This window comes from Hahella sp. HN01, assembly GCF_018986435.1.
In the GTDB taxonomy this organism is placed as follows: domain Bacteria; phylum Pseudomonadota; class Gammaproteobacteria; order Pseudomonadales; family Oleiphilaceae; genus Hahella.
The window spans coordinates 1-57,671 of sequence record NZ_JAHMIN010000033.1; the positions used below are offsets into that span (position 1 = coordinate 1).

Here is a 57,671-nt window from a genome sequence, read left to right on the forward strand (position 1 = left end):
GGCGTTGGCGTTGGCGTTGGCGTTGGCGTTGGCGTTGGCGTTGGCGTTGATTCCAGTGAGCTATCCCAGCCCGTTTGTTCTATCAATACTTCCAGTAGATGATCAAAGTCGAAGGGTTTGCCGACATGCTCGTTCATCCCCACGGAGAGGGCCGCCTCACGATCTGAGGACATGGCATTGGCGGTCATGGCGATAATCGGCAACGCATTCATTTTCAGTTTGCCGCGAATCTCACGGGTGGCGGTATAGCCATCCATGCCCGGCATCTGGATATCCATCAGCACCGCATCAAACATCGACTCCGCGCTCTGTATCGCCGCCACCGCTTCCAGACCGTCCCCGGCAATGCTTACATTCGCCCCTTCGCTCTGCAGCAGCTCCATGGCCACTTGCTGATTGGTCGGGTTGTCCTCAACCAGCAAGATGGTCATCCCATGCAGGCGTTTACCCGCGGCTGCACCGTTGACGCGATTGCGGGAGCGATCCAACTTCAGGGTATCCGAGGCGGCGTCAAGAATCATGGAGGCGGTCACGGGTTTGGTGAGATAACCGTCAATCGTGTTCGGCGAAGACAGGCGACGACGCTCCATCTCATCACGGGCCTGAGCGCTCACCATCATGATCAGCGGCGCCTGGCCCGCCGGATATTGCGCCTTGATCAGCTCTGCGGCCCGCCAGCCATCCATGCCGGGCATCATCCAGTCCATCAGCACCAGGTTGTAAGGCGTGGCGAAATCCGCCGCCTCCATTAACTTGTCGACGCCCTCCTCGCCGCTGACTGCGATCTCCACCGTCCAGCCAAACGATTCAATCACGCCTCTGAGCACTTCTCTGGCGCTGGCGTTATCATCCACCACCAACACACGCAGCCGTTTAGGCAGACTGCAGGCTTTTTTCGCCGCATTCCATGGCTGCGCCCGGAGACAAGAGATAGAAAAGCGGAACAGGCTGCCCTCGCCTTCCTTGCTTTCCGCTGTAATTTCCCCCCCCATCAAACGCACCAGACGCCGACAGATAGCCAATCCCAGACCCGCGCCGCCGAAGCGCCGGGCGGTTGACGCCTCCGCCTGCGTGAAGCCTTCGAAGATGCGCTGCAACTGCTCTGGAGAGATGCCGATACCGGTGTCGCGCACAGCGAATGACAAAACCAGATTATCGTCTTGCGCAGACTCCAGTCTGACGGCAATCTCCACTTCGCCCTGCTCCGTGAACTTCACGGCATTGCCCGCCAGGTTAATCAGAATCTGCTGTAAACGCAGGCCATCCAGCTCCAGCCAGTCAGGAATTTTCGGATCAACGTCGAACAGCACCTCCAGCGGTTTATCGCCGATATTGGCAGTGATAATGACCGCCACATCCTGCAGCAGCTTATCCAGACTGCAGGGTTCCAAATCCAGGGTCAGTTTGCCGGCTTCGATTTTAGAGAAGTCCAGAATGTCGTTAAGAATGCCCAGCAAAGCCCGGGCGGAAGACTCCGCCTTCTGCACATAGTCTCGCTGACGCTCTTCCAGATCGGTGCGCTTGAGTAAGTTGACCATCCCCAGAATCGCGTTCATGGGGGTACGGATTTCGTGGCTCATATTGGCCAGAAATTCCGATTTCGCATTGCTGGCTTTATCCGCCATGGCCTTGGCTTCACGCAGACGCTGTTCGTACTCACGCTGTTCCGTGATATCTCGGTTGACGCCAAGCACCAATATCGGTTTACCCAGATCATTGAATTCCACCACCGCGGCGGCCTGCACATAGCGCACTTCTCCACTGGGGCGCACGATACGATAAATGGGGTCATATACACCCTCGCCCGCCAGCGCCGCCTCCAGCTTCGCCACCGTGGTCGCTTCGTCCTCCGGATGCAGCGCATTGCGCCAGTGGCGATGGCTAAGACCGCCTTTATTCAATTCATAGGGAGCTTGGTAGATCTCGAACATCTGCCGGTTCCAGGTGAGTGTGTCGCTCTCCAGGTCCCAGGTCCAGATTCCCAGCTCAGCCACTTCCGCCGCTTTCAGCAGCTGATCGCGCATGGAAGTCAGATTACGTCTGTCCTGCACCTGCCGGGAGATATCCGTGGCGACGCCAAGGTAGCCGCTGGTCCGGTTATTTTCATCGCGCAGCTCGGTCACAGAGAGTTGCACAGGAAAACGGGAACCGTCTTTACGCACATAAGTCCATTCGTGTTCATTGGGCAGGCCGCGCTTGGTCTTGGCGATGAATACCTCAAAGCCCGGCGCCAGTTTCTCATCCAGTTCTTCGGAAAACTCCCGCGCCCGCGCCGCCACTTCCTCCCGCAAATGGAAAACCGCAGGCGTTCTTTTGCCCACCATTTCCTTCGTGCTGTATCCCAGCATGCGCTCCGCAGCGGGATTAAAAAGCGTGATCACGCCCTCCAGGTCCGTGGCGATAATCGCATTGCCGGCATTGTTGAGAATCGCCTGTTGCAGCGCCAGATAGCGCTGTATTTCCGCCGTCCGCGCCTCGACCTGACGTTCCAGAGACGCATTCAATTCGCGAATTTGATTCTCTATGGAGATCTGGCGGCTGATATCGCGAATCGTCTTGGCGGCGCCGACAATCTCTCCATCCGCGTTTCTGATCGGCGATACGGACACCGACACTTCCACCATCCGGCCATTCTTGCATTTACGCTGAGTATTGAAGGGTTTCACAGGTTCACCCTCTCCAATCATGCGCAAGATATTTTCTTCTTCCGCCACTCTCTCCGACGGCACAGTGAGCTTTTGTACGAAACGCCCAATCGCCTCATCGCGACGAAAGCCGAACATCAATTCGGCGCCCCGATTCCAATCCGTAATGACGCCGTCCAGATCCATCCCCAAAACCGCATCCTGGGCGCTCTCCACAATCGCCGCCAATCGCGCCTGCCCGGCGCTGACCAGTTGCCGCTGCCGCATGTTCAGCCAATAGAGGTACAAGAAGCCGCCGACCACCGCCATACCGCCAAGCAAAGCCAGCATGATATTCGAAACGATACGCCCAACTCGTTTCTCAGCCATCTCCTGAGGGTAGGTAATGTAGAGCTTTAGAAAGCGGTCCGGCTGCCCCTCCTGCAAAGGCAGATCCCGACTCGTTACCAGTAATCGGCCCTCCTCTTCTCCTTCAAATAAAGACATGGCGCCGAACAAGTCAGCATCGACCTGCTCCTGTGTAAATTCATCCTCCCAGACATGTCGCCTGCCCAGGTCGAACCCGAACGTTTTGTTATCATCAGGATGAATCAAAAAGTCGCCGGCCTGATTAGTGAGGTAAATGTTATATCCCGGCGGCGTCTGCTCCGTAATGTCGGCAAACATGAACTCCGTGCTCATATTGATCACCAGAACGCCGAACACAGAGCCGGCGGAGTTAATAACCGGAGTCGCCACCCTGATTGTCGGCACATGCGGCCATTGCACCATCCCGTATTCACGATTCAGGTTCAGGTCTGACACATACAAAGAGCCGGGCGGAATCAAAATCGCCTCTTGGAAGTAGCCTTGTTGCGCTTTCGGCTGCAGCTCGTCATCCGAGACAATCTCTGGAAGCTCACCGATGCGGTCGACCCTGACGATCTCCCTGCCGCCGTCCGCAACGCCAATTAAACGCACCTGAGTGACCTCGGGATGAGTCACCACATAGCCGGAGAAAATCGTATTCAAGCGCCGCCGCCACAGCGCCAGGGAACTATCTTCCCTGACATCGTAGCCATCGTTTTCCGAAGCGCGCACGATGCCTTGAATGGGAGGAGTGAAGAGGAGAAAGCGCACATCGTGGGAAAGCCCTTCCAGTCGCTGGGTGAACTTCTCCGAACGGAAAGCAATCTGCGCCTGCATCAGTGAGTCCGTTTCCGCATAAAGCCGGCGACGCTCAACGCCGATACTGATGTAAATTACAAGCAGACAGACGCCGACAACGACTATCAGCGCAGATAGGATTCGCCATTGAGCTGAGGAGGATTTCCCTGACATCCAAGCTCCCGTCGCCTGTTCGGCGGGCCCGAACAAGCGCCGCCGCCAATGGCCAGCCGCCTCCTCGCGCCAGAATGAGAAGCCGCCCCGCCAGGATTTATGACGACGCCGCTTTTTATCTATAAGAGATTAGCTGAAAAATCAGGACTACGCGGGTTCGTGTTTAGTCGCTTTGTTACGGCGTCACGGCTCTCCTGCATTAAAGCCACGAAAAGTGAGCTTTTTAGTACGCTTTTTTTGTTGGGAGTATCGACTTCATGACTATAAGCGCGCCAATATATAAAGCAGTGGCGCTATAGAGCGCAATGGTATAGCCATGCATGAAGCATATTTCTACAGTAAAGTTATTTATCCCCCACTGCGCCCCGAACCATCCAAGCATTACTAACGAAAAGGCAATCGCCAGGATTGTACGTCGCTCCCATAATGACGATATTGAGGCCAAATAGTATTTCTTCCTCCTACTCCAACTGAAAGTCGTAATAGCGTAAAAGAAGTATACGAATATGCTTGCCACCAACGGCGCAGATAATATGTCCAGTATTCCAAACGGGATATTGTACTTAGTCATCCAATACACTAGCGTGATGGAAGCTAAAACCCAAATGACAATTTTTAAAAATGTACGAGGCATTTTTCTCCCTGCATTTATTACTCTAATATAATGACCCTCCACGCCTATAAATAACGGAAATTCTTGGCGCGCACATACACCGAATACAATATCCCGGTCGATTAGCGCAAAGACGATAGATCAAAGGAAAGCTCTATGAAAGTAATATCAAAAGAAAACGCCGAGCATTACATCTGGGGAGAACGCTGCGACGGCTGGCATCTGGTTAAAAGTCCAACCTTAAGCGTCATCCAGGAACGAGTTCCCAGCGGCTGCTCGGAAGTGCGCCACCTGCATCAAAAGTCGGAACAGTTCTTCTTCATCCTGTCCGGCGTTGCGACGCTGGAGGTCAGCGGAGAAACCTATACCCTGCATCCTCACCAGGGCAAGCATGTCCCCGCCGGCGCGCCTCATCAACTAAGGAACGAGTCAACAGAGGACTTAATTTTCACGGTAACCTCAACCCCGCCCAGCCATGGGGATCGGATTGAGCAGAATAAATAGAGGGAACGGTCAGCAAGGCAAGGGATATTTCACCTGCCTCTGTGCGAGCCTTCAACATAATTATAGAGATACTGCGCATCTGTCTCCTCAGATTATCGCAAACGTTCCATAGAAATACGCCACCCCAGTTTTAGCGCATCAAATAGATCAAACTTAGATCGCCGGCATTGAATTAATATTCCAACGGAGAACATGAAATGAGCTGGTATGCAGTCAAGAGCCTTTACCATTTTGGAATCAAGGAGTCAGGCAAAAATATTTACGAAGAACGCATCGTATGTTTTAAAGCGAAGAATTTCGATTCCGCTCACGCAAAAGCCTTAAAGGAAGCTGAGAAATACGCAAAGGACTGCAACTTCGAGTTACACCCGGAGCAAAATGCTTATAAACAAGACGGAAAAAAACTGAGAAACGGGTATGAAATATGGTCTGTATTATATGAGTCAGACCTGGACCTGGAGGCTTTCTATAATGAGCACTATCTCAAGTATGACTACAATCCCGATTCCTAAAGCGCTTCACACAAGAGTTTAAAGGGCCGCATACAAAGTATTGCTCACGCCCCAACCATAAGTGCGCCCCTGTCGTCAGGCTTATTAAGCCCTCCTCACTCCGGCTTCCGATAAGCCATGACCTGACAATATTTCCGATAGGCCAGGTCGCGACACTCTTCCTCTGGGGTCAGCATATCCGGTTGAATGCCGGTGAGTTCCATCAGACGGCGCTCCAGTTCAGATTGCGCCTCAATGTCGCCCTCATGGGAGATATGTCTGACGGTAATGCCTTCACGTTGCAGAGCATAGGCGATCAGCAGGCTACGGTGGCAGCTGGCGGGGTCTTTCTCGGCGCACATCAGGGCGATGCGAAAGCCTTTATCCATTCCGTCTTTCAGTCTTTCCACCCCACTCTGAAACAAATCGGATTGAATCAGGCGGTCAAACTGCACCTGTCGGCTTTCGTCGTAGTGGGCCGGGTCTTTGGAACGCGGTCCCAATTCCTCGCCAAGATAGACGTAACGTAATCCATGCTCCTTGAGGTGCTGGATCAAGGTTTCCCGATGGTAGTCGTGAAAGGCGCGACTATATGGCACAGAACGAACATCAGCGACCACGTCGATACGATGGTTCTGCAACTGGCTGATAAAGACGGCTACCGGTTTGGTGGCGTAACCAATGCTGTAAAGAGAAGGCGTTGAGGCGCTCATTCCGATGTGACTTTCGTCGGCTCCAAAGTCAACCAGCGTTCATCTATCCGAGTGGAGAAGCCCGCTGCGCGCGGATGTCCGCCGCCGCCGAACTTTATCGCCACGTCCGCTACATTGACGCCATCTTCCGTGGATCGTAGCGACCAGCCGCGTTTACCGCCTTTATCACTATACCCTGCCGCGAAGGGATGCCCTTGCGCCAGCACATTGAGCAACTCACTGGTCACCGCTAGTGGACAGTTAACAATAGGCACCGCATAGCCGGCGATTTCCCCCATCACCGCTCGTGCCTTGTAATACTCGATCATCTGTTCACGAAACCGGTTAATGGCGCGTCCCTCGTCCGCCAGACGCGACAAGGCCGCCCCTGACTGCGCCAGCTCATCCCATACCTCAAAGTCCTTGGGATAAGACATCAGCGCCGCATTGACGTCACGGCTGTCAGCGATGCGCCACTGCCAAAGGTCGCGGTCCTGAATCATCGCCAGCAAAGCTGGAGGCGGGTCTTCGTGAAAATACTCCCAGGCGATTACCGCGCCAGAGCGGCTCATATCAAAAGTCAGACTCAAATTCGGGCATTCCTGATCCAACCCGGCGACCTCTTCCGCCGCGCTGATATGGTGATCCAGCACGATAACGGCGTCAGCGCTGGCGCACAGTTGCTTCAACGCCTCTCGCTTGTAACAGAAGTCCAGCAGGTAAACGCGCTTGCCCGCGCAGTCCGGCGGCGGTTCGCCGTGGGTCGCTGCGTAGTAGTCCGCATCCTGTTTATCCAACATTGTCAGACGTCGGTACGCCGCATAAGCCGCGCCGAAGCCATCGAGGCAATTGCCATGATAAATTACGAGAGTCTGAGTCACCGATCACTCACCTTAACAGTCCTTATAACTGCATATATACGATAAGTTCAGAGGACGGCTCAACGCCACTTTCCGGTAAGCCAAAATGAAAAAGCCCGACTCTCCTTCAGGAAAGCCGGGCTTTCGTAGAGCAGAAACAGCCTATGGCAACAGCATGCCGCGGATCATGAAATACAACAGGGCCGCCAGCAACGCTGACACAGGCACTGTAATAACCCAGGCGGCCACAATCTTCTTGATGCTGGCGCGCTTGACCAGTTCTTCACGATACACATGCTTCAAACGCTTGCGCTCTTCTTTGGTGAGAGGCACGTCTTCTTTGTGCTTTTTGGCCTGCTTCAACATCTGCTTCATGTCTTCCACAGACGCTTTTTCGAAGTTGTTCAGGAACTTCTGCAGCTTCTCACGCTCCAGGCCCGCATGTTCATCCAGAATAAGGTGCAGCTGGCTGGCGTAGTTCACTTTCAGGTATTCCCGCAGGAAGCCCACGCCAAAGACCGCGCCGACAGCGATATGAGTGGAGCTGACCGGCAAGCCCAACTGAGAGGCCACAATTACCGTGATCGCCGCGGCCAGCGCGATACAGAAAGCCCGCGTCTTATCCAGCTCGGTGATCTCGTTGCCGACCGTCTTGATCAGCTTTGGTCCGTACAGCAGCAGACCAATGGAGATACCCAACGCGCCGACCATCATTACCCACAACGGAATGGACGCCTTTTGCACGATACCGTGGTTAACGATAGCGTCATTGATCGCCGCCAACGGCCCGATTGCGTTGGCCACGTCATTGGCGCCATGGGCGAAGCTCAGCAACGCCGCTGCGAAAATCAAAGGCACAGTGAACAACTTGTTGACGCTTTCACGGGTGTTTTCCATTTTCCGTGCGGCGCGGCCCACCAACGGCAACAGCGCAAAATACAGCGCGGCGGCGGCGGCCAGCCCCGCCAGCAAGGCAGTCATGAAATCCAGCTTGATGATGTTTTTGGTGCCTTTCAACAGCAGGTAAGTGACGAACGCCCACGCCATGATCGCGATAAGAACAGGAACGTAACGACGGGCTGCGCCCAGTTTGTCTTCTTCATACAACATGGAGCGCTTGATGAAGTACAGGGTTCCCGCCGCGATAACGCCGCCCAATGCCGGCGAAATGACCCAGCTGGCTACGATAGCGCCCATTTGTCCCCAGTTCGCAACGCCAAAGCCGCCGGCTGCAACGCCCGCGCCCAGTACGCCGCCAACAATGGAGTGCGTGGTGGATACCGGCGCGCCCAGGTAGGTCGCCACGTTCAGCCACAGCGCGCCGGCTAACAGCGCAGCCATCATCAGCCAAATAAAGGTGGTTGAATCTTGAATGAACTCCGGGTTGATAATGCCGTTCTTGATGGTGCTGACTACGTTGCCCCCGGCGACCAGCGCGCCCAGCGCTTCAAATATCGCCGCCAGCGCCAGCGCGCCCAGCAGAGTGATCGCTTTCGAGCCCACAGCGGGCCCCATATTATTGGCTACGTCGTTGGCGCCGATATTCAACGCCATATAACCACCGATCATAGCGGCGACTACAAGCAGATATCCTCCCTCAAGATCGCCGATCCGAAGATTGGTGTATATCAGGATGCCCAGAATAAAAAGTAGCGCAATACCAATGCGAGCCAGTTCTTGCTGCCCACTGGAGGCGGCCTCTTCCAACTGACCCAGGTTGCGAAACTCCATCAGATTTTCCCCTCAGTAAATTTGAAGGCGCAACTTTAACAAAACAGTCATCTGATGGACATAGTCCAAAATCGCGGAAATAACGGCTATTAACGGGGAAATTCCTGGAAGATTGATCTGCGTCTCGCCAGGTTATTGATTCAACCGATTATTTTGTATACATTAAGCGAGTTCGTGCATCAAGAGAAGGACTGACGTCCTCACCAACCTGCCGACCTGGGCAAGGTGGTGCCAGAACCGTTACAGGAAACATTTTGTTTAAGTCATTAATGTCGATTACCAAACGAATTACCAAGGGCATGTTACCAACCGGTAAATAAGCCCCGATCGTTTGCGCCTCTTTAGGCAATAGACATTAGAAAAAACTCCCACGTGCGGGAATGACTTAATCAAAAGACTGTTTTCCGGGTTCTGAGATGTGGCCATCCTGGCAACTCACAGGCAAGCCCCACGTCAGTTCTCGCACGTTTTAATCGATAGTATTAACGTGGAGAACCAAGAACATGTCATTAACCGCTTCAATAGCAGATCAAGCTGAGGCGCATGAGCTTCAGGATCAGCCCGAGCTACCGCCGCCCGGTCTCGAACAGCTTCTCACGTCCGGCGCGACGATCAGTCATTACGTTCACCTTTGTCCCCTGTATGTTTGGATGGCGCACGGCTCATACCGGTGCAAAACTCAGGGAAGCCACGCCTGCTATTGGGTCTACGCGGAATACCGCGATCGCCGCGGCGCCAGTCGTTACGCCAGCTTCCGGTTTTCTTCCGCGCAACAGGCGCTGGATTTCGTACGCTTCAGACTGGCCGCTATTTCACTGCCGGGAATCAGCTCCGAACAAACCCATCGCCGCCCGTTAGGTTAATCCGACGGGCGCCGCCTGATTTCCTGAACTTTCGCCGACCGCCGCCATCGCATTCCGAAATAATATTTAACAGTTGTTGCGGGAAATACCTGATAGTGTCGGCAATTTATCGAATATATGTGGACTATAATAGAAACAGTCACTTGCAGAGGCGGCCATAACAATAAGACATGACAGAGCGTAACCGCAAAACCAACTTCCATCTGTTAAGCGCAGTCCTCGACGAAGAAGCCAAAGTCGTTAGCGTCATTAAAGCGCTGGCTTATGCGGCGTCCTTCATGTCCTTCGTTATCGGCGTGAAGTCCTGGCTGTGGTCCCATACTGCGCACGCATCCGCGCTGTTCCTGTTTTGCGCGCTGATGCTGATGAACGTGATTTCCTACAACCGCACTCTCAATCAGCAACTGTTCAAAACCCTGTTCTTGTGGCTGGTGGGTCTTTTATTCCTGTATCTCATCGCCGGCGGCGGCGAGAGCAATACCGGCATTCTGTGGTTTTACGTGTTCCCGCCCTTCGTCTTTTATGTGGCGGGGCTGCGCACCGGCAGCTGGATGTTGATCATCATGGTGGCGCTGATCGCCATTATCTTCCGTTTCCCGGAACTCCCCTGGGTGCGCACCGTCTACAATCTGGATTTCCAACTTCGCTTCGCCGCCACGGTTTCCTTCGTCTCCGTCTTCGCCTTTGTAATGGACCATTCCAGACGCAAGGCGCGCCAGGAGCTGATCAATATGGCGCGCCTTTATGAGAAAGCAGCCCGCACCGACGAGCTGACTCAGTTGCCGAACCGACGCGACATGCAGCAACAGCTTGAGAAAGAGTATTTCCGCTACAAACGTCACGGCAGCCACTTTTCGGTGATCCTGCTGGATATCGATCACTTCAAGATGATCAATGACACATACGGCCACGACGCCGGCGACTTCGTACTGATGAAAATTTCAGAGTTATTGGTCAACGCCTGCCGCAAAATGGACATGGCGGCGCGCTGGGGTGGCGAGGAGTTCCTCATTCAATTGCCGGATACCTCATTGGTGCAGGCCCTGACTTTGGCGGAAAGGCTACGCAAGAGCATCGAGGCCAGTCCGCTGCAGTACAAAAACCAGGATATCAGCTACACCATCAGTTGCGGCGTCTGCTCCATCAGTCAGGCGAAGGATCTGGCCTCTCTATTAAAGCAGGCGGACGTCAATCTGTATCAGGCCAAAATCAAAGGCCGCAACATGGTGATTCCGTTAGTTGTGCAAAAAGCCAGCGAGGATGAGCCCGTCTAAGCCCGTCAAGTCATCGCCATAATCGCGTCCCACTCATGGGATTCTACCGGCATCACGGAAAGCCGGCTGCGTTTGACCAGCGCCATATCCTGAAGCGCCGGATTCAGCTTAATCTCTCCCAGCGGAACGACCTTTTTCAATTTGCGCACGAATTTCACTGAGACGCACCACCAGCGGGGGTTCTCCTCCGTGGACTTGGGGTCGTAATACGGCGACTCCGGATCAAAAGAGGACGGGTCCGGGTAGGCTTCCCGGCAGACTTCCGCGATACCCGCCACGCCCGGTTCGGGGCAACTGCTGTGATAGATGAACACCTGATCTCCCACTTTCATATCGTCGCGCATAAAATTACGCGCCTGATAATTCCGCACGCCATCCCAGCCGGACACGCCTTCCGGCGAGTTCGCCAGATCATCGATGCTAAATGCGTCAGGTTCAGTTTTCATCAGCCAGTACGCCATAGGTTTGTCCTCCTGTTGAGATGCGGGATGGCGGGGTCTAAACAATAAATGCAAAGCCGGGAAAATTCTAATGCGGCGCACTCCGATAACAAATCCTGGCGGAGACGCTTAAAATTCCTGGCGCGGATGCTTACAATACCCGACTGAATTAATCGGACATTGAATCGTCCCAGTAACCGGGAAAGAGTATGAAAAAGATTGTTATCTGCGTCGGCACGGTGTACGGCGCCGCGCTGGAAACCGCCGAAGCGGTGCAAAAGGCGCTGAATGAGGAAGGATATGAAGCCCGGGTGGCGCAAAATCCCACTCTGGAAGACATCACGGAAACAGACTCCGCCGCGCTGATCTGCACCTCCACCACCGGCAGCGGCGACCTGCCCGACAACATCGCGCCTTTATATACGGCGCTGACCACGCAATTCCCCAATATCGTCGGCAAGCCCTTTGGCGTTATTACCCTGGGCGACAGCTCTTATTTCGACAGTTATTGCGGCGCAGGCGAGCTGATGGAGCACGCCATGACCGAGCTGGCGGCGGTGAAAGTGGGAGACGGTCTCAAGATCGACGCGATGGAAACCGCCGATCCCGCCGCAGAAGCCGTCGCCTGGGCGCAAACCTGGGCGCAGCAATTGGCCTAACCGCTCTCGTCGTCACGCCTGTCTACGACTACTTTCAACAGGCCATTGATTCGCAATGGCCTTCCCTTTCTCTCTCCGATGAACGCCCCAGGTTGGCGTGATCGCCCATCCCTACCTAATCTTAAGTTGTATACGCCGCCTTCGCTTCTCCCCATTACCGCCTTGATGGGGCGACGCTAATTGCTGAATTCAAAAGAACAATGCCAAATATCAAAGCGTTCCTGTTCCTATGTCTGCTCGCGCTAAGCGCCCACTGCCTGGGGGAAGCAGCGCCGCGCAACTATGTCAGCGCGGAGGATAAGGCGATACCGGTTGTCGACTACTGGCGGGACGTTACCGGGGAAGAAAGCCTGGAGGAACTGCTCAGCCACGCCGACCACTCTTGGGAGACCATCGCCGCCAACCACGCCAATTTCGGCTATACCAAAGACAGCTTCTGGTTCCGTTTCACCCTGGCCAACGCCACCGATAAGCCGAAACGTCGTCTGCTCGTAGTCCGAGCGCCTCATCTGGATGATGTTGTCTTTGTCGAGCTGATCAATGGCGAGGTCGTCCGGCGCAGCCAGACCGGCGAATACTACCCGTTCAGTCAACGGGAGACCCTGCATCCTCTTTATATCTACCCCGTGGAGCTGGAGCCCGGCGAAGCTCATGAATTTATGTTCCGCATTCAAAGCGAGGGCTCCCTGAGTCTGCCTCTGGAAATATGGAAGGAAGACGCGTTCTACCTGCGCAATGATCGGGAGGCCCTCACTCACGGACTTTATTACGGCTTCCTGCTCTTCGTCGTCACCTTCAACCTGTTTATTTTTCTGGCGCTCAGAGAGCCCATGTATCTGTTCTACGTCATCTTTACCCTGATGATTCTACTGGTGCAGGCGACGTTGCAAGGCCGCACCTTCCAGTTCCTCTGGCCCACCGTACCGCAGCTGCAGAACTTCACTATCCTGGTATCCGTGCCGCTAATCGCGCTGTCGGCGGCGGAGTTTTCCCGGCGTTTCCTGAAACTACCCGTCAAAGCCCCGCGCCTGAATTACCTGTTGATCGGCGTCAGCATCGCCGGAGCGGCTTCAATCGTCGGCGTATTCGCCGCGCCGCCGCACCTGTCAAAAGGCGTGTCCACCGCGTTAGTGCTGGTGACCGACCTGATACTTGTCATTATCGGCCCCTATCTCTGGTGGAAAGGCGTGCGCTCCGCTCGCCTGTTTACCTGCGCCTGGCTGATGCTGGAGTTGGGCGCCAGTTTGACCCTGTTACTGGTTCTGGGGGTCGTTCCCCATAACCTGCTGACCGCCTACGGTTTCGAAATCGGCTCCGCCGCGGAAGCCGTGCTGCTGTCGGTCGCCATTGTAGAGCGCATCTATGTTGAACGGAACGAGCGCCTCAAAGCCCAGGAGCAAATCATCGAAGAGCAGCAGGAACTGCAATTGCTCGAACAACGTCGTTTATATGAGGCTACCCACAGCCATGTCACCGAGCTGCCCAGCCGCGCCTACCTGGAGCGCTTCATCACCGATCGCATCAGCGCCAGGCCCGGCGGTGCCTTTATGGCCTGCCTGATCAGCCTGCAGCGCTACCGTGACATAGACCGCACCCTGGGCAATGAAAACGCGCGCCAGCTGATGTATCAGATCGCTCATCAGCTCAATGAGTTCGTCGAAACGCTGGATGGCGTCATCCCTATTGAGCAGTCCGTACAGGGGCCGCTCTACGTGGCGTCCCTGGACGAAATCACCCTGGCGATGCTGCTGGAGCGGCGTCGCGACAGCGAAGACGACCAGGAAGTGCTGGCTCTGTCGAAGTTTCTGGGGCAACGCATCCAGTTCGGCTACCTTTCTCTCGATCTAGATCCACGCTTTGGCCTGGCGGCCTACCCCCATCACACGGACAGCGCCGAAGGCCTGTTGCGACTGGCGCGCATCGCCTTGGACGCCACCCATCACAGCAAGGGCTGCGCTGCGGTTTACCAGTCCCAGTACAACCCTTACAGCGAGCGGCGCCTCACCCTGCTGGCGGAGTTGGACAAAGCCATCGACGCCAATAAGCTCAGTCTGCATTTCCAACCGCAATTGGACATTGAGGCCGATGTCATTACCGGGTTTGAGGCGTTGATCCGCTGGACTCATGACGACTTCGGCCAGGTGTTCCCGGATGAGTTCATCCCCTTGGCGGAGCAGGCCGGACATATCACCAAACTCACACTCTGGGTGATCAAACAGGCTCTGGGCCATCTACAGGAGTTAAGCGAAGCCGGCTATGAGGACATCGGTATTGCGGTAAATATTTCCATGGTGGATCTGGAGAACAACAGCTTTATCGAGAAGGTGCAACGATTACTGGCTGGCGCCAGCGTTCCCCCGGCGCGACTGACGCTTGAACTCACAGAGACCGCACTCATGCGCGATCCCGAGGGGGCGCTATCGGCGCTGCAGGCCCTCAGAGCGGCAGGCGTATTGATTGCGCTGGACGACTTCGGCGTGGGTTACTCCTCTCTCTCCTATATCAAAAAGCTGCCCCTGCATAAGGTGAAAATTGACCGCTCCCTGGTCAGCGATCTCGCCAGCGCGCCGGACGCCGGCGTCGTGGCGCGCACCGCCATCGATATGTCCCATGGACTGGGCTACGAGGCGATTGCGGAAGGCGTGGAGGATGTCGAATCGCTCAATCTGCTGCGATCCATGGATTGCCGTTACATTCAGGGATACTGGCTGGCCCGGCCGATGCCCTGGGAGTTCGCCATCGAGTGGCTGCGCACTTACGCCGCCCATGCTCAAGAGCGGGCGGCGGAGCGGGATATGCGCGCCAAGTCCGGCTGAGGCGGTTACAGCGCGGATATTGCGCGGGTTTCGCCGATTTTCATAACTCGTCTCTGCGGCCCAGAGCCAGGAGCCATAAAACGGTCTCGCGGCTCCCAGAACGGCTCAGTGGTCAGTCGCACCGTGCCCCAATGCATTCCCACCAGTCGCGCCGCCTTCAGGTCCTTGCCCATTGAAACCGCTTCTTCCGGGCTGGCGTGCACCCCCGCGAAAACTTCCCGCGGCGCATAAGCGCCGATAGGCACTAGGACGATATCATAAGGGCCGGTTAACTCGCCAATGCGCTTAAACTCATCGCCATATCCGGTATCGCCGGCGAAGAAACATTTAACCCCCCCACCTTCTATCGCAAAGCTCGCCCATAATGTCTGGTCCGCATCCCAGAGGGAGCGCCCGGAAAAGTGGTAAGCCGGCAACGCGGTATACAGCACCCCGTGAATACGGCAGCTCTGATACCAGTCCAACTCGACAACCTTGCGGTACCCAAGGCGGATAAAATCCGGGCGCAGCCCCAAGGTTGTCACAACCTGCACATTTTCCTTGTTCTTCACCCGCGCCAGCGTCGGCGCGTCAAAATGGTCATAGTGATTGTGGGACATGACGATGACGTCGACATCCAGATCTTCAATCTGCAGCGGCGACGCCACCAGACGCTTGGGGCCGCTGAACTGCAAAGGCGAAGCCCGCTCTCCCAGGAACGGGTCCGTCAGTATTCTCTGATCCCCCAGACGCAGATAAAAGCAGGACTGCCCCAGCCAAGTCAGACTTTGCTCCGCCTGCGCCGCCGCTAACTCCGCCATCGCCGCATCACGATGCAGACAATGATCGTGAGTGGCGCGCACCGGGTCATTGCCATGACGGAACAGCTCCCACAGGACTTTCGCCATCTCCGAGGAATGCCGGCCATCATGATGCCCTCCTGGCGGAGACCGGAAGCGACCGCCTACATGGTGGGGGCGATTGCGGTATGCGTGGGGAACATCCAGGTCCAGTATTTTGGTCATGCGCCAGTCTCTCGGTGATAATAGAAATCTCCACCTCCGAACTATCCAGAGGCGTTTAATGTTACGAATAAAGCATGCTCTGAGGCTCAATCCGTGCGTCGACGAATCAGCGCCTCCTGGGCAGTGGAGGCCACCAGCCGACCAGAACGGTCATAAATCAGGCCGCGATTAAAACCGCGTCCATGGGAGGCGCTGGGACTGTCCATCGCGTACAGCAACCAGTCATCCACGCGAAAGTCGCGATGAAACCAGACCGCGTGATCCAGACTCGCCACCTGCATGCCGCGTTGGAAAAAAGAGACCCCGTGAGGGTGCAGGCTGGTTCCCAACAGACCGAAATCCGATGCATACGCCAATACGCAGTGATGCCAACGCACGCCCTCAGGCATGTCGCGCACCGCACGAAACCAGTTGTACTTTTTCGGCTCCTGCTTCTCGGGATTCAGAGGATTAACCTGATTCAACGGACGAATCTCAATCGGGCGCTCACGGGTCAGCTGTTCACGACGACTCTCAGGAATCAGATCCTTGAAGCGACGACGCATCTCCAACTCCGATACGATGCCCTCCGGCCCTGTTACGTCAACCATCGGCTCCTGATGCTCAAACCCCTGTTCAGGCGTCTGGAACGAAACCATGAGAGTAAGTATTTCCTTACCATGCTGGCGGGCGGCGACGCGCCTGGCGCTGAACGAGCGGCCGTCACGAATCGGCGTCACCTCATAAATAATGTCATGGTCAGGGTCGCCAGCGCGCAAAAAATAGGCATGCAGGCTATGGGCGACCCGCGTCTCATCCACCGTGCGGTAGGCCGCCATCAACGCCTGACCGACAACCTGACCGCCAAATACGTTTTTAAATCCCAGGTCTTCGCTTGAGCCCTGAAACAGGCAATCATCAAGCGCGTGCAGCTGCAACAAATCCAACAGTTTCTGGACTACATCGTTCATCTTGCTTTCCTGTTTGAGTAGGTCATAAAACTTTAACTGACCGCCGGCCAGCAGTAAATCAACCCGCTTTTCGGGACGGCTTGCGTCGAATTTCAAATGCTCCTAACCTAAAGCAGGTCGCCTTAGCGATAAGCGCCCCGTCCTTTTATTGACTTGGAAGACGTCTAAGTATAAAAAGCAGCCCGCAGCTATCGGGCTGGCTAACGATCAATACTACAGCTTCCGGAGACCGGCAAAATGAAAAACGCCGTCAACATCGCCTTTCCCGACCCCGCTTATTCGCACGCCTGTCCGGGCTGCGGTCGTCCAGCTCAATGCGATCTGGAGAAAGGCAAATCCACATGCTGGTGCTTCTCCCTCCCGCCTTCGGGACTGACCTCCGAGTTATTCACGGAAGGCGCGAAGTGTTACTGCAGAAGCTGTCTGAACGAGCGCCTGAAAGCCAAACAAAGTGAGACGGACGCGGCTGACTGAGCATCATTGAAAAGCGCTAGCGCCGACTTCAACTGCAAGGGGCGAGTCTGTCGCCGCCGTGAACCGTCGATGATTCTGAATATAATGATAATCCAGGTTTGGTAAACTTTGGCCCGGCGTCATTTTGAGCTAGTATGCCAGCCAAATAACGTACAACAGAACGACATAAGAAAAGTTCAACTGGGGAAGACAGATAGACTCTGCATTCGGCTTTGTCGCCGCCTCAAATCAAACACGGACTACCGAATAATGTTTATTTCCAAAAAGCTATATCGTCTATTCACCGCCTCCTCTTTGGCCCTGGCTATCGCAGCCTGCAGCAGCACGCCCGTGCTGAAGCAGGAGCCCGCCGCCGTTTCTCTGGATGAGGCGAAGCAGCTATACGCCCAAATGGAAACCGCGCGCGACAATGGTGTGCATCTGTACGCGCCGGACGCTTATGGAAAAGCCGTGGAAGCCTATAATGAAGCGCTGGACCTTTCCCGCAGCAAACCCACTGTCGCCGCCGCCAAGGCCCAGGCTGGCCTGACCTACGCAGCCCAGGCGGAAAAGCAGGCGGACGCCGCCCGCGGAAAACTGCAGGCCATTGCGAACGCCCGTCAGGCGGCGATAGCCGTGAGTGGAGATGAGCTGCTCGGAGACGAGTTCGCTTCCGCCGACAAGCAACTGCGCGATATCGCCGCGCAACTGGAGAAGCAACCCGGCGCCGACAACAGCAAGGCCCAGACCGCCCTCGCAGGCGTATACCGGGATATCGAACTGCGCTCACTGAAACTGGACGTGACAGGCAAAGCCCGCAAGGCGATCGAACAGGCCCGCAAAGAAGATATCGACGACCGCGCTCCTAAAACCCTGCGGGTAGCGGAAGAGGAAATGTTGCTGGCCCTGTCCACACTGGAAAATGACCGCACGCAACAGGAAAAGGCTCGTCGTCACGCCAACAGCGCCCTGACCCAGGTGCAACACGCCCGCGCCATCGCCGCCCAGGCCGCAGACTTCGACGCCAAAGACGCCAGTCTGGAAGATATTTTACTCTGGCATGAGGCCAGACTGGCCGAGGCCGTGCAGCCTGTCGTTCCCGAGATTCCTTTCGAGAAAGGGCCTGCGCAGGTCAAAGAATCCATCAACGAAGCCCTGAACCGTCTACAGCAAGAAAAGCTGACCCTGCGTCATGCTTTGGCTGAAGCGGAAGTTCGAGAGGTCCAAAGCGCAGCCAGCCTGGAGACAATGAAGCAGGAAATGGATCAGAAGCTGCTGGCGGTCCAGTTGGAGACTGACGCGGCCAAACGCGCCAGCGAGGAAATCCAACGCCGCTTTGAGTTCGTGCAGGAACTGTTTACCCTGACGGAAGCCGATGTTTACCGGCAGAACGCCAATGTGCTGATCCGCGCCCACGGCTTCAAGTTCGCCTCCGGCTCCAGTGAAGTGCAACGTGACAACGTCACCCTGCTGAACAAGATCATCGACGCAATTGAAGCCTTCCCCAATTGCAAAATTCGCATTTCCGGTCATACTGACAACCGCGGCGACCGGGCCCTGAACCAGTCTCTTTCTGAGAAGCGCGCCAGCAACGTCGCCAGTTTCCTCGCCAATGTGGGCAGCATAGATTCCAGCCGGATAGAAGCAGAAGGCTTCGGAGCCTCCCGTCCGGTGGCGAACAACGACACCAAAGAAGGGCGCGCGGCTAATCGCAGAGTTGAAGTGCTGATTATCAACGACGCCAATCTACCTTAGTTCAATATTTCCTTGGTAACTTATGAAAATAGCCATTTTGTCGCGCAATCCTTCTCTTTATTCCACCTCCCGTTTGAAGGAGGCAGGTGAAAAAAGGGGGCATGAGGTGCATGTAATCGACACACTGCGTTGTTACATGAACATGGCGACCCACAAACCCACCATCCATTACCAGGGTCAGGTGCTGGAAGGGTTTGACGCCATCATTCCCCGGATCGGCGCATCCATCACTTTCTACGGCACGGCGGTATTGCGCCAGTTCGAAATGATGGGAGTATTTCCGTTGAATGAGTCCGTGGCCATCTCACGCGCCCGCGACAAATTGCGCTCATTGCAGTTGCTCTCACGCAAAGGCGTGGGCATGCCGGTCACCGGATTCGCCCACTCCCCTGACGACATTCGCGACCTGATATCCATGGTCGGCGGCGCGCCGCTGGTCATCAAGTTACTGGAAGGCACGCAAGGCATTGGCGTGGTGCTGGCGGAAACCCGCAAGGCTGCGGAAAGCGTTATCGAAGCCTTTATGGGCTTGAAAGCCAACATTCTGGTGCAAGAGTTCATCAAGGAAGCTGGCGGCGCCGATATCCGCTGCTTCGTCGTCGGCGATAAAGTAGTCGCCGCCATGAAGAGGCAGGCGCAGCCGGGCGAATTCCGCTCCAATCTGCATCGGGGCGGCCAAGCGTCCGTGATCAAGATTACTCCTGAGGAGCGTTCCACCGCGGTAAGAGCCGCCCGCGTCATGGGCTTAAATGTAGCTGGCGTCGACTTGCTGCGCTCCAACCACGGTCCATTGGTCATGGAGGTCAACTCTTCACCAGGTCTGGAAGGCATTGAGAACGCAACCGGCAAGGATATCGCCGGTTTGATTTACGCCTTTATCGAGAAGAAGATTCAGGAGAATAAATCCAGCACCCGCACCAAAGGTCAGGGCTGAGATAACAAGGGCCCCGTTCAGTCGTTATGAATGGGGTCCAGTTGCTGAGCCAGTTTCTGCTTTTCCATCACATGCGCGCCAGTTAACGCAAACCCTTCCAATGCGCCCTTGGCGTTGACGAACAGGGCTTTGACGTCGCACTCTCCGGACTGCTCCACTTGCCAGTCGCCTTCCGCGCCAACCGGCGGCGGAGCCACCACTACCGGACAAGCCGGCGTTTTCACCACTACCGGCATCACCCCGTAACTGACCTTGGTCGGCTCCCCCGCCAAACTCTTCGCCAGAGCTTTTGCGCATGCCATCAGCGGCAGGACATACAACAGCACATGCCCGTCCACTTCCGCGCAATCGCCCAATGCATAGACATCCGGCGCGCTGGTGCGCATCTCCCGGTCCACGACAATGCCTCGGTTAACCTGAACGCCAGCATGTTTGGCGAGAGACGTACGCGGTCGCAGTCCGACGGCTGACAGCACGATATCCGCCTGCACCTTGACGCCGTTATCCAATGTCAGCGCCACGCCGTCGCCAGTATCCTCCACCGCTGTCGCCACTTGTCCCAAATGGAATACCGCGCCTTGGCCCTGCAAGCCTTTCACTACCGCATCGCCAGCGGCCTTCGGCAGCATGCCCGGTAGCGCCGTATCGGAGGGCGCAATCAGCGCCACCTCGTAACCGCCTTGCAACAGGTCGTTGGCGAACTCACAGCCGATCAAGCCCGCGCCGAGAATCGCCACTCTCTTTTTCTCTTGCAAGGCTTCGCGAATGCGACGGTAATCCATTAAGTCATTCACCGCGAAAACCTTGCCTGCGCCGGAGCCGGGTATATTCAAATGGATCAGATCCGCGCCCCAGGCCAGCACCAGTTTGCTGTACTCCACCGCCTCATCCCCGATGTACAAACGATGGCCTTCCGGGTCCAGCGCCGTTACCGTGGCGAAGGTGCGCACTTCGATATTCAATTGCTCCGCCATCTTGCCGGGGTCCGCCATGGACAGTTGATCCGCGGTTTTGGCTTTAGCGAAGCCAGTGGAGAGCATCGGCTTGGAGTATGAATGGCCGTCGTCCGCCGTCAGCATCAGCACCGGCGCGTCTTTATTGAGTTTGCGGAACTCACGGGCCAGCGTATAGCCAGCGAGACCGGTTCCGATAATGACGATGGGCGCAGTATCCGGCATGACGTATCCTTTTATGTTTCCAGTAGAGAGTGGAGCGGTTTGGAGAGCGAATTAACCGATTTGAATCATTTCAAAGTCTTCTTTGCCGACGCCGCAGTCTGGGCAAATCCAGTCTTCCGGCACATCTTCCCAGCGGGTTCCGGGAGCGATACCGTCTTCGGGCCAGCCTTCCGCCTCATCATAAATGTATCCGCACACCACACATTGCCATTTACGCATCACAGTATCCTATTCAAATTTGTCAAAAAAGCCGCAAAGAGCTTCTTATTTATGGTAAAACGCCTGATTCACAGTGAGTGCATTTATAAGGTTCCGGCCGGCATTGATCAAGTCATTCCGGGGCTAAATCGTTATACTAGGCTTTGTTGAAGCGCCGGCGTCGCCAACAAAGCCGGTAACTTTTATAAATTCTTAGAACATTCATCATCACAACGGTAACTCTCAGGTAATTCCAATGTCCCATAATATGGAAAACATGCAGCAGGTATTTCAGGAAGCAGACTGCCTATTCGACGAAACACAGGTAGACCAGGCTATTGAACGTCTGGCGCAGGAAATCACGGCGCAGCTGAAAGACAGCAACCCTTTGGTGTATTGCGTGATGACCGGCGGCGTCGTGTTCGCAGGCAAGCTGCTTCCCAAGCTGCGCTTTCCGCTAGAAGTCAGTTATATTCACGCCACCCGCTACAACAACCAGACCAGCGGCGGAGGTCTGAAATGGAAAGTGGAGCCGGCCGAAAACCTGGAAGGACGCACGGTCATCATCCTTGACGATATCCTTGATGAAGGCGCTACCCTGCACGCCATCTGCGATTACTGCCAGGACAAGAAGCCGGAAAAAGTCTACACCGCCGTGCTGGTGGACAAACAGCATGAACGCAAGGTCTACCCCGGCCAGAAGTGCGATTTCACTGGCCTGGAAGTCGCCGACCGCTACATATTCGGTTATGGCATGGACTACAAAGGCTACTGGCGCAACGCACCCGGCATCTACGCCGTAAAAGGCCTTTAAGCCAAGCCCGCCCGGGCGCTAAACCAATTCACTAACAGGCGATGTTGGTTCCTTACCTCTTATGCATGAAGCTAATCTGAGTCAGTTTTTGGTGCTGATAACCGCGGCGGTCGTTGTATCGTCGCTGTTCCGGCGCATGAACATTCCCTCTGTCCTGGCTTACCTCGCGGTGGGCCTCGGCGTTGGCCCTACCGCTTTGGGGTGGGTGGATGACGTAGAAACTATCCAGGTGCTGGCGGAGTTCGGCGTGGTGTTTCTGCTGTTCTCCCTGGGACTGGAGTTCTCTCTGGCCAAGATGATTGCTTTACGCAAGGTGGTGTTCAACCTGGGCGGTTGGCAGGTGGCGGTGAGCAGTCTGGTAATCTTCGGTATCGCGCGGCTGTTCAAAGCCAGTACGGAAGAGGCCATTATCATCGCCGGAGCCCTGGCGCTGTCCTCCACCGCGGTGGTCAGTAAAGAACTGGTGCAGCGCAACGAACTGGGCCAGCCGCACGGCGTGATGTCGATGGGGGTGCTGCTGTTTCAGGACCTGGCGGCGGTTATCTTTTTGATTCTGATCCCGTTTCTGGCGGGCGGCTCGGACAGCTCTCTGGCGGCGGCCCTGGCCATCACTCTGGGCAAAGGCGCTCTGCTATTCGCATTGATGCTGGCGATTGGTAAATACCTGCTGCCGTTTATTTTCACGGAAGTCGCCAAGTCTCACTCGGAAGAACTCTTCGTTCTGACCGTGCTGATGGTGTCTCTGCTTGCGGCGGCATTGACCCACAGTTTCGGGCTATCCATGGCGCTGGGCGCGTTTATCGCCGGCATGATGCTGTCGGAGACCCACTATAAACATCAGATTGAGGCGGATATTCGCCCTTTCCGCGACCTTCTGCTGGGCCTGTTTTTTATCAGCGTAGGCATGATCGTGGACTTCCAGGAAGTGCTCGCCAACTGGCCGTGGATTATCCTCATCACTGCAATGCTCCTGCTGGCCAAGGCGACGCTGATTGGCGCCCTCGCCTATCGTCACCAGAAAGACAGAGCCGTGGCGCTGAAGACCGGTCTCTATCTGGCCCAGGGCGGCGAATTTGGTTTCGCGCTCTTCGCATTGGGCGAGAAGTTCCAGCTGATATCCAAACAAGCTGGCGCAGTGGTGATCACCACCGTCATTCTCAGTATCACATTGACGCCCTGGCTGATGAATCTGGCGCGCTATCTCAGCGCCCGCTTCCCTTCCGACAAAGGCCAGAGCGTCGCCCAGACTCGCATGGAAGCCTTAACCGACGCCTGTTCCGAACTGGAAGGCCACGCCATTGTCTGCGGTTTCGGCCGGGTCGGACAGACCGTCGCCCGCTTCATGCGTCGCAGCAGCATGCCCATGACCGCCGTAGACAAGGACCCTGTGCGGGTAAAAGAAGCCGCAGCCGCAGGCGAACCCGTGCACTATGGCGACTCCGAGCGGTTGGATATTCTCAAGGCGCTGGGCCTGGAACGCTCTCGTCTGCTGATCATCACCTACGCAGATGTGGACAAGAGTCTGGCGGTCATACGCAAGGTCCGCTCCACTGGCTCCAATGTGCCTATCCTGGTGCGTACGGCGGATGACTCAAAAATGTCGTTGCTACAGGAAGCGGGAGCGACGGAAATCGTTCCGGAGACGCTGGAGGCCAGCTTGATGTTGGTGACTCAAGTGCTTACTCTTATGGGCGCGCCGGCCAGGAAGATCCATCGTCAAATCGAAGAAGTGCGCCGTAGCCGCTACAAAATGCTGCACGGTTATTACCCGGGCATTAATTCCCAGTTGGTCGGCGCTGACGGCACGCCGCTGGAAAAACTGCATGCGCTGACGCTGCCGGATGGCGCTTACAGCTGTCATCGCTCTCTGGCGCAGATGAAACTGGCCGCCTGTAATGTCGACAGTATTCGACGCGGTGATGAGGAATTCTTCGACCCTGCCGGTGATTTCATTCTGCAGCCTGGCGATACGTTGATCCTGCATGGATCGGCGGACCAGGTTGAACAGGCGGAAAACAAGTTGCTGGGCGGCTAAGCTTGAACGCAGTTGCAAACCACACACTAAATCAGGATTCTGTTTGGCTATGAAATCCCAAGGGCGTCCACTTCCATCCCTGGCGGAACAATTCAAGGCAAAATTGCCGGTATATATCGACCTCACGCGACTGAACCGCCCTATCGGAACCTATCTGTTGCTCTGGCCGACACTGTGGGCGCTATGGCTGGCCTCGGAGGGCGCTCCCTCCATCAAAAACCTGTTCATCTTCGTCTTCGGCGTACTGTTGATGCGCTCGGCAGGCTGCGTCATCAACGACTACGCCGACCGCCGCATAGATATGCACGTGGAGCGCACCAAAGGTCGTCCATTTGCGCAGAATCGAGTGACGGAAAAAGAGGCGCTCACCCTGTTCGGCGTTCTGGTTGGGGTTTCTTTCATACTGGTGTTGTTCACCAACGCGCTGACAATTTATCTCTCCGCTGGAGCGCTGGCGCTGGCTTCGACCTACCCCTTCATGAAGCGCCATACTTACCTGCCCCAAGTCGTACTGGGCGCGGCCTTCGCCTGGGGCATCCCCATGGCTTTCGCTGCAGAATTGGACACCGTTCCCCAGCAGGCATGGCTGCTGTATACCGCAACGGTGGTATGGACCGTCGCTTATGACACCATGTACGGCATGGCGGACCGGGAAGACGATCTTAAGATCGGGGTCAAATCCACCGCCATTCTATTTGGCGAGGCGGATCGCGCCGCCGTGGCGGGCCTGCAGGTATTGACGCTGGGCATCCTGTTCATGGTTGGCGCGCAATACGAGCTGGGCGTTTACTTCCAAATGTCCTTGATCGTCGCCGCCGTGCTGTTTGTGTATCAGCAGCACCTGATTCGCGCCCGCGTTTCCCAGAACTGTTTCAAGGCGTTCCTTAACAATCACTGGGTCGGCGCAGCTGTGTTTCTCGGTTTGGTTCTGGAGTTTATTTTCCGGCCCTAAAGCCCGTCCCGCCTCGCTTACAGCCCGACTGCAAACAGCCTGGCTCATTTCCATCACATTAATTAAGCGCCTGTCATATACTTGTAACAAAACGCCGTTGTAATAATTCGGCAATCGAGTATTCAAAAAGGTGTTTTGCATGGCAAGCAAACAAGTTCTCATTGTGGACGATGAGCCCGCCATCCGGGAAATGATCGCAGTCGCTCTGGAAATGGCTGACTATGACTACCTGGAGGCAGGGGACGCGCGGGAAGCGCATGCGTTGATCATTGATCAGAAGCCTGATCTCATACTGCTGGACTGGATGCTTCCCGGCGTCAGCGGCATTGAATTCGCACGCAGACTGAAGCGCGATCAAAACACCTCGGAAATCCCTCTCATCATGCTCACCGCCAAAACCGAAGAGGACAACAAAGTCCAGGGCTTGGAAGTGGGCGCAGACGATTACATCACCAAACCATTCTCTCCCAGAGAACTGGTCGCGCGCCTGAAAGCGGTGCTGCGTCGCACCGCCGTACAAGGCATGGAAACCCCCATTGAAGTCGAAGGACTGCGCCTCGATCCAGTGTGCCACCGCGTCACCGCCAAGGGCGATGCGCTCAACATGGGCCCCACGGAATACAAGCTCCTGCAGTTCTTTATGACGCATCAAGAACGGGTGTATACTCGCGGGCAGCTTTTGGATCAGGTATGGGGCGGCAACGTCTACGTGGAAGAACGCACGGTTGACGTGCATATTCGACGTTTACGCAAAGCGCTGGAGCCCAGTCATCATCATCTGGTTCAAACCGTGCGTGGGACGGGCTATCGCTTTTCGACCCGAGCGCCATAAGCGCCGCGATCCGTCTTAAAAAATAAATAATTCCAAAAGAAGTATTCATAAAACGCATGCGCAATCACTGGCGTCATTATGTACGGCTACTGGTTTACAGTTTGCTGGGCTGTATCGTTGTCGGCCTTATTATCGGTTCAGTAGCTTGGGCGCTGGTGTTCGGCCTCACCGCCTATCTGGGATGGACGCTCACCCAGGCGTTTCGCATGCACCGCTGGCTGTATCAAGCAAAAATGGAAGACCCTCCCGAGAGCCGCGGCCTATGGGGAGATCTGTTCGACGGCATTCATCGTCTCCAGGTTCAGCACTATCGCTCCCGCGATCGACTGCAAGCCATGATCGACCGCATCCAGGAGTCCACCAACGCCCTTAAAGACGCCGTCGTCATGACCAATAGCGAAGGCGCCATGGACTGGTGGAACCAATCCGCAGAGAAACTGCTGGGCTTCAAATACCCGACCGACCGGGGCCAGCTGATTTACAACCTGATCCGCACGCCTATTTTCAAGCGCTACTTCACCTCCAAGAAATACCAGGAGCCGTTGATCCTCAACGCCCCCAATAATCCCAACTTGAAGTTACAGTTTCATATCACGCTGTTCGGAGAAGACGATCGCCTGCTACTGGTGCAGGACGTGACGCGGCTATATCGTCTGGAAGAGATGCGACGGGACTTCGTTTCTAATGTATCACATGAGCTGCGCACGCCATTGACGGTCATATCCGGCTATCTGGAGACCCTCATCGACAACGCGGATGAGCTGCCGCCGCGCTGGAATCGCGCCTTGAATCAGATGCAGCAACAAGCGCAGCGTATGGAAGCCCTGGTCAATGATTTACTGCTGCTTTCCCGCATAGAGAATGACGGCTCCAACTTCAAAGCCACGTTGGTGGATGTCGACAGCATGCTGCGCGCTATCTGCGACGACGCTCGCGCCCTGAGCCAGGAAAAAGGCCACCGCATAGAGCTGAATCTGGAGAGCGGCGCCGGTCTTACCGGTAACGAAACGCAATTACACAGCGCTTTTTCCAATATTGTTATGAACGCGGTGAAATACACGCCTCCCAATGGCGAGATTCGGGTGCGCTGGTTCGAGGATAAGAAAGGCGTGCATTTCGCCGTAAGGGACAGCGGCATCGGCATCGATCCCCTGCATATTCCCAGACTGACGGAGCGCTTTTACCGGGCTGACCCTTCACGCGCCGCGGACACTGGCGGCACAGGGTTGGGACTGGCGATCGTCAAGCATGTCCTGATCAACCATGATGGCGAGCTGGAAATCACCAGCCACATCGGCGCAGGCAGCACCTTCACCTGCCACTTCCCGCGCAGTCGCATGGCTTCTGCGGAAGCGTTGGCGGAAGCCGAGGATGTCAAAGATTAAACAGGGTTAGAATTTGGCGATAAACTTGGACAGCGACGCCATCTTATCCGGGTCTTCATCCACAAACCGAATAACGATGCTGATAAAGTCCGTGTCCACCCGCTTCTCCACCGCCTGCAGCATGTGCACGTAGCCGTTGATCCGCTCCAGAGTTTCGCCATCGTCGACTTCTATATCCACCACGGCGGGATCAAGAATCATCGGGAACTTCTGCCCCCGTTTGGCGATCACTTTCACTTCAGTCAAAGTAATGGCCTTGATCACGCAGGGCAGGTTGAACTCAGCAAAACGAATCTGCGCCAGCGCTTTCTTGCCAGAGGTTGCGTCCGGCGCTGATTTTTTTGGCGCTGAGGAACCGCCAGTCAGCAGAGCCGCACTGTCAGCAAACGGCCCTGGCGTCACGGCTGGAGCCGAGGCCTGCTTGGCGCTGTCAGACGCCTGCATCAATACGGAAGCGGAATCAGAGCCCGGACGGGCCGAAGAGGACTTTTCACCAGCAGCGCGTTTAAGTTTGGCGGCCAATTGCTTGTTCACTTTCTGCGCCAGCATTTCAGGACTAAAGGGTTTGCCCAGATAATCGGAAACGCCGCTCTGCACCGCTTCCACCACATGGCCACGATCCCCTCGGCTGGTCACCATAACGAAGGGCGTTTTCTTGTAGGCGTCTTGTCCGCGCGCCCACTGCAACAACTCCAGTCCTGACATTTCCGGCATTTCCCAGTCGCACAGGATGAGATCATAGTGCGTCTTATTCATCAGGATCTGCGCTTTTTTCCCGTTGATGGCTTCTTCCACCGTCACCTGAGGAAAATAGGTTCGCATCGCCCGCTTGACCATATCACGGACGAAACTCGCGTCATCAACCACCAACACCTTTAAAGCCATGTCAGAGCTACACTTTCCGTTAATTACATAACTATAAGGCTAGCACTGTCTGACAAAATTCCCACTTTATTCAGTGCTTAAGCGGCGGCGTAACGATCACGCCGCCACAGCAGGATCACCTCACCGCTACTCCTGCGCCAGAAGCGGGGTTTGCTTTGGGTAACTGACCGTGCTCCTCCAGCCAGAATTTAACGCCGCCGGCGACCGCCGCCTGCATGGACACCAAATTCACGATAGGAATCAAAGTGCTGCCCCAAACGCCTAAGCCAAAGCCCAACGTCCGGCTGCGACGCTCGCGCATGAAACGAATCACATCATCAATTTTGCGCTTGTTGTTATCCGCAGGGTAGTCCACAAACTCAAGCGCCATAATCCAGGAGGAGAATACCGCCCATAACACCGGCGACAATAGGTTTACCAGGGGAATGAAACTGAGCACAAATGTAACTACAAATAGACCTAAGGCACGAGGCAAGTAATAAAGAAACTTTTTGACTTCGCGCCAAACACTGGCGGGAATATTCATGATCACTTGCTTCCAAGGGGTGTCTTCATCCACCTCTTTTCCAGTCAGCAGCTTCTGCGTCTGCTCCGCCAACAAACCATAGAAGGGAGCGCCAACCAGTGTGGCGACAAACACAAAGGTGTAAAACACCAGAACGCCCACCAGAATGGCGAAAACCAGCCATACCAACCAGCGCAAGAAAGACAGCCAGTCTGGTAGCCAGCTGACCATGGCGTCCACCCAGCCGGAGAAGTAAGCGCTCATGCCCCAGATGAAGCCGATAAAGACCAATATATTGATAATCAAAGGGATAATGACAAAGACCCGCAGCTTGGGATGCTGAATCAGGCGAAACCCTTCCAGCAGGTCGTTAAAACCTTTAGCGAATAATTTCACGCTCTTTTCCTTTCTGCCTCATACAAAAAATTAGTGAGAGCCGCCGTAGCACTCAATTTAAAGGCTCCGCACTAAGACGAAACCGGGACGCGCTCATTTTCATTTGAAATGTCCGCAATTGACGGTAGCGCATATCCACCTGAAGCAGTTGCGTCAACGCATCCCGCAGTTCAGGGTCCACGGCGCAGCCGAACATGATCGCAGATATGGCGTTGGAGGGAAACTTACAAAGGGACAATGCCTCACCATCCCAATGTATTTGCTTCTGTCCCGTATCCAACGGACGCAACAAGCGCCACTCACCCTCTCCAGAAAACTCAGTGGAGCGCTGAAACAAAGGACTGAAGCCGAATGCGCCAGTCTGCGGCCTCTCGTCACAATATTCGACTTTTTTGAATGTTTGCGGGCTGTCTTGATAGTGCCCGTCCATTAGTCCCGCCTTATCAGGATCTATCTCCAGCGCGACACCTCGATGGCGATCCCCCTGAAACCGCCACAGCGCAATACTTTCAACAGATTCAAACAGACCAAGCACCCCCAACGACAGCATAAAACGAGGGCTGAGAAACAATGGATCGCTCGCGACACCCTGCAATAATATGGCTTCTATTTCTTTGCGTTTATGCTTGGCCTGCTGCAGATAATACTCGAAGGTGACCAGACTGCTCAGATCCTCTGGAAGCGCGTCATATTGCCGCTTTACTTCCGCCACGAACTCCGCTTGAGTGATATCCCTAACCGGAGCGACCGCTAAAGGAAGTTCTGGACTCAGAAACGGATCGTGCAAGCCGGCCAGCCCATGTAAAGGCAATTTGCCCTCTCTCAAGATGGTAATGCTCAGCTTGTCGGCGTACAGATATAATTTCATGTTTTGATGCCCAGGAAGCGCTTTCCCATGTTCAGTTTGTCTCAATTATATAAAAGCTTGATCGTTCTTGGAGGACATTGGTCCGCCCGTGTCGCCTTCTACGTATTGATGGTGGTGGGGCTGGTCATTGCCCTCACTCCCAACGAGTACACGCCACTGGGAACAGTGAACGATAAAATACGGCATGCATTTTCTTTCGCCGTAATGAGCGGTATGGCCATGTGGAGTCACCGCAATAGCCGGGTCCTTCATGTTTTTATCGCCATGACTTGCTACGGCCTGCTCATTGAAGGCCTGCAAAGCTTGATTCCCTACCGGGACGGCAGCCTTGGAGATATTGTGGCCAATACTATCGGCATTGCGATTGGCGTGTCCCTGGCGAACTGGCTGGTCGTCTCCGTTCGCCCCACCAAAGCCTCCTACTGAAACCGTCCATCGGATTTCTTTGACAAGCAGGCTTCTACAGAAAATGCACTAATGTATTAGTAGTAAGACATTGGCCTGAAATCTTGTGAGAAATATCTCACAAAGCCGTAGGAAATTAGCGGAAGTTACTGTAATCATTACGGATTTACTTGCTGAGACATTTCGTAACACGTTGTTTTATATAACCTTTCCAAAACAGAGCGAGTTAAGCGGCGTACCCGCTCTTGAAGATTGTCACAAAAAGGTCATTCGGCCCGAGGTATATTTACAACCGTCAAGGCAGACAAGGAAATGGAATCCAGCCAGGATGGTTTCTTCGCAGGAAGCGAAGGGAAGCAAGGATAAGGAATGATGCTTGAGGGAATTTTTGGAGTTAATCCAGGAATAAAACAGGATAAAGTTGGCGCATAGGATGGCGCTTTACCAAGGAACGGCGGATCGGAATCCAAAACCTATTCCAAATGAGGCGACCTGATTAGTCGCCTTTTTTTTCGCCTGAGATATGGCGCCCGCTCTCGTAAATTCTCACCTCATTAAACTCTTCGAACTCATTGAGATCTGGGAACGTTCTGCCGGATGCTGTCTTCTTTAGCTCATATCCAGGCGCCGACAGATTACGCACCCGCGAATCCGCTAACAGCACTTTCGACGCTTTATCCCGCCACTCCGGCAACCATTGCAGGTTGTCTCGATCATAGAGAACATCCGCCGCCGTGATCACATCAGGCTTATCGGCAGACGGCAGCGTCTCACACACCCTCACCTGCACGCCATTCAACACCGCATTCTCCGCCGCCGCCACTTGCGCCGCCAAATCCAGGTCACAGGCCATGACGGCGGAGGCTCCCGCCAGCGCTGCGGCAATCGCCACCACGCCGGACCCCGCTCCGATGTCCCACACCGTTTTGCCCGCCACCAGCTCAGGGTGATCCAGAATATATCGCGCCAGCACCTGCCCACTGGCCCAGCAAAAACTCCAGTAGGCCGGCTCAGCGACGACAGCTTGGGCCTCATCATGGGAGAGCGGCCCTTCCATCACCGCAGGGTCGAATAGATACAGACGGATTTCAGGAATAAGCGGCGGCGCGGCCACCCGCAGCGCGCTGCGAGGCAACGTACGTTGCAGCAAAGGCAGTAATAATTCCGACATGAGAAGTTTATCCGCTACTGAACGTAGATTATCTAATAAGACGAAAATTTCAGAAAATAGCGGCCATTATGTCACAAATAGCGCCAAATCAAGGGAATCCGGTCATGAAAACTTTTCGTAAACTCTAGCTTGGAATTTGCGTCAGATTTTCGTCACACCTACGGAAATGCACTTATTGCGCGGCTAACTCCAGGATTCTGCGCGTAAAAGCGCTTGGCAGCGCGGCGGCTTCTGCTAGACTAGCGCTGTCTGGCTTCAATGTCCGCGCGCTCGCCGTCATCCTTTGCAATGTAATACCCAACCCCACCCATGCCAGGTGGCGGGCGCTGACGCATAAGAACTAAAACCGCTAAGGAGTCTTCAATGGAGAACCTAGATCAGTATTTAGATAAGGGCGTCGAACTGGTGATGGAGTACGCGCCGCAATTGTTGCTCGCCATCATTACTCTCATAGTAGGTATGTGGCTGATCAACAGAGCGCTCAAGTTCACAGATGACCGCCTGCAGAAGAAGTTTGATCCCACACTCACCAAGTTCGTGCACAGCATTGCGTCAGTAGGTCTCAAGGCGTTGCTGCTGGTCAGCGTTGCGCAAATGGTGGGCATTGAAACGACTTCCTTTATCGCCGTCTTAGGCGCCGCCGGTCTGGCTGTTGGCTTGGCTCTGCAGGGCAACCTGTCGAACTTCGCCAGCGGCATCATGATCCTGGTGTTCAAGCCTTTCAAAGTCGGCGACGTGATAGATGGAGCCGGCTACATCGGCACGGTCAGGGAAATCCAGATATTCACCACGGTCGTAATGACGCCGGATAACCGCCGGGTCATTATTCCCAACTCCAATCTGGCGAATAATCCCCTGATCAATATCGCAGCGGAAGCAACCAGACGTGTGGACATGGTATTCGGCATCAGCTACGGCGACGACATCGACAAAGCTAAAAATATAATTAAATCCATGCTGGAAGCCGATTCACGCGTGTTGAAAGATCCAGCCCCCGTGATCGCCGTCATGGCGCTGGCGGACAGCTCCGTTAATCTCGCCGTACGCCCCTGGGTCGTCACTGCAGATTACTGGCCGCTGTATTTCGACATGCATGAGAACGTGAAGAAGCGCTTCGACGAAGAAGGCGTCACCATTCCGTTCCCACAAAGGGATGTCCACATTTATCAAGAAACTCAATAAATCCCTTAATCCCTTTTATTTTTGGAAAGTTCCCCCGGGCCGGCAGGTCCGGGAATAGATTACACAAAGAGGTGGCAATGAAAGCAAAACTACTCCCATCTATTTTACTTATGGGCGCTATTGCATCCGCGCAGCCGGCGCTTGCCGACGGTCGCGAAAAAGGTGCGTATTTCACCGGCCTGCTCGGCTACACATTCTTCGACCATGAGCGTCAAATTGAAGACGATCCGAACCTTGCTGCAGGCCTGGGTTATAACTTTACGCCAGCCATTTCCGCAGAGGTTCTCTTCGGTGGCGCAGACCTCGAAAGAAAACACAACACGGGTTACCTCAATGGCATCTTTTATCGCCTAGACGCCCTATATCACTTCAGCCCGGGCGAAGCCTGGCGTCCATATCTAGTCGGCGGCGTCGGCAACTACGCCTTTAAATACGATGAAGGCGGCAGAGACGAGGAAACTCAATACAATCTGGGCGCCGGTATCAAGCACGCCATCAGCGAATCTATGGACGTACGCTTTGACGCCCGCGGCGTGTATGGCGATGAAGACGAAACCAAAGACGCCATGCTGAACCTGGGCTTCACTTACATGTTCGCCTCCGCCGCGCCTGCACCTAAGGATAGCGACAGAGACGGCGTATATGACGATGAAGACGCCTGCCCTGGCACGCCTTACGGCGCTAAAGTCGACGTTCGCGGATGCGAGGTGATCGGCGATGCGGACGGCGACGGCGTGACCGATGACAAAGATCAGTGCCCCAACACCAAAGCCGGCGCGCGCGTTGACGCCACAGGCTGCCCTGTTGTCGGCGATGATGACGCAGACGGCGTACCCAACGAAAAAGACCAGTGCCCGAATTCTCCGGCAGCGGCGAAAGTGGACAGCAGAGGCTGCCCTCTGGACACTGACCGTGACGGCATCACCGACGGTCTGGACGCATGCCCTGACACGCCTTACGGCGCTAAAGTGGACAACCGCGGCTGCCGTATTCAGTTAAGCGAGACGGTCACCATTACCATGAACGTCACGTTCCCCACTAACTCAGCGGCCATTCCAGAGGAGTTCGTGTCAGAAGTAGAGAAACTGGCTGAGTTCATGCGCCAGTATCCAGACACGAAAGCGGTTGTTGAAGGACACACTGACGATCGCGGTCAAGACGCCTACAACCAGAAGCTGTCTGAGAAGCGCGCCAGCGCTGTGCGTCAGATGGTCGTTGAGCGTTTCGGCATTGCTGGCGAGAGAATCTCCAGCGTCGGTTACGGCGAAGCCCGTCCGATTGGCGATAACAACACCGCAGAAGGCCGTAGCGCCAACCGTCGTGTTGTCGCAGTCGTAGAAGCGACCGTTAAAACCAATCAATAACAGCTGATTCGCTAGATAATCCAAGCAAGGGGAACTCAGGTTCCCCTTTTTATTTTCCCAACCGTTACCCAGTTCCCAACTTTCAGCCCCGCTATTTGCTGCAATCGCAACTTAATAGGCTATCTTAATTATTAAGAGCGAATGTTTCTTATCCAGGCTGGAGGTGGCTTATGCCTGTACAATCTTTGAAGAACTTCCTCGATGGACATCAAGTCCGATATGTGTCGATACAGCATTCCCCGGCTTATACCGCTCAGGAGATCGCTCAATCTGCGCATATCTGCGGGAAGATGCTCGCAAAAACCGTGATTGTCATGATGGACGGCAAGTTCGCGATGGCGGTTATGCCTGCTACATCGCGTATTCGTTGGGACCGGTTCATGCGCGCGATGGGTACGGATTTCATCGAATTGGCGGACGAAGAGGACTTCAAAGACCATTTTGCGGAATGCGAAGTCGGCGCCATCCCCCCTTTCGGCAATCTGTACGGCATGTCCGTCTATATGGACGAGCATCTGCGCAATAACGAAGAGATCGCCTTCAGCGCAGGCACTCACAGCGAAATACTGCGCATGTCCATGAGCGCCTATGTCGACTTAGCGCGGCCGCTAATCATGAATGAAGGGTTCGTTCAGCCCAACAGCCCGCCGCTACAGCGGGTGCGGCAAGGCCGTAAACGCGCCCACAGGCACGCCTGACCCCGGAGCAGTCAATATTCGCCAGCATAGACCGGCAGCGTTGCCGATATACAAATATCTGTCGCTTATGCTGGCGGCGTTATGGCTGCACGCGGGCTTCGCCAGCGCGGAGAAGCCCACGCTGATCCTGGGCGGCCCTCCCTGGCCGCCTTATCTGGATGAAGATCAGATCCACCGCGGCCTGGCCACGGAAATCGTGGAGTCCGCCTTCAATAAAGCCGGCTACCCGGTACAGATAAAGATTTTGCCCTGGCCTCGACTATTGCGCGCAGCGGAATTCAAAGAAGTCGATGTCATGATCGGGCTCTGGTGGACGCTGGAAAGAGAAGAAGTCTTCGTCTTTTCCTCCCCTTATTACGTCAATGTGATCGGTTTCGCCGCGCCGACAGAGAGCACATTCAAACCGGCGCGTCTCAGCGACCTCACCAACGCCCGCATCGGCGTACGCCAAGGCGCCCGCTTTTGGAGTCCATTTGACTTCTCAACATCGCTCAACAAAATCACCGTTAATACCACGGAAAGCGCCCTCAATATGACCGCTGTCGGGCGTCTGGATCTGACTGTAGAGGATGTCAGGATTCTGCATAACCTCATCAACCATGATGACCGGCTTAGCGAGCACCTGAAGATATTGCCTCTCCCCCTGGTGTACCGCCCTCTGCATATGGGGGTTCGTCGTAACCTGGACAACGCCGAGACCATCGTCGCCGACTTCAACGCCGCTCTGGCTGAGCTTCTGCAAAGCGGTTGGGTCGCGACCATCTATCGTCGCTACGGCATAGCGGAGAGCCCTCTGGATATCCTTACCCGCACGCCGCCTTCCATGGCGGACGAATAAGGCCCCAGAAGCCTGCGCCGAGGCTTTGCAGTCTCCTTCCCTCTTCCTCTATCATTAGGCTCCCGGCTTATCCAGCCGCCGTCCGGAACCTATTGACATTACTATGACAGACAAGGCTTCTTCCCAGCTCAGCGACGCTCCTGATTACGACGTCATCATCGTCGGCGGAGGCATGGTCGGCGCAGCTATCGCCGCAGCGTTAAAGAACACGTCGTTAAAAACAGCGGTGATAGAGAGAAAGCTGCCAGCCCCCTTCAACCCAGACGAAACCCCGGACCTGCGCGTATCCGCGATTAATTTCGCCAGCGAGCAGTTTCTCACCCAGATTGGCGCCTGGGAGCACGCTCTGCGTATGCGCGCCCATCCCTACCAACGTCTGGCGGTGTGGGAGAAACTGGGCAATCCTTTAGGCGAGCGGTTGTCGTCGGTGGTCAACAAAACAGAGTTCGACTCCCGCCAGGTTGGCCACTCTCATCTTGGTCACATCGTTGAAAACCGGGTCATTCAATTGGCGCTGCTGCGTGTGGTCGAGCAGGCGGAAAACGTAACCTTGATCAGCGGCCGGCGCATTCACGCCATCAACTTTCGCGCATCGTCGCCTGAAGTCATGCTGGATGATAAAACCCTGCTGCGCGGACGCTTAATAGTCGGCGCCGATGGCGGCTCTTCCCTGGTTCGAGAGCAGGCGCAGCTCGGGTTGCTCAGCGACGCCTATGAACAGCATGCGCTAGTGGTTAGCGTCGCCATTGCCGGCGAGCCTCAAAATATCACCTGGCAGGCATTCCGACCTAATGGCCCACTGGCGTTCCTACCCTTATGCGCCATCGACGGCGTCGCCTACGCCTCATTGGTCTGGTACGACCAGCCCGCCAAATTAAAGGCGTTACAACAACTCTCTCAGGACGAATTTATCCGCGCCCTGCGTAAAGAGTTTCCCCGTCAGTTGCCGGAACTACGCCAAGTGCTCGGCAAAGGCTCATTCCCGCTCGTGAAACGACACGCTCAACACTATGTAGCTCAGGGCGTCGCGCTTGCGGGGGACGCCGCGCATACAATTAATCCCCTGGCGGGACAGGGAGTTAACCTCGGGTTTCAGGACGCAGCCGCCCTGGCGGAGGTAATTCAACAAGCCGCAGAGCGAGGACTGGACATCGGCGATCTGCAGACTCTGCGTCAATATGAGCGACTGCGCCGAGGAGAGAACCTTAAAATGATGACGCTGATGGATGGTTTTTATTACGCCTTCAGCAATAACCTCGCCCCGGTGAAACTGGCGCGCAACCTGGGACTCGGGCTTGCTGGCCTGTTAGGACCGGCGAAACGCAAAGTCATCGCCTACGCCATGGGACTGAATGGCGCACAGACGGAACGTCCGCTGACGCGCTGACTGTCGCAGCAAAACATAACCACACCGAAAACGCAGCCAAAGGATGCAAGACCATGTCTGAAACGATTTTCAGCAAAATCATCAAACGGGAAATCCCCGCCGACATTATCTACGAGGATGAGTTCTGTCTGGCGTTCAACGACATCAACCCTCAGGCGCCAGTGCATTTCCTGGTCATTCCCAAAAAGCCCATCGCCACCATCAACGATATTGAAGAACAAGATCGTGAGTTAGTGGGCCACTTGTATATCGCCGCCGCTAAAATCGCCCAAGAAAAAGGGTTTGCCGACGACGGCTACCGCGTGGTGATGAACTGCAACGAAAACGCAGGACAGACGGTTTTCCATATCCACCTTCACGTTCTGGCGGGGAAACCTCTGGGCTGGCCGCCTTATACGGACAAACTCAAAGTCTAGGCTTGCCTTCTTAGACGATAGACAGGGTAAGGTGAACTTACCCTTTCAACTCCCTTCCGAGACCGCCAAAGGCGACTCAGATTGCAGAGCGCTGCGTTCCAGCCAGTCGCCCACACGTTGCGCCAGACTCTCTGAATGCTTGATCCAGTTGAAGTGTCCTACACAGGCTCCGCCGAAATCAGCGTCAATCAGACGCCAGTGCGTTACCTCCGCAGAAGGCATTTTGCGATACAGGTTCGCCACGGCTTCAGCCGGAGCCAGTTCATCGGACTCGAAGGAAATCGCCAGCACAGGCTTGGTAACCGCCTCCAGCAGACGCTCATAGTTTATCGGGCTGCGCTCCGGGTAGTAATCGCCAGTGCGGGCGTTGCGCGCCCAATCGCGAATCAGGCGACGCGCCTCCCGCCCCGCGAAACCGATACGATCCCCCGGCATATATCCCCAGATCTCGCTGATACCGCGCAGCAACTGCGTACCGGCGAGAGTCCGCAAAGGTTTTGCGTATCCTTTGTAGTAGACATTACAGGAAGCCAGCAAAATAAGACCTGCGACAGATCCCGGCTGCTCCGCCATGTAAAGAGAACTCAATTGTCCGCCCAGACTATGGCCAAGCAGCCAGATCGGCGAATCCGGCAGATGCAGCCTCACACAGTCCAGCACGGCCGGCCAGTCGTATTGGATCATCTCGTAGTAGCCGAAGTTAATGCTCCGGGAGGCGCGCACTGAGCTACTGCCATGTCCGCGCAAATCCGCCGTCACGCAGTGAACGCCGCGTGCGGCTATCGCCTCCGCCAAAGGCGAATAAAAGCTGGCGCGGACGCCCATGGCGGGCATGCAGACGACCACTGGCGCTAACGCATCTTCCGAGCGATAGAGCGACAGCGTGGAATGCACTTGGTCCTGGCTAATGACAGGTATGATTTCAGGGGACATGGCGAAGGCTCTCTGGCGTCAATGTGTTCCATGCTAACATTGGTAAGCAAGGAACGTGAAGACCCGGTTTCACTTCAACCGGATCTTCCCTGAACGCCGACTCAGGTTCCGTTGATGGCCAAATGCGCGGCGATAGATACGCCGTAACCGATAAAAATGGCCCAGGACCACTTCAGGTGCGACAGGAAAGTGTAGCTGCCTTTCGACTGCCCCATCAACGCCACCCCGGCAGCCGACCCAATGGACAGCAGGCTGCCGCCAACGCCGGCGGTGAGCGTAATCAACAGCCACTGGCTGACGTCCATGTCCGGCTCCATCGATATAATCGCAAACATCACCGGAATATTATCCACAACCGCCGAGATGGTGCCCGCCACGATATTGGCGATCGTTGGCCCCCAGTTGTCATACATTCCATGAGACATCATCTGCAGGAAGCCCAGCGTCGCCAGGCCGCCCACGCAGAAAATCACGCCGAAGAAGAACAGCAGCGTGTCCCACTCCGCCCGCGCCACCCTGCGGAAGATATCAAACTGAATGTCGTCTTCGACGGTTCCGGTTTTACGTAGAAAATACGCGAAGAACATCAGCACGGACATACCAGTCATCATGCCGAGAAACGGCGGCAAGTGGAAAAAGCGCTCAAAACAGACCGCCGTCGCAATGGTCAACAAGAACAAAATACAGATGCGCAAGCCGCCGCGTTTGATGGGCACCAGCCCCCCATGTCCTGTTGGAACGCCATTGGGCAGGAAGAAATTCATAATCAGCGCAGGCGTCACAAAGTTCAGCACGGAGGGAATGAACAGCTCAAAGAACTCTTCAAACTGCACTTTCTTAGACGCCCACACCATCAAGGTCGTAATGTCCCCAAAAGGACTGAACGCCCCGCCGGCGTTGGCTCCCACCACCACATTAATCATCGACAGGGAAACAAACTTGGTGTCTTTGCCTCCCACCGCCATGATCACCGCGCCCATCAGCAAAGCAGTGGTCAGGTTATCCGCTACCGGCGAAATGAAAAAAGCCAGCCATCCGGTAACCCAGAACAGCTTGCGATAGCTCATGCCTTTGTGAACCAGATAAGAGCGTAAGGACTCGAATACATGGCGCTCCTCCATCGCATTGATGAAAGTCATCGCCACCAAGAGAAATAGAAATAAAGCGCCGTATTCCAGCAGGTTGTGGGCGACGGCGCCGTGGATATCGTCATTGCTTCGCCCCATGTCCTGGGCGACGCTCGCCACCAACACCCAGATCAATCCAGCGGCGAAAATGACCGGCTTGGATTTCCTTAAATGCAACACTTCTTCCGCCATGACGGCGATATAAGCGACGATAAAAAGGATGACGGCGAGTATCGCCTTGGGTGAGTCGGTGGCGTCTAGAACGAGCATGCCGCCTTCAGAGGCGTAAACAGGGCCAGCCGCGCACAGCAGACCGCCCAGCAGAAGTTGCAGTTTTTTCATTCAGCTAATCCGTACTTTAGTTCTCGGTTATTTTTATTGAGCGCCCCTGTCAACGATTTACTACAAACCATCGCCTGCAGACGCAGAACATAATGAAAAACGTTGAGATTCTATGGGCTGGGATCACTTTGCGCAATTACGCTTAAGTCTCTTAGGTATTGATAGCCTTAAGGATAATCCGGATAAAACGCTGAGGTTGTTGATATGCGTCAACCCTGATGCGGAGGGAATTGGTTACAGTTCCGCACAGCGCTGGCGGATTAGCGGCAGGACTGAACTCAAGGGGCTCGGTGATGTTGCAACGCCATCCGGCGCTCCATCCAGTTTCGACAGGGTGGTCGCCCGCGGGTCATCTCTCCCTCCTCCCGACCCGCGGGCAACTTATCTTTCAGGTTAGGCCTTTAGCGCCACTCGCCAGTCAAAGAGCCAAAGCGGTTACTGCGCCCCAGCCAACTGATTCAGCCGATCGCCCAGCACCTCTGAGCGCTCTTGCAACACATCAAACAACGCCGTTTTTAACACTTCCACAAAACGCGCTCCCGCGTCAGTGCGCGCGAATGCAATGTAACCCTTCATGTCTGCAAGCGGCACATCCCGATAGGTATAGAGATAATTCAGATAAACCTGCTGCCCCACCATGCCGCGCATGGAAAAGCGACGCTCTTCAATGACTCTTTTAAGGTCATGGTACGAAGGCAGCTCAGGACCTTTCACCACCGAAGTAATAGCGGCGGCCATCGCCAGTTGAATAGTGACGGTATTATCCAGCATGGAGTCCGTCGCCAGGGTGGCGCGATCATAGGCGGAAAACAGATGCTCCCGCTCACCGCCTTTGTTTTCCTCACTCAGGCGCTCCATTCTTTTCTGCGCCTCGGCATACTCCTCCGAACTCATGGCGTTGAGTTCCGCCGCCACGATTTTCTGGCCGATGGGCGAGCGATACCACTTCAAGACATGGCGCATTTCCGCTGGCGACAGTTGTTGCTCCAGGCGTCTCTCCACCTGACTTTGCAGGTCGTCCGCCTGATAAGCGCCATCCACCACCCGCTCAAACAGATCCATCAGGTCTTCCGACGCGCCAGTGCGGCGGATATTAGCGCGAATCCCGGTTTTTATCATATCCGGATAGCGCGACAGCAATTCATCCACACCGGTCTGAGCAAGCAAATTTGCGGACAACGAAGCATCCGATTTGACGGCGTAAACAGGAGTGGAAAGTAGAATAGCAGACAGCAGACAGAAAATAGCGCGGAACAACTTCATATGAGTGCATCCCAAAAACAACGACAACAGGAAGACATGGCGAGCGGCATGAATCCGTTCGCCTGTCTTCCAGTATAGTTGTCTAAATTTTCAGCGCTTTGGAAAACCGGCTTATATTACAAAAACCTACAATTCACTAAGATAGTTAACCAGACTTTCCCTTAGAAAGGTTTCGTAACGCCAGATACGGGTGGTCAGTTTCTCAGGCCGGCGATAAAGGTAAATCCAGGCAGTCAGGCGGCCGCCTCCCGGTGTCCTGACTATGGCGTAACGACGCTCATAATCATCGCCTTCATAATGGTCAAGGCGGGCGATGTCATGTTTAGTCAGGCCATGGTAGAGGTGACCGGGACAAATAGCGCTACGATCGCGCCAGAGGCCTGGATAAGCCTTCCCGACGACCTGCAGACATCGATATCCCGGCAGTCTGGCGGCGGAAGCTTCGGGCGCCCATCCTAACAGCCGTTGCATCACATGAGGATGACGCAGCGTGCCATAACAAAAAAGCGGCGTAGACAATGCACAAATCCTGATAACAGTGGTTGAAACCGCGGCCTAAACGCAAAAAACGCAGCCGAAGCTGCGTTTTACCATGAAATGAGTCGCCGAAAAAAGATCAGGATCTCTCAATAAGCTTCTCTGTCTTCTCCAGAGAAGCGTGGCGCACATCCTTGCCTTTCACCATAAAAATTACGTGCTCGCAGATGTTTCTGGCGTGGTCGCCAATGCGCTCCAGCGCGCGCAACACCCACATGACGCTGAGGATACGGGAGATACTGCGCGGATCTTCCATCATGAACGTCACCAGTGAACGCATCGCAGTTTTGTACTCGATATCCACTGACTTGTCTTCTTTCATAACCTCGAAAGCCAGATCCAGATCGAAACGGGCGAAAGCGTCCAGAGCGTCATGCACCATTTTTCCGACATGACTGCCGATATGACGCACTTCCACGTAGCCGCGCGGCGCTTCGCCTTCTTCCAGCAATTGCAGCGCGTTCTTGGCGATTTTCTCCGACTCGTCGCCGATGCGCTCCAGGTCGTTAACCATTTTCGCAATCGCCACCACCAGACGCAGATCGCTCGCCGTCGGCTGACGCTTGGCGATTACCCGGGTGCACTCTTCATCGATGGTTATTTCCAGTTTATCGACGTCATTGTCATTCTGGCGCACCATCTCGGCCAGTTCTGAATCCCCGCGCACCAACGCCTCAACCGCGTCCGCCACCTGCTTTTCCACCAGGCCGCCCATCACCAGAACATGGTTCCGAAGCTCCCGCAAATCCACATTGAACTGTTGAGAAATATGCTGCAAATGAACGTCTGAGTTCGCCATATATGCTTCCTATTACTAATTTCCGCCGGGGAAAACTGTTACCCGTAACGCCCGGTAATATAATCTTCTGTCTGCTTGCAGGACGGATTGGTGAACAGCTGGTTAGTGCTGCCAAACTCAATCAGATCGCCCATGTACATGAAGGCAGTATAGTCCGATACTCGCGCCGCCTGCTGCATATTGTGGGTGACGATAACAATGGTGTAATCGTTTTTCAGTTCGTGGATCAGCTCTTCGATCTTCAGCGTCGATAGCGGGTCAAGAGCCGATGCAGGTTCGTCAAGCAAGAGAACTTCCGGTTTCACCGCTACGGTGCGGGCGATAACCAGACGCTGCTGCTGGCCGCCGGACAAGCCCAGAGCACTGTCATTCAGGCGGTCTTTCACTTCATCCCACAATGCCGCGGACTTGAGCGCCCATTCCACGGTTTCATCCAGAATACGCTTCTTGTTGATACCCTGAATTCTGAGCCCGTAGGCCACGTTCTCATAGATGGTCTTGGGGAATGGGTTCGGCTTCTGGAACACCATGCCTACGCGACGGCGCAACTCCGCCACGTCCACGCCCTTACGGTAGATATCTTCTTTTTCCAGCAGAATCTGCCCGTCAATACGACACCCGTCAACCAGATCATTCATGCGGTTAAAGCAACGCAGCAGGGTGGACTTACCACAACCTGACGGACCGATAAACGCCGTCACCCGCTTTTGCGGAATGCGCATATCAATGCCATGCAACGCTTCTTTCTCGCCGTAGAACAGCTTGAGCTTGTTCACCTCCAGGGCGATCGTCTCATTGTCGATCGACAAATCCTCCATCGAGCGCTCGATCGCACTAATGTCGATACCGTGAGAACGGTGTTTGGATTCGTTGAATGGCTGCTCGTCGTTCACTACGTTCTGATTGGTCATAGTTTCACTCATTATAGTCCTCCCCACCGGCTTCGGGGCGTCATCCGGCTCAGGTTACATCTCAAGGGCTTTGTACTTTTCACGCAGGCGGTTACGAATCGCCACTGCACTCAGGTTAAGCAATGCGATCACCGCCACCAGCAACAGGGCCGTCGCATATACCAGTGGGCGCGCCGCCTCTACGTTCGGGCTTTGGAAGCCAACGTCATAGATATGGAAGCCCAGGTGCATAAATTTTTGATCCAAATGCAGGTAGGGATAATTGCCATCCAAGGGCAACGACGGTGCCAGTTTGACCACCCCTACCAGCATCAAAGGAGCCACTTCCCCGGCGGCGCGCGCAATCGCCAGGATCACGCCAGTCATCATCGCCGGACTGGCCATCGGCAGCACAACCCGCCACAACGTCTCGGCCTTGGTCGCGCCCAGCGCCAGGCTGCCCTCACGAATCGAGCGGGGAATACGCGCCAGGCCTTCTTCGGTAGCGACGATCACCACAGGCAGGGTCAAAATAGCCAGGGTGATGGAGGCCCACAGCAACCCAGGGGCGCCAAAGGTCGGCGACGGCAGCGCTTCTGGAAAGAAGTGCTCGTCAATACCGCTACCAATAAAGTAAATGAAGAAGCCCAGGCCAAACACGCCATACACGATAGAGGGTACGCCCGCCAGGTTATTCACCGCGATGCGGATGATTCGCGTCAAAGCGCCCTGATGCGCATACTCTCTCAGATAAACCGCTGCGATCACACCCAAAGGCGTCACCAGTACGGACATGATGACCACCATCAGCACAGTACCGTAGATAGCGGGGAAAATACCGCCTTCGGTGTTCGCCTCGCGTGGGTCATCACTGATGAACTCCCAGATTTTGGCGAAGTAGAATCCGATTTTATCTCCCAGCCCCATTTGGTTCGGCTGGAATGCGCGCACCACTTTGGACAGAGGGATTTCCAGCTCTTTACCGTTCATCGCACGCGCCACCAGAGCGTCGCGTTTGATTTCCTGATACAGCTCGTTCAGATCCTTTTGCAGCACTTCATAGGTGGCGTGCTGTTCAGCGCGCTCGGCTTCAATCTCCGCCATGGCTTCCGGCGTCTTGCGGCCATCCAGCTCAAGACGACGTTCCTTCAGACGCAGACGCTCCAGCGTGTAGTTCACCTTACCGATCTGCTGCTTCTCAATGTCATAGATACGGTCATGCAGCGACAAGGCGCGATCGATGCGGGACTGTAACTCATCCCAGGCGCCAGAGCCTGAGGCCACTACCGAACCGTCTTCTTTGACGGACACCAGATAGCCGTAAAAATTACCCCATTCGCGACGCTCCAGCGTCATCAACTCTTTGGGGTAGCGCACGTCACGCATGCGGTCCGCCAGCACCCAGCGGAAGTCGGAGCCAAGCACATCACGATTGCCGGTCTTGATCAGATCACGGCGCATATAATCTACGCCCGGCGGCACCTGCACACCCGCGGCGTGCAATTGCTCCGCCGGCACTTCTTCTGTTTCGACGATCTCACCAATCAACAGCGTGGTTTTATCGTTCTCGCCCAGATAATCGGTTTCCATCAGGCTGTGAGGCCAAAAGTGGGCCAAGCCGCGCACGCCAATCAGCAACAGCAGACCGAACACCATCACCAGACTGATTGATACAGCGCCGGCGTTAATCCAGATCCAGGGATCGCCTTTGTTAAACCAGGTTTTCAGTGAAACGCGCATTCTGTTCTCTCGATTCTCTCAGATTTCTTTACTGCCCATCGGACTTCCGCATGACTCAGCGCGATCTTAGATCACGCTGTACTTGGCCCGCAGACGCTGGCGCACGAATTCAGCCACGGTGTTCACCAGGAAGGTGAACAGGAACAACACGAACGCCGCCAGGAACAAGATCCGGAAGTGGGAGCTGCCAACTTCGGACTCCGGCATTTCCACCGCAATGTTAGCGGCCAGCGTACGCATGCCCTCAAAGATATTCATATCCATAATCGGCGTATTGCCTGTCGCCATCAGTACGATCATGGTCTCACCGACAGCACGCCCCAGACCGATCATCAGCGCGGAGAAAATACCGGGGCTGGCGGTCGGCAACACTACGCGAATCATGGTTTGCCAAGGCGTAGCGCCCAGCGCCAGAGATCCGTAGGTCAAATGCTTCGGCACGCTGAACACGGCGTCTTCGGTGATGGAGAAAATGGTTGGGATCACCGCAAAGCCCATCGCCGCGCCTACCACAAGCGCGTTGCGCTGGTCATAATCCAAACCAATGGTTTCTTTCAGCCAGTGCGGCATATTGCCGTCGAACAGAGCCACTTCTACCGCGGGGCTGATAGCAAAACTGAGCCAACCGATGAAGCAGATAACCGGCAGCAACAACAACGGCTCCCAACCTTCCGGCACCATCAGGCGCACGGACTGCGGCATATTGGCCCATGCGAAACTGAACACAAGAATCGCGATCGGGGTCAGCACCAGCAGCGTGAATACGCCTGGCATGTGAGACTCCATGAACGGAGCGAAAAACAAGCCTGCCAGGAAACCAAGGATAACCGTCGGCAACGCTTCCATCAGCTCAATCGCTGGCTTCACTTTCCGACGCAGGGTCGGCGACATGAAATGAGCAGTGTACAAGGCGCCGCAGATCGCCAGCGGAATTGCGATCAACATGGCGTAAAACGCCGCTTTGATCGTGCCGAACACCAGAGGCGTCAGGCTGTATTTGGGTTCAAAGTCATTACTGGCGGCGGAGGACTGCCAGACGTAGTCAGGCTCAGAGTAGCCTTCATACCAGACTTTGCTCCATAGCGCAGACCAGGACACATCCGGGTGTTCGTTGTCGATACTCCAGAAATGCAGACGATCATCCTGCGACTGCAACAACATGAAGTTGGCTCTGGGCGCAACCGTCATATGCTTGACGTCGCCATCGACGATCTGCTCTTGCAGCAGATTGCGTTCGGCAGTGGTGTTAAAAATCGCCGCTTCGCCCTGAGCGGTAGCGACCAGAAAGCCTTTGCGTCTTGGCTCCACCGCGATCTTGGCGATAGCCGCCTTACCTGCCTGGAAGCTGCGCACATGCTGCAGGTGATACTGGTTTTCTTTGTCGCGTACAGGGAACCACTGACGAATTTCGCCACGGTTGTTAGCGATCAACAAAGAATAGCCGCCCAGCAGAAAGCTCATGTCAGTGATCTGGGAGCCTGACGCGACAGCGTCAACGCGAGCGATCAAATCCGGCGACTGCTTGTTGGAGATGTCGTACATATCCAGCTTGCCGCTCTTAGTCGCGACATACAGCCAACGGGTGTCTGGGCTGATCTGAATGGAAACGATATCGCCATTCACTGAAGGCATGGTGACGGAGGATTCCTCCAGCGTCACATCGCCAGTCAGAAAGTTCGCTTCCTTTTCGTAAAAGCTGGCGAACAGCTTGTTCGACTCATTGGAGCCGACGACCAGCAGATAATCATTATTGTCACGCACCGCCACATGGGTCAGCGCCGCTCCAGATGGATCGAGCGCCATAGGAGATTCGCCATAGGGAAACTCCAGCGATGGCGTGATTACCCGAACATTGTTGGGCCAAGTGATGTTATAGGTGTGTTTGAAAATAACGACGCTGCCGTCACTCACGCCGGCTACCACAGTGTTGGAGCCCGGCGCGCCTTCGTTGACGCCAGTCAAGGACGCACTATCAGGAATAGGCAGACGGGTAGCGGAATCGACGGAGCCGTCTTTCAAATTGAAGAAAGTAACATTGCCATTATCGTCCAGACGCAGCCCCTTCTCGGCCTGCTCTTCCATGCCCAGCAGCAGGATAGCCCCCTTCTCGCCGGGAGCGTCATAACTGGCGACGGCGTCTACGGACGCAGATTCAAAGATCGGCGCCACTTCATACAGTAAGTAAAAGAAGATCAGGGTGACTGCAACAATGACGCTCACACCGCCAGCGGCGATAAACCCCTTCGCCATTTTGTCTTTCAGGGTTCTGATATTGCGGTGGCGCTTGAGCTGGGGGGTATTGAAGTCTATCTCCGGGGCTTTGACAGATACCGCCTCATTCATAGTGAAATCCCAATATTAAAAGATGCGCAAACGATAGCGGCATAATGTGACAGTTATGTTACAACCCTGTCACATTTGTCGCTGGCGGAGTCTTCATTAAAGCAGAGGGATTTTAAGCTTCTGTGACAGCTTGTCAGGGCGTGAGCCCAGTTGCCGCCGATCGTCATCGTAGCCTGCGCTTAACGCGCAGTTTAAGGGAACAAAGAGAGGGAGCGTTAGCGGGGACGAAGCCATTTCGCCCCCGCGTATTACTGCTGATAACAGCGGATTACCGTTACAACAGGTTGGAAAAGTCGCCGATACGTTCTTGTAACAATGCGTTGATATCCACCAACCCATTCAGCTCGCTGTCCAACCCGCCAACTTTCTCGCTGACGATTTCATTCAGCTTCGCCTGAACTTTGCCGGAAAGCTTTTTCTTCTCCTCATCGATCAGCCCTTTCACGCTTTGCGACAGGATTTTATCCAGGCTGGAAGTGATCTTCACTTGTGGGTCCTGCAATGCGCCGGAGGCCAGCATATTCACATCGAACTGAGAGATATTCTTCAATGCGTTCAGCAACGCTTTCTTCAACGGAGCGCTCTCACCCTCCAACAGATTAGCCAGTTGCACTTCCAGGAACTTGGCGTCGACATTCATCGCCAGTTTGCCGTCCGTGATATCCGCCTTGCCTGCAATAGCGGCGATGGCTTTGCTCAAGGTCACAGGGAAATCTTCTTTATCAGAGAAAACAAGATCGGTGACAGGCAGATCTTTCAGGTCAAAAGAGAAGGAATCTTTGGCGATCGCGGTGACATGATCAAGAACGCCTTTGAAGTCCATTTTCCCGACGCCCTGCGCCTGACTTTGCAACGCCAGTTGCGCAGGCTTGCCCCATACGTCGGCGCGATCCGTCAAGTTGTTAAACTTACCGGAGAACGGCACATCCTGCTGCGGAATCGGCAATTTACCGCTGATGCTCAGCGTCTTCACCAGGAACCGTGGCAAGCCATCGCTGTAGTCGGTTGTGTCAGGCTCGGGAGCGGATTTCTGCGCTTCTTCGCCAGAGCCATTGATGTAGGGCTGCAAGCGACCGTACCACATATAGGCGTTATTCGCCCATTTCGCCACTTCATCGCCGAACAAGGCTTTCGCCAGCCCTTCCCAGGCGCCTGGATTCAAACCAGCCAGCTCCATCACACGCTTCATATCTTCCTGCGGCGCGGCTTTTACTTTGGCCAGATCCGCTTTCAACTGAGCGACTTCTTTTTCCAGGTCAGACTTGGCGTCGCGGATTTTCTGCAAGTCCTTCTTGGCGTCGCTCTGCAAATCTTTCACCTTGGCGACCGCCTGCAGTCTTTCCAGAGGATTTTTCGCCTCTTTCAACGCCTTGATGCGCTGCTTATAGCTTTCCAGGGTTTCTTTGTTCGGCAGACCATCGATGCGCTCTTTCCAGGCTTTCTTGCGCGCAGCCAAAGACGCTTCCATCTCTTTGGCCATGGATACGGTCTTGAGGTCCACTCTGGCCAGCAGTTCATTCGGGTCTGGAATATCAATGGCCGGCAGTTTCATATCTTCTTTGAACTGATCAACCAACGACGGCTCCTGGCTGGGCGGCGGCGTTAATCCTGGCACAGCGCCGGTAACCGAGCGCGCAGTATTAAAGCGCATGCCTTCCAGCGCGGCGGTCTCCACAATCACTTTGGACTTCAGCAGAGGTTCCCAGTCCAGATTAGCGTCGATCAGTTCCGCCTCAAACGCGTTGGTCATCGGCGCCTGAGGATTGGTCACCTTCAAACCATAAATTGAGGCGCCAAGGGGAAAGAATCGGACATCCACCGAATCGACTTCAACCTTGGCCTTAACCGCTTTGGTTCCTTCTTCTTCAATCGCGAACTTGGCGATGATATCTATAAAAAAGAGAGCGGCTATGACTATTACGATCAACAGAACGAATACATAGCCAACAAACTTAAGTACGCGCATGGCTTTTCCTTATGTTTTCTTTGGCGAAAGAGTTACCCCGATAACCGCATAAGATAGCAGCGCGGATGTGAAATGTGTATTGCGGGATGGCGGGGATTATGCGTAGAACCAAAGCAGGTAAGTGCGCTTCACAAAAGAAAAAACCGCCTGCATGAGGCGGTTTTTTTCGACCTTTAGGCTTTGTCTGTAAGAAAGTCTTACAGTGACAGCTCTTTCAGGTACTTGCTGGTGACGGAAGCAGGCAGCGGCACATAGCCGTCTTTCACAACCACTTCCTGACCTTGCTTGGACATGATCATCTTAACGAATTCGCCAACGATAGGATCCAGGTCTTTGTTTGGCGCCTTGTTAACATATACGTACAGGAAGCGGGACAGTGGGTATTCGCCAGTGATCGCAGTTGCAGGTGAAGCTTCTACGAACTTGTCGCCTTCTTTCTTGGCCAGAGGAACCAAACGTACGCTGGCGGTTTTGTAGCCGATGCCAGAGTAGCCGATGCCGTTAACAGACTCGGAAACGCCTTGTACAACAGAAGCGGAGCCAGGTTGCTCGTTCACGTTGTTTTTGTAGTCGCCTTTACACAGCGCGTGCTCTTTGAAGTAACCGTAAGTACCGGATACAGAGTTACGACCGAACAACTGGATAGAGCGGTTCGCCATGGAGCCAGTCAGACCCAGATCGCCCCAGGTAGTAATGTCTTTGCTGTAACCGCACTTGCGAGTAGAGGAGAACACAGCGTCGATTTGCGCCATGGTCATGCCTTTAATGGGGTTGTCTTTGTGTACGAACACCGCCAAGGCGTCGATCGCAACAGGGATAGCGGTTGGCTTGTAACCGAATTTCTTCTCAAAGGCTTCCAGCTCTTTGTCTTTCATCTTGCGGCTCATTGGGCCCAGGTTGGAAGTGCCTTCGGTCAATGCAGGCGGAGCAGTGGAAGAGCCAGCGGCCTGAATCTGAATATTGACGTTTGGATAGTTGCGCTTGAACTCTTCAGCCCACAGTGTCATCAAGTTGGCCAGAGTATCGGAACCTACGCTGGATAGATTGCCGGAAACACCACTTGCTTTGCTGTAATCAGTCAGCTTGGGATCCAGATCCGCGGAAGCTGCGCCTGCCCAGAATGAAGCAGCTACAACTGTGGCTGCCGCAAAAAATTTTTTTAATTGCATAGGGATGAACTCCTGGTTTTGTAACGACGTATCCGATAGGTTCGTCGGATTGATCGCCACTATAGGATTCGAATATGACAGGGATGTTACAAAATGACGCGTTGTGACATTCAGATTGCAACGTGATTTCACCCAAGGCTCATCGCATTCCCCTTTCACTCAGGTTAAACTTAGCGGTTGAATTTCCGCCCCGGTTAAGGAAACAAGAGACTGCTTCACATTAGGGATTTTTCGGGCGTCGTATGCATAGATATGTCAGAAGTAAGAGCTGTGGACATGAAGGGCTGCTGACTCGGTCGCCACACCGATAGCCCCATCTAACAACAAGAAGGAAAATCCATAATGACTAACGGCCTCACTGCTGTTGTGAGACTCATTGACGCATTCACCGAGAAAACCGGCGCAATCATCGCCTGGCTCAATATCGGAATGGTGGTCGGAACTGTCGCCGTCGTCCTGCTCCGATACGTCTTCAACAATAGTTCCATCGCCCTGCAGGAATCCGTGCTCTACATGCACGGCTTCGTATTCATGATTGCTTCCGCCTACACCCTGAAACACGACGAGCATGTCAGGGTGGATATTCTTTATCAACGATTTTCCGTACGCGGCAAAGCAGTGGTGAACCTGCTGGGAACCTTGTTGCTGCTCTTCCCTCTGATTATTTATATCGGCATTGAAAGCTGGCCTTACATTGCGCAAAGCTGGCGCATTCGCGAGGTGTCCGCCGAAGCGGCCGGCCTGCCTGCGGTCTTTATTCTCAAGTCACTCATTCTGGCGCTGGTTTTTGTGCTTGGCGCGCAGGGCATTGCAGAGGTTCTGCGCAACCTCTGCCTGATCATCGACCCCAGCCATTCCCGCGGACAAGAGGAGCAAGACTGAGATGGAGTATATGTCGCTGTTCATGTTCGCTGCGGTGTGTCTGGTACTGCTCTGCGGTTATCCTGTCGCGTTCTCGCTCGCCGGCACCGCCCTCGCCTTTGCGGGCATTGGCGCCATGGCGGGTGTTTTTGACAACAGTTTCCTGCTGGCCACTCCCAGCCGTTTGTATGGCTTGATGAATAACCAGACCCTGTTGGCGGTTCCCTTATTTGTGTTCATGGGCTGCATGCTGCAGAAGTCAAAGATCGCAGAGAACCTGCTGGAAAGTATGGCGATGCTGTTCCGCAATATTCCTGGCGGTCTGGGTATTTCTGTGGCGATCGTCGGCATGTTGCTGGCGGCCAGTACCGGCATCGTCGGCGCCACCGTAGTGACGATGGGTTTGATCTCCCTGCCCACCATGCTGAAGAGCAACTACAGTAAAGCGGTAGCTACGGGCACAATCTGCGCCACAGGCACCCTGGGCCAGATCATTCCCCCGTCAATCGCCCTGGTATTGCTGGGCGACGTGCTATCCAGCGCCTATCAGCAAGCCCAGCGTGACATGGGCATCTTCAACCCGGACACCGTATCCGTAGGCGACCTGTTCGTGGGAGCGCTGATTCCCGGTCTTGTACTGGTTCTGCTGTACATCATTTATCTATTTGTACTGGCGCTGGTTAAACCCGACCTGTTGCCTGCGGGCGAAAAGCTGAGCAAGCAGGAAATGCACTCCCGCGAACTCTCCTTGTTGCGCGACCTGACGCCGCCATTGGCGCTGATCATCGCCGTTCTGGGATCAATTCTGTCCGGAATCGCCACGCCAACGGAAGCCGCAGGCGTCGGCGCATTTGGCGCCATTATCCTGGCGATCTACAAACGCCAGATCTCAATTTCCGTACTAAGAGATGTTTGCCAGCAAACCACCCGCGTCACCTGCATGGTGTTCATGATTTTGATAGGCGCCACCATCTTCTCACTGGTGTTCCGCGCCTATGGCGGCGATGAGCTGATCAAAGATATCTTTGCATCCATGCCCGGCGGCGTGTTCATGGCGGTGCTGGTAGTGATGCTGGTTATTTTCCTGTTGGGCTTTATTCTCGACTTCATCGAGATCACCTTCGTCGTGGTGCCCATTGTCGGCCCGGTATTACTGGCGATGGGCGTAGACCCCATCTGGCTGGGTATCATGATTGGCTTGAATTTGCAAACGTCGTTCCTGACCCCGCCCTTCGGGTTTTCGCTGTTTTATTTACGCGGGGTCGCCCCAAGCCATGTGAAAACGACGGACATTTATATGGGCGTGGCCCCATTTATCGCAATCCAGGTATTAATGCTTTGTCTGCTGGCGGCCTGGCCGTCACTGGCGACCTGGTTGCCGGAGGTGGTTTACGGGCCCTGACCGCCTCCTTAGTTCAGGCGCCTCGGCTACGGCGGAGAAACGTCGCGACAGCGCCTAAACTTGCAGATATCGGATTTTCATAAATACAAGAGAACTGTCATGAAAGCTTCTAGTAGCTCAGCACCCAACGGAGAACTGGCGCTTCGCGTCATCGCTCTCGATAAGGACACCAACTCCAACGGCGATATTTACGCCGGCTGGTTGATGTCGCAGATGGACCTGGCCGCCGCCAGCATGGCTGGCCGTATCGCCAAAGGCCGTACTGCGACAGTATCCGTGAAACAACTGGATTTTCTATCTCCGGTTAGAGTCGGCGCGGAAGTCAGTTGTTATGCGCGCATGGTTAATATCGGCACCAGCTCCATGCACATCGAAGTGGAAGTTTGGACTCGCGACAACCACCAGAATACTCCCCGCAAGGTGACTGAAGGCGTGTTTGTACTGGTTGCGATTGACGACTCCGGACGCATTCGCGCGGTGCCTGCCGGAGAGTGAGCCAAACCATGGCGCAAGGCATAAAAAAACCGCAGTCTGAGCTGCGGTTTTTTTTGGGTCAGTCGATCGTCTTAGGATCTGGCGTTGATATAGGCTTTTTCTGAGATCTCGTGGTATTTCCACACATTGCTGCGGAACTTCTCATAAGACTCATATACCTTCTTCACTGCGGGATCTTTCTCCGCAATCTCCTGAATCGTCTGACGGGAGATGTCTTGTAACTCCTTCAACACGTCGTCAGGAAAACGTCTGACATCCACACCGTGGTTGTTAACCAATTCGTTCAACGCCGCATTGTTACGCGCCGTGTACTCATCCAGCATGTCCTGGTTGATCATACGCGCAGCCACCTCAACGATGGCTTGCAGATCTTTCGGCAAAGCCTCAAACGCTTTCTTGTTGAAGGTAAACTCCAAGGAAGTGCCGGGTTCGTGCCAACCTGGGTAGTAGTAGTATTTAGCCGCTTTATGCAGACCGAACGCCAGATCATTGTACGGGCCCACCCATTCGGTGGCGTCGATAGCGCCGGTTTGCAAAGCAGTGAAGATTTCGCCGCCAGGCAACTGCACAGGCGTGCCTCCCGCCCGCTGCAACACTTCGCCACCCAGGCCAGGGATACGCATCTTGAGACCTTTCAGGTCATCCAGAGAGTTGATCTCTTTGTTGAACCAGCCTCCCATCTGTACGCCGGTGTTGCCGCCAAGCATAGGAATGACGCCGAACGGTTCATACAATTCACGCCATAACTCCAGACCGCCGCCATAGCTGATCCAGGAATTGATTTCCTGGGCGTTCAGACCAAAAGGAACGGTGGAGAAGAACTGTGCGGCGGGAATTTTGCCTTTCCAGTAGTAGGATGCAGCGTGGCCTGCTTCCGCAGTACCCTGAGAGACCGCGTCAAACACTTCCAACGCGGGAACCAGTTCACCGGCGCCGTAGACTTTGACCTTGAGGCGGCCATCGCTCATGCGTTCGACTTCTTTAGCGAAGCGTTCTGGGGCCTCGCCCAGTCCCGGGAAGTTTTTCGGCCAGGAAGTTACCAGCTTCCATTGGATGGTTTGCTTGGGCGCCTGCTGGGCAACCGGGGCCGCCGCTTCTTTCTCGGCGGAGCATCCGCCCAACAGCATTCCCAACATGCCCGCGCCCATCAGGGAAAACAGATAGCGTCTTTTCATTCGATTGCGTCTCCTTTTTGTCTTTATTCTTATGCGATCTCGGCGCCTTGCGCAGCCAAGCATCCAGCGCCAGTCGCCAAGCCTTCTAAACAGGCGGATAAAACCTGCTTAGATGAGCCGACGAGAAGGCTGCGTTCCGCAGTATAACTCGATTATCCGGCAAAAGGACACTGGCGAAGCGCACGCAAAATCTAACGGATCACTTAACAGTCAGGCCGCTCAAATCACTTCCAGTTTGGCGTATGAAAGCACCAGCCATTTACTGCCCTGATCGTCGAAGTTCACCTGAATCCGGGAATGCGGACCACTGCCTTCATAGTTCAGCACCACGCCTTCGCCAAACTTTTCATGTCGCACCCGCTGCCCAAGGGAAATACCCGACTGCTGTGCGGATTCGCCAATAGCCCCATGCGCCGGCCCACGATCCCAAAACATAGGTTTGCTCACGACGGAGCGCAAACGCACTTCACGTAATAATTCATTGGGAATTTCGCGGACAAAGCGAGAGATAGAGTGGTATTTATCCTGACCGTACAAGCGGCGGCTTTCCGCGAAAGTAAGCACCAGCTTTTCCATGGCGCGCGTGATGCCGACGTAGCACAATCGACGCTCTTCTTCCAAGCGACCCGCCTCTTCCAGCGCCATTGAGTGAGGAAACAGTTCTTCCTCCATGCCTGTCAGGAACACCAAAGGAAACTCCAAACCTTTAGCGGAGTGCAGCGTCATAAGCTGCACTGCATCTTGATCCGCATCCGCCTGCCGTTCGCCCGCATCCAGCGCCGCCTGGGTCAGGAACTCCGCCAGTGGCGATTCATTGTCGAGCGTTTCGTACTCAGCAACCGCATTCACCAGCTCCAGCAGGTTTTCCTTGCGCGCTTCCGCCTTATCTCCCTTTTCATTGGCGTGATGCTCCAATATGCCGCTGACCTCCAGCATATGCTTGGTCAGATCCTGCAAGCTGTTGTCTTTGGCAAACTCGCGCAGATTTTCGACTATTTCAATAAAGTGCTTCAGCCCAGCACCCGCCTTGCCTTTAAGCAAGCCTGCGCCAACCGCCGCCACCGTGGTCTGCCACAACGACCCTCGGCGCTCGCGAGCCGCGTCGCGCAATGTCTCCAATGACTTGGCGCCAACGCCCCGAGGAGGAACATTGACCACCCGCTCAAAGGCGGCGTCATCGTGAGAGAAGTGCGCCAAGCGCAAATACGCCACGGCGTTTTTAACTTCCAAGCGATCATAGAAGCGCAAACCGCCATAAATCCGATAAGGCACGCTGTGGCGAATCAGCGCTTCTTCCAATACCCGTGACTGCACGTTGGAACGGTACAGCAGCGCCACTTCCGAACGGGAACGCCCCTGATTCACCCAGGACTGCACGGACTCGACGATATAGTTGGCTTCATCCTGCTCGTTAAACGCGGCGTACACATCAATCGCCTCGCCTTCGCCCTGATCCGTCCAGAGCTGCTTGCCAAGGCGACTCGGATTGTGGGCAATGACATGGTTGGCGGCCCGCAAAATGGTCTGTGTCGAGCGGTAGTTTTGTTCCAGACGCACCAACGCCGCTTCGCCGAAGTCATTCTGGAAACGCTGGATATTCTCAATCTTGGCGCCACGCCAGCCGTAAATGGACTGGTCATCGTCTCCAACTACTGTCATAGGGACGCGGTCCCCCGCCAACACGCGCAGCCATGCATATTGAATGGTGTTGGTATCCTGAAACTCATCAACCAGTATATGTTGGAAGCGCTGCTGATAGTGCTGTAACAGATCCGGCTTTTGCAGCCAGATTTCATGAGAGCGCAGCAGTAACTCGCCAAAATCCACCAGTCCGCTTTGCCGACAATATTCGTCGTAACGCTGGTATATCTTGTTCATGGTCTGCCGCCAGGCGTCGCTACCCGGCTCAATGTTTTCCGGTCGCAGCCCTTCGTCTTTCTGGCTGTTGATAAAATATTGCGCCTGGCGCGCAGGCCACTTGGACTCATCCAGTCCCAGCTCGCGAATCACTCGCTTCAGCATGCGCTGCTGGTCATCGGAGTCTATGACCTGAAAATTTTCCGGCAGTCCGGCTTCCCGCCAGTGGGCGCGCAGCAGTCGATGCGCCAGACTGTGAAAGGTGCCAAGCCACATGCCGCGAGTAGGAATATGCAACAGCGACTCCACCCGCTCGCGCATTTCCCGCGCCGCCTTATTGGTGAACGTCACCGCCATTATTGCGTGAGCGCCAATACGCTCGACTTGAATCAACCATGCCATGCGGTGCACAAGAACGCGGGTTTTGCCGCTACCGGCGCCTGCCAGAACCAGCAGGTTGCGGGCGCTGGCGGTAACCGCCTCACGTTGAGCATCGTTAAGCGGGTCCAATACCGCCGTTACGTCCATTGCTGAGACTTACCTCTCTTTGTTTGAAGGGCTTTGTTGTTAACGGCTTTCCGCGTATGACATGTCAGGAAAATTAACCGCAGACCAATCTCCGATTTTATTCGAAGTGCTTGTGCGCGAGTTCACTATCGGGTTAAATGGGACAACGAACAAAAAATAACAAAATGTTACATACAGTAAGCACACTGAACCGCTAAACCGGAGTCGCCGCTTTGCATATTTGCGGCGATTAATACTGGATAATTTTACAGCCTATTACAACATTGCATCGCTGCTTTCCAGGTTCGCCAACCGTCAAAAGCAGATATGACGGGTTTGTTTGTGCGGCGGGATTCCAGTGAAATCGGACAATTATACTAACATGCACCCCGGGACAAACGATATTCAAGCAAGCAGTTTAAAGCTGATGTCGACCATGGCGCGCCCTAAACCTCTCATGGTGCGTCGGGAGCAACTCATAAAGCTGGGGCGTCGCAGTCGCCACGCCGCCGCATTGCTTTTTTTAATCACCATGGGGTTCGTCGCCACCGCTTTTCCCCATCAGGCCATAGAGCCTCTGATCTGCCTCACTGCGCTGGGAGCTTTCTGCGCAGTCCTGCTCGTCGCCTTCGGCTCACAGGCTCAGGCGCAATTACAGAATGAAAGCGCCAACCTGCCTCGCAACGTCGCCAACCTCAGCAGGCTTTATGTATTACTCAGCGCCATAATCGCCACCGTGTTGGGGCCGATAA

50 protein-coding genes and 1 riboswitch (1 of these 51 running past the window's edge) are annotated in these 57,671 nt (G+C 54.9%); of the genes, 25 read left to right on the forward strand and 25 right to left on the reverse strand.

Going from position 1 to position 57,671, the window contains the following annotated elements; all coding sequences use genetic code 11:
• A partial coding sequence (locus tag KP814_RS25055; protein WP_216739349.1) for a PAS domain S-box protein occupies positions 1–3,965 on the reverse strand: 3,965 nt, incomplete at its 3' end.
• 769 nt (positions 3,966–4,734) lie between these two features.
• On the opposite strand from KP814_RS25055, the gene KP814_RS25060 reads away from it, so the two are divergent.
• Together KP814_RS25060 and KP814_RS25065 are read left to right on the forward strand one after the other, a co-directional pair.
• Positions 4,735–5,082, forward strand: coding sequence for a cupin domain-containing protein (locus KP814_RS25060; protein ID WP_216739350.1), 348 nt, complete (start codon positions 4,735–4,737; stop codon positions 5,080–5,082).
• Between the two features lie 197 nt (positions 5,083–5,279).
• Positions 5,280–5,594, forward strand: coding sequence for a DUF4288 domain-containing protein (locus tag KP814_RS25065; protein WP_216739351.1), 315 nt, complete (start codon positions 5,280–5,282; stop codon positions 5,592–5,594).
• A gap of 95 nt (positions 5,595–5,689) precedes the next feature.
• Here KP814_RS25065 and KP814_RS25070 read toward each other — a convergent pair whose 3' ends face one another.
• From KP814_RS25070 to KP814_RS25080, 3 genes are all read right to left on the reverse strand, one after another.
• On the reverse strand, positions 5,690–6,286 hold the full coding sequence (locus KP814_RS25070) for a DUF488 family protein (protein ID WP_216739352.1): 597 nt from the start codon (positions 6,284–6,286) through the stop codon (positions 5,690–5,692).
• On the reverse strand, positions 6,283–7,146 hold the full coding sequence (locus KP814_RS33500; RefSeq protein WP_216739353.1) for a DHHA1 domain-containing protein: 864 nt from the start codon (positions 7,144–7,146) through the stop codon (positions 6,283–6,285). Before KP814_RS33500 ends, KP814_RS25070 begins: the two co-directional genes overlap by 4 nt.
• A 141-nt stretch (positions 7,147–7,287) precedes the next feature.
• Positions 7,288–8,856: an inorganic phosphate transporter gene (locus tag KP814_RS25080; protein WP_216739354.1), complete on the reverse strand. Its 1,569-nt coding sequence runs from the start codon at positions 8,854–8,856 to the stop codon at positions 7,288–7,290.
• 171 nt (positions 8,857–9,027) lie between these two features.
• Positions 9,028–9,120: riboswitch (SAM-I-IV-variant riboswitch) on the forward strand.
• A gap of 239 nt (positions 9,121–9,359) precedes the next feature.
• On the opposite strand from KP814_RS25080, the gene KP814_RS25085 reads away from it, so the two are divergent.
• Complete coding sequence (locus tag KP814_RS25085; RefSeq protein ID WP_216739355.1) at positions 9,360–9,719, forward strand: hypothetical protein; 360 nt, start codon at positions 9,360–9,362, stop codon at positions 9,717–9,719.
• A 170-nt stretch (positions 9,720–9,889) separates the two neighbouring features.
• Positions 9,890–10,993, forward strand: a complete 1,104-nt coding sequence (locus KP814_RS25090; RefSeq protein WP_127968350.1) for a GGDEF domain-containing protein — start codon at positions 9,890–9,892, stop codon at positions 10,991–10,993.
• A gap of 5 nt (positions 10,994–10,998) precedes the next feature.
• On the opposite strand, the gene KP814_RS25095 is transcribed toward KP814_RS25090, so the two are convergent.
• The gene (locus KP814_RS25095) at positions 10,999–11,454 is read right to left on the reverse strand and encodes an EVE domain-containing protein (RefSeq protein ID WP_216739356.1); all 456 of its coding nucleotides are present in this window, start codon (positions 11,452–11,454) and stop codon (positions 10,999–11,001) included.
• 188 nt (positions 11,455–11,642) lie between these two features.
• On the opposite strand from KP814_RS25095, the gene KP814_RS25100 reads away from it, so the two are divergent.
• Both KP814_RS25100 and KP814_RS25105 read left to right on the forward strand, forming a co-directional pair.
• On the forward strand, positions 11,643–12,092 hold the full coding sequence (locus KP814_RS25100) for a flavodoxin (RefSeq protein ID WP_216739357.1): 450 nt from the start codon (positions 11,643–11,645) through the stop codon (positions 12,090–12,092).
• Positions 12,093–12,292: 200 nt separating this feature from the next.
• A complete protein-coding gene (locus KP814_RS25105; protein WP_216739358.1) occupies positions 12,293–14,908 on the forward strand; it encodes an EAL domain-containing protein in 2,616 nt (871 codons plus the stop codon).
• A 5-nt stretch (positions 14,909–14,913) separates the two neighbouring features.
• Here KP814_RS25105 and KP814_RS25110 read toward each other — a convergent pair whose 3' ends face one another.
• Positions 14,914–15,912 carry an MBL fold metallo-hydrolase gene (locus KP814_RS25110; protein WP_216739359.1) on the reverse strand — a complete coding sequence of 333 codons (999 nt, stop codon included), beginning with the start codon at positions 15,910–15,912 and terminating at the stop codon, positions 14,914–14,916.
• Positions 15,913–15,998: 86 nt separating this feature from the next.
• Positions 15,999–16,862, reverse strand: coding sequence for an acyl-CoA thioesterase II (gene tesB / locus KP814_RS25115; RefSeq protein ID WP_216739360.1), 864 nt, complete (start codon positions 16,860–16,862; stop codon positions 15,999–16,001).
• A 237-nt stretch (positions 16,863–17,099) separates the two neighbouring features.
• On the opposite strand from tesB, the gene KP814_RS25120 reads away from it, so the two are divergent.
• The 3 genes from KP814_RS25120 to rimK all read left to right on the forward strand — a co-directional run bounded on the left by KP814_RS25120 (position 17,100) and on the right by rimK (position 20,004).
• Complete coding sequence (locus KP814_RS25120) at positions 17,100–17,336, forward strand: cysteine-rich CWC family protein (protein WP_216739361.1); 237 nt, start codon at positions 17,100–17,102, stop codon at positions 17,334–17,336.
• Between the two features lie 249 nt (positions 17,337–17,585).
• The gene (locus KP814_RS25125) at positions 17,586–19,070 is read left to right on the forward strand and encodes an OmpA family protein (protein WP_216739362.1); all 1,485 of its coding nucleotides are present in this window, start codon (positions 17,586–17,588) and stop codon (positions 19,068–19,070) included.
• A gap of 22 nt (positions 19,071–19,092) precedes the next feature.
• Positions 19,093–20,004, forward strand: coding sequence for a 30S ribosomal protein S6--L-glutamate ligase (gene rimK / locus KP814_RS25130; protein WP_127968342.1), 912 nt, complete (start codon positions 19,093–19,095; stop codon positions 20,002–20,004).
• A gap of 17 nt (positions 20,005–20,021) precedes the next feature.
• Here the strand turns inward: rimK and KP814_RS25135 are convergent, their stop codons facing one another.
• Positions 20,022–21,182: an NAD(P)/FAD-dependent oxidoreductase gene (locus KP814_RS25135; protein ID WP_216739363.1), complete on the reverse strand. Its 1,161-nt coding sequence runs from the start codon at positions 21,180–21,182 to the stop codon at positions 20,022–20,024.
• Between the two features lie 51 nt (positions 21,183–21,233).
• On the reverse strand, positions 21,234–21,401 hold the full coding sequence (gene rd / locus KP814_RS25140; protein WP_011394749.1) for a rubredoxin: 168 nt from the start codon (positions 21,399–21,401) through the stop codon (positions 21,234–21,236).
• Positions 21,402–21,636: 235 nt separating this feature from the next.
• Here rd and KP814_RS25145 point away from each other — a divergent pair, with 235 nt between their 5' ends.
• The 5 genes from KP814_RS25145 (at position 21,637) to phoR (ending at position 27,398) form a co-directional block, all read left to right on the forward strand.
• Positions 21,637–22,194, forward strand: coding sequence for a hypoxanthine-guanine phosphoribosyltransferase (locus KP814_RS25145; protein WP_216739364.1), 558 nt, complete (start codon positions 21,637–21,639; stop codon positions 22,192–22,194).
• A 61-nt stretch (positions 22,195–22,255) separates the two neighbouring features.
• The gene (locus KP814_RS25150; protein ID WP_216739365.1) at positions 22,256–24,229 is read left to right on the forward strand and encodes a monovalent cation:proton antiporter family protein; all 1,974 of its coding nucleotides are present in this window, start codon (positions 22,256–22,258) and stop codon (positions 24,227–24,229) included.
• Positions 24,230–24,278: 49 nt separating this feature from the next.
• Positions 24,279–25,181 carry a 4-hydroxybenzoate octaprenyltransferase gene (gene ubiA / locus KP814_RS25155; protein WP_216739366.1) on the forward strand — a complete coding sequence of 301 codons (903 nt, stop codon included), beginning with the start codon at positions 24,279–24,281 and terminating at the stop codon, positions 25,179–25,181.
• 139 nt (positions 25,182–25,320) lie between these two features.
• A complete protein-coding gene (phoB, locus tag KP814_RS25160; RefSeq protein WP_011394745.1) occupies positions 25,321–26,013 on the forward strand; it encodes a phosphate regulon transcriptional regulator PhoB in 693 nt (230 codons plus the stop codon).
• A 56-nt stretch (positions 26,014–26,069) separates the two neighbouring features.
• Positions 26,070–27,398 carry a phosphate regulon sensor histidine kinase PhoR gene (phoR, locus tag KP814_RS25165; protein WP_216739367.1) on the forward strand — a complete coding sequence of 443 codons (1,329 nt, stop codon included), beginning with the start codon at positions 26,070–26,072 and terminating at the stop codon, positions 27,396–27,398.
• A gap of 6 nt (positions 27,399–27,404) precedes the next feature.
• Here phoR and KP814_RS25170 read toward each other — a convergent pair whose 3' ends face one another.
• The 3 genes from KP814_RS25170 to KP814_RS25180 all read right to left on the reverse strand — a co-directional run bounded on the left by KP814_RS25170 (position 27,405) and on the right by KP814_RS25180 (position 30,052).
• The gene (locus KP814_RS25170) at positions 27,405–28,283 is read right to left on the reverse strand and encodes a response regulator (protein ID WP_216739368.1); all 879 of its coding nucleotides are present in this window, start codon (positions 28,281–28,283) and stop codon (positions 27,405–27,407) included.
• A gap of 115 nt (positions 28,284–28,398) precedes the next feature.
• Entirely contained in the window at positions 28,399–29,184 is a 786-nt protein-coding gene (cysZ, locus tag KP814_RS25175; RefSeq protein ID WP_216739369.1) for a sulfate transporter CysZ, read from the reverse strand.
• 52 nt (positions 29,185–29,236) lie between these two features.
• Positions 29,237–30,052, reverse strand: coding sequence for a DUF2971 domain-containing protein (locus KP814_RS25180; RefSeq protein ID WP_216739370.1), 816 nt, complete (start codon positions 30,050–30,052; stop codon positions 29,237–29,239).
• A 27-nt stretch (positions 30,053–30,079) separates the two neighbouring features.
• Here KP814_RS25180 and KP814_RS25185 point away from each other — a divergent pair, with 27 nt between their 5' ends.
• A complete protein-coding gene (locus KP814_RS25185; protein WP_216739371.1) occupies positions 30,080–30,478 on the forward strand; it encodes a VanZ family protein in 399 nt (132 codons plus the stop codon).
• Between the two features lie 475 nt (positions 30,479–30,953).
• Here KP814_RS25185 and KP814_RS25190 read toward each other — a convergent pair whose 3' ends face one another.
• Positions 30,954–31,628, reverse strand: a complete 675-nt coding sequence (locus KP814_RS25190; RefSeq protein ID WP_216739372.1) for a methyltransferase — start codon at positions 31,626–31,628, stop codon at positions 30,954–30,956.
• Between the two features lie 363 nt (positions 31,629–31,991).
• Between KP814_RS25190 and KP814_RS25195 the strand changes: the two genes are divergently transcribed.
• The 6 genes from KP814_RS25195 (at position 31,992) to KP814_RS25220 (ending at position 37,513) form a co-directional block, all read left to right on the forward strand.
• A complete protein-coding gene (locus KP814_RS25195) occupies positions 31,992–32,810 on the forward strand; it encodes a mechanosensitive ion channel family protein (RefSeq protein ID WP_216739373.1) in 819 nt (272 codons plus the stop codon).
• A gap of 77 nt (positions 32,811–32,887) precedes the next feature.
• Entirely contained in the window at positions 32,888–34,174 is a 1,287-nt protein-coding gene (locus tag KP814_RS25200; RefSeq protein ID WP_216739374.1) for an OmpA family protein, read from the forward strand.
• A gap of 170 nt (positions 34,175–34,344) precedes the next feature.
• Complete coding sequence (locus KP814_RS25205) at positions 34,345–34,872, forward strand: aminoacyl-tRNA deacylase (protein WP_127968330.1); 528 nt, start codon at positions 34,345–34,347, stop codon at positions 34,870–34,872.
• A 40-nt stretch (positions 34,873–34,912) separates the two neighbouring features.
• Positions 34,913–35,710 carry an ABC transporter substrate-binding protein gene (locus tag KP814_RS25210; protein ID WP_216739375.1) on the forward strand — a complete coding sequence of 266 codons (798 nt, stop codon included), beginning with the start codon at positions 34,913–34,915 and terminating at the stop codon, positions 35,708–35,710.
• A gap of 103 nt (positions 35,711–35,813) precedes the next feature.
• The gene (locus KP814_RS25215) at positions 35,814–37,097 is read left to right on the forward strand and encodes an FAD-dependent monooxygenase (protein WP_216739376.1); all 1,284 of its coding nucleotides are present in this window, start codon (positions 35,814–35,816) and stop codon (positions 37,095–37,097) included.
• 53 nt (positions 37,098–37,150) lie between these two features.
• Positions 37,151–37,513 carry a histidine triad nucleotide-binding protein gene (locus KP814_RS25220; protein WP_216739377.1) on the forward strand — a complete coding sequence of 121 codons (363 nt, stop codon included), beginning with the start codon at positions 37,151–37,153 and terminating at the stop codon, positions 37,511–37,513.
• A gap of 45 nt (positions 37,514–37,558) precedes the next feature.
• On the opposite strand, the gene KP814_RS25225 is transcribed toward KP814_RS25220, so the two are convergent.
• The 10 genes from KP814_RS25225 to KP814_RS25270 all read right to left on the reverse strand — a co-directional run bounded on the left by KP814_RS25225 (position 37,559) and on the right by KP814_RS25270 (position 50,622).
• Positions 37,559–38,446 (reverse strand): alpha/beta fold hydrolase, encoded by an 888-nt coding sequence (locus KP814_RS25225; protein ID WP_216739378.1) that lies wholly within the window; start codon positions 38,444–38,446, stop codon positions 37,559–37,561.
• A gap of 101 nt (positions 38,447–38,547) precedes the next feature.
• The gene (nhaD, locus tag KP814_RS25230; protein WP_216739379.1) at positions 38,548–39,915 is read right to left on the reverse strand and encodes a sodium:proton antiporter NhaD; all 1,368 of its coding nucleotides are present in this window, start codon (positions 39,913–39,915) and stop codon (positions 38,548–38,550) included.
• Between the two features lie 435 nt (positions 39,916–40,350).
• Positions 40,351–41,178: a DUF2059 domain-containing protein gene (locus KP814_RS25235; RefSeq protein ID WP_216739380.1), complete on the reverse strand. Its 828-nt coding sequence runs from the start codon at positions 41,176–41,178 to the stop codon at positions 40,351–40,353.
• Positions 41,179–41,304: 126 nt separating this feature from the next.
• The gene (locus KP814_RS25240) at positions 41,305–41,697 is read right to left on the reverse strand and encodes a gamma-glutamylcyclotransferase family protein (protein ID WP_216739381.1); all 393 of its coding nucleotides are present in this window, start codon (positions 41,695–41,697) and stop codon (positions 41,305–41,307) included.
• Between the two features lie 97 nt (positions 41,698–41,794).
• On the reverse strand, positions 41,795–42,514 hold the full coding sequence (gene phoU / locus KP814_RS25245) for a phosphate signaling complex protein PhoU (protein WP_127968322.1): 720 nt from the start codon (positions 42,512–42,514) through the stop codon (positions 41,795–41,797).
• A gap of 38 nt (positions 42,515–42,552) precedes the next feature.
• On the reverse strand, positions 42,553–43,425 hold the full coding sequence (gene pstB, locus KP814_RS25250; RefSeq protein WP_371824093.1) for a phosphate ABC transporter ATP-binding protein PstB: 873 nt from the start codon (positions 43,423–43,425) through the stop codon (positions 42,553–42,555).
• A 54-nt stretch (positions 43,426–43,479) separates the two neighbouring features.
• Positions 43,480–45,144, reverse strand: a complete 1,665-nt coding sequence (gene pstA / locus KP814_RS25255; RefSeq protein WP_216739383.1) for a phosphate ABC transporter permease PstA — start codon at positions 45,142–45,144, stop codon at positions 43,480–43,482.
• A gap of 66 nt (positions 45,145–45,210) precedes the next feature.
• Positions 45,211–47,487: an ABC transporter permease subunit gene (locus KP814_RS25260; protein ID WP_216739384.1), complete on the reverse strand. Its 2,277-nt coding sequence runs from the start codon at positions 47,485–47,487 to the stop codon at positions 45,211–45,213.
• Between the two features lie 274 nt (positions 47,488–47,761).
• Positions 47,762–49,453 carry a TIGR03545 family protein gene (locus KP814_RS25265; protein WP_216739385.1) on the reverse strand — a complete coding sequence of 564 codons (1,692 nt, stop codon included), beginning with the start codon at positions 49,451–49,453 and terminating at the stop codon, positions 47,762–47,764.
• 197 nt (positions 49,454–49,650) lie between these two features.
• Complete coding sequence (locus KP814_RS25270; protein ID WP_127968318.1) at positions 49,651–50,622, reverse strand: PstS family phosphate ABC transporter substrate-binding protein; 972 nt, start codon at positions 50,620–50,622, stop codon at positions 49,651–49,653.
• A 342-nt stretch (positions 50,623–50,964) separates the two neighbouring features.
• Between KP814_RS25270 and KP814_RS25275 the strand changes: the two genes are divergently transcribed.
• The 3 genes from KP814_RS25275 to KP814_RS25285 all read left to right on the forward strand — a co-directional run bounded on the left by KP814_RS25275 (position 50,965) and on the right by KP814_RS25285 (position 53,380).
• The gene (locus KP814_RS25275) at positions 50,965–51,504 is read left to right on the forward strand and encodes a TRAP transporter small permease subunit (protein ID WP_216739386.1); all 540 of its coding nucleotides are present in this window, start codon (positions 50,965–50,967) and stop codon (positions 51,502–51,504) included.
• Position 51,505: 1 nt separating this feature from the next.
• A complete protein-coding gene (locus KP814_RS25280; RefSeq protein WP_216739387.1) occupies positions 51,506–52,885 on the forward strand; it encodes a TRAP transporter large permease subunit in 1,380 nt (459 codons plus the stop codon).
• A 99-nt stretch (positions 52,886–52,984) separates the two neighbouring features.
• The gene (locus KP814_RS25285; protein ID WP_011394720.1) at positions 52,985–53,380 is read left to right on the forward strand and encodes an acyl-CoA thioesterase; all 396 of its coding nucleotides are present in this window, start codon (positions 52,985–52,987) and stop codon (positions 53,378–53,380) included.
• Positions 53,381–53,451: 71 nt separating this feature from the next.
• Here the strand turns inward: KP814_RS25285 and KP814_RS25290 are convergent, their stop codons facing one another.
• Together KP814_RS25290 and uvrD are read right to left on the reverse strand one after the other, a co-directional pair.
• Positions 53,452–54,555, reverse strand: a complete 1,104-nt coding sequence (locus KP814_RS25290) for a TRAP transporter substrate-binding protein (RefSeq protein ID WP_216739388.1) — start codon at positions 54,553–54,555, stop codon at positions 53,452–53,454.
• A 219-nt stretch (positions 54,556–54,774) separates the two neighbouring features.
• Positions 54,775–56,940 carry a DNA helicase II gene (uvrD, locus tag KP814_RS25295; protein WP_216739389.1) on the reverse strand — a complete coding sequence of 722 codons (2,166 nt, stop codon included), beginning with the start codon at positions 56,938–56,940 and terminating at the stop codon, positions 54,775–54,777.
• A 406-nt stretch (positions 56,941–57,346) separates the two neighbouring features.
• Here uvrD and KP814_RS25300 point away from each other — a divergent pair, with 406 nt between their 5' ends.
• On the forward strand, positions 57,347–57,671 hold the 5' end (the start) of the coding sequence (locus KP814_RS25300; RefSeq protein WP_253938630.1) for an EAL domain-containing protein. Its footprint extends 2,591 nt past the window's final position; only the first 325 of its 2,916 coding nucleotides appear in the window; the start codon lies at positions 57,347–57,349; its stop codon lies off the right edge, out of view.

Bases quoted from the DNA above. Each gene is read 5' to 3' on its own strand.
- KP814_RS25220 (WP_216739377.1), top strand. From the start codon at position 37,151: ATGTCTGAAACGATTTTCAGCAAAATCATCAAACGGGAAATCCCCGCC.
- KP814_RS25070 (WP_216739352.1), bottom strand. From the start codon at position 6,286: ATGAGCGCCTCAACGCCTTCTCTTTACAGCATTGGTTACGCCACCAAA.
- KP814_RS25145 (WP_216739364.1), top strand. From the start codon at position 21,637: ATGTCCCATAATATGGAAAACATGCAGCAGGTATTTCAGGAAGCAGAC.
- KP814_RS25260 (WP_216739384.1), bottom strand. From the start codon at position 47,487: ATGAATGAGGCGGTATCTGTCAAAGCCCCGGAGATAGACTTCAATACC.
- KP814_RS25125 (WP_216739362.1), top strand. From the start codon at position 17,586: ATGTTTATTTCCAAAAAGCTATATCGTCTATTCACCGCCTCCTCTTTG.
- KP814_RS25290 (WP_216739388.1), bottom strand. From the start codon at position 54,555: ATGAAAAGACGCTATCTGTTTTCCCTGATGGGCGCGGGCATGTTGGGA.
- KP814_RS25265 (WP_216739385.1), bottom strand. From the start codon at position 49,453: ATGCGCGTACTTAAGTTTGTTGGCTATGTATTCGTTCTGTTGATCGTA.
- KP814_RS25095 (WP_216739356.1), bottom strand. From the start codon at position 11,454: ATGGCGTACTGGCTGATGAAAACTGAACCTGACGCATTTAGCATCGAT.
- KP814_RS25195 (WP_216739373.1), top strand. From the start codon at position 31,992: ATGGAGAACCTAGATCAGTATTTAGATAAGGGCGTCGAACTGGTGATG.
- KP814_RS25180 (WP_216739370.1), bottom strand. From the start codon at position 30,052: ATGAAATTATATCTGTACGCCGACAAGCTGAGCATTACCATCTTGAGA.
- KP814_RS25105 (WP_216739358.1), top strand. From the start codon at position 12,293: ATGCCAAATATCAAAGCGTTCCTGTTCCTATGTCTGCTCGCGCTAAGC.
- uvrD (WP_216739389.1), bottom strand. From the start codon at position 56,940: ATGGACGTAACGGCGGTATTGGACCCGCTTAACGATGCTCAACGTGAG.
- KP814_RS25110 (WP_216739359.1), bottom strand. From the start codon at position 15,912: ATGACCAAAATACTGGACCTGGATGTTCCCCACGCATACCGCAATCGC.
- KP814_RS25215 (WP_216739376.1), top strand. From the start codon at position 35,814: ATGACAGACAAGGCTTCTTCCCAGCTCAGCGACGCTCCTGATTACGAC.
- KP814_RS25190 (WP_216739372.1), bottom strand. From the start codon at position 31,628: ATGTCGGAATTATTACTGCCTTTGCTGCAACGTACGTTGCCTCGCAGC.
- KP814_RS25205 (WP_127968330.1), top strand. From the start codon at position 34,345: ATGCCTGTACAATCTTTGAAGAACTTCCTCGATGGACATCAAGTCCGA.
- KP814_RS25200 (WP_216739374.1), top strand. From the start codon at position 32,888: ATGAAAGCAAAACTACTCCCATCTATTTTACTTATGGGCGCTATTGCA.
- KP814_RS25170 (WP_216739368.1), bottom strand. From the start codon at position 28,283: ATGGCTTTAAAGGTGTTGGTGGTTGATGACGCGAGTTTCGTCCGTGAT.
- KP814_RS25150 (WP_216739365.1), top strand. From the start codon at position 22,256: ATGCATGAAGCTAATCTGAGTCAGTTTTTGGTGCTGATAACCGCGGCG.
- nhaD (WP_216739379.1), bottom strand. From the start codon at position 39,915: ATGAAAAAACTGCAACTTCTGCTGGGCGGTCTGCTGTGCGCGGCTGGC.
- pstB (WP_371824093.1), bottom strand. From the start codon at position 43,425: ATGACCAATCAGAACGTAGTGAACGACGAGCAGCCATTCAACGAATCC.
- KP814_RS25065 (WP_216739351.1), top strand. From the start codon at position 5,280: ATGAGCTGGTATGCAGTCAAGAGCCTTTACCATTTTGGAATCAAGGAG.
- KP814_RS25085 (WP_216739355.1), top strand. From the start codon at position 9,360: ATGTCATTAACCGCTTCAATAGCAGATCAAGCTGAGGCGCATGAGCTT.
- KP814_RS25275 (WP_216739386.1), top strand. From the start codon at position 50,965: ATGACTAACGGCCTCACTGCTGTTGTGAGACTCATTGACGCATTCACC.
- phoR (WP_216739367.1), top strand. From the start codon at position 26,070: ATGCGCAATCACTGGCGTCATTATGTACGGCTACTGGTTTACAGTTTG.
- KP814_RS25185 (WP_216739371.1), top strand. From the start codon at position 30,080: ATGTTCAGTTTGTCTCAATTATATAAAAGCTTGATCGTTCTTGGAGGA.
- KP814_RS25060 (WP_216739350.1), top strand. From the start codon at position 4,735: ATGAAAGTAATATCAAAAGAAAACGCCGAGCATTACATCTGGGGAGAA.
- KP814_RS25100 (WP_216739357.1), top strand. From the start codon at position 11,643: ATGAAAAAGATTGTTATCTGCGTCGGCACGGTGTACGGCGCCGCGCTG.
- phoB (WP_011394745.1), top strand. From the start codon at position 25,321: ATGGCAAGCAAACAAGTTCTCATTGTGGACGATGAGCCCGCCATCCGG.
- rimK (WP_127968342.1), top strand. From the start codon at position 19,093: ATGAAAATAGCCATTTTGTCGCGCAATCCTTCTCTTTATTCCACCTCC.
- rd (WP_011394749.1), bottom strand. From the start codon at position 21,401: ATGCGTAAATGGCAATGTGTGGTGTGCGGATACATTTATGATGAGGCG.
- pstA (WP_216739383.1), bottom strand. From the start codon at position 45,144: ATGCGCGTTTCACTGAAAACCTGGTTTAACAAAGGCGATCCCTGGATC.
- KP814_RS25135 (WP_216739363.1), bottom strand. From the start codon at position 21,182: ATGCCGGATACTGCGCCCATCGTCATTATCGGAACCGGTCTCGCTGGC.
- KP814_RS25080 (WP_216739354.1), bottom strand. From the start codon at position 8,856: ATGGAGTTTCGCAACCTGGGTCAGTTGGAAGAGGCCGCCTCCAGTGGG.
- ubiA (WP_216739366.1), top strand. From the start codon at position 24,279: ATGAAATCCCAAGGGCGTCCACTTCCATCCCTGGCGGAACAATTCAAG.
- KP814_RS25090 (WP_127968350.1), top strand. From the start codon at position 9,890: ATGACAGAGCGTAACCGCAAAACCAACTTCCATCTGTTAAGCGCAGTC.
- KP814_RS25270 (WP_127968318.1), bottom strand. From the start codon at position 50,622: ATGCAATTAAAAAAATTTTTTGCGGCAGCCACAGTTGTAGCTGCTTCA.
- KP814_RS25280 (WP_216739387.1), top strand. From the start codon at position 51,506: ATGGAGTATATGTCGCTGTTCATGTTCGCTGCGGTGTGTCTGGTACTG.
- KP814_RS25225 (WP_216739378.1), bottom strand. From the start codon at position 38,446: ATGTCCCCTGAAATCATACCTGTCATTAGCCAGGACCAAGTGCATTCC.
- KP814_RS25285 (WP_011394720.1), top strand. From the start codon at position 52,985: ATGAAAGCTTCTAGTAGCTCAGCACCCAACGGAGAACTGGCGCTTCGC.
- tesB (WP_216739360.1), bottom strand. From the start codon at position 16,862: ATGAACGATGTAGTCCAGAAACTGTTGGATTTGTTGCAGCTGCACGCG.
- phoU (WP_127968322.1), bottom strand. From the start codon at position 42,514: ATGGCGAACTCAGACGTTCATTTGCAGCATATTTCTCAACAGTTCAAT.
- KP814_RS25235 (WP_216739380.1), bottom strand. From the start codon at position 41,178: ATGAAGTTGTTCCGCGCTATTTTCTGTCTGCTGTCTGCTATTCTACTT.
- KP814_RS25120 (WP_216739361.1), top strand. From the start codon at position 17,100: ATGAAAAACGCCGTCAACATCGCCTTTCCCGACCCCGCTTATTCGCAC.